At 31.6% G+C, this 57,671-nt stretch carries 51 protein-coding genes (1 of these 51 running past the window's edge); 5 read left to right on the forward strand and 46 right to left on the reverse strand.

Annotated elements, in window-relative coordinates; genetic code table 11:
* The 7 genes from CAT7_RS06365 to CAT7_RS06395 form a co-directional block, all read right to left on the reverse strand.
* A partial coding sequence (locus CAT7_RS06365; RefSeq protein ID WP_007723395.1) for an FAD-dependent oxidoreductase occupies positions 1-1,313 on the reverse strand: 1,313 nt, incomplete at its 3' end.
* A gap of 15 nt (positions 1,314-1,328) precedes the next feature.
* A complete protein-coding gene (gene glpK / locus CAT7_RS06370; RefSeq protein ID WP_007723398.1) occupies positions 1,329-2,834 on the reverse strand; it encodes a glycerol kinase GlpK in 1,506 nt (501 codons plus the stop codon).
* 431 nt (positions 2,835-3,265) lie between these two features.
* On the reverse strand, positions 3,266-4,744 hold the full coding sequence (locus tag CAT7_RS06375; RefSeq protein WP_232208121.1) for a helix-turn-helix domain-containing protein: 1,479 nt from the start codon (positions 4,742-4,744) through the stop codon (positions 3,266-3,268).
* Positions 4,725-6,062: an FAD-dependent oxidoreductase gene (locus CAT7_RS06380; protein WP_007723403.1), complete on the reverse strand. Its 1,338-nt coding sequence runs from the start codon at positions 6,060-6,062 to the stop codon at positions 4,725-4,727. Before CAT7_RS06380 ends, CAT7_RS06375 begins: the two co-directional genes overlap by 20 nt.
* A gap of 105 nt (positions 6,063-6,167) precedes the next feature.
* Positions 6,168-6,779, reverse strand: a complete 612-nt coding sequence (locus tag CAT7_RS06385) for a hypothetical protein (RefSeq protein WP_007723406.1) — start codon at positions 6,777-6,779, stop codon at positions 6,168-6,170.
* Between the two features lie 91 nt (positions 6,780-6,870).
* Entirely contained in the window at positions 6,871-7,461 is a 591-nt protein-coding gene (locus CAT7_RS06390; RefSeq protein WP_007723409.1) for a YdcF family protein, read from the reverse strand.
* Positions 7,458-7,664 (reverse strand): hypothetical protein, encoded by a 207-nt coding sequence (locus tag CAT7_RS06395; RefSeq protein ID WP_007723412.1) that lies wholly within the window; start codon positions 7,662-7,664, stop codon positions 7,458-7,460. Before CAT7_RS06395 ends, CAT7_RS06390 begins: the two co-directional genes overlap by 4 nt.
* 721 nt (positions 7,665-8,385) lie before the next feature.
* Here CAT7_RS06395 and CAT7_RS12015 point away from each other — a divergent pair.
* Positions 8,386-10,071: a reverse transcriptase domain-containing protein gene (locus CAT7_RS12015; protein WP_007723416.1), complete on the forward strand. Its 1,686-nt coding sequence runs from the start codon at positions 8,386-8,388 to the stop codon at positions 10,069-10,071.
* Positions 10,072-10,388: 317 nt separating this feature from the next.
* Here the strand turns inward: CAT7_RS12015 and CAT7_RS06405 are convergent, their stop codons facing one another.
* The 9 genes from CAT7_RS06405 to CAT7_RS06445 all read right to left on the reverse strand — a co-directional run bounded on the left by CAT7_RS06405 (position 10,389) and on the right by CAT7_RS06445 (position 20,245).
* A complete protein-coding gene (locus CAT7_RS06405; protein ID WP_007723419.1) occupies positions 10,389-12,308 on the reverse strand; it encodes an RNA-directed DNA polymerase in 1,920 nt (639 codons plus the stop codon).
* 450 nt (positions 12,309-12,758) lie between these two features.
* A complete protein-coding gene (locus tag CAT7_RS06410; RefSeq protein ID WP_007723431.1) occupies positions 12,759-13,970 on the reverse strand; it encodes a phosphopentomutase in 1,212 nt (403 codons plus the stop codon).
* Between the two features lie 4 nt (positions 13,971-13,974).
* Positions 13,975-15,132 (reverse strand): YhfX family PLP-dependent enzyme, encoded by a 1,158-nt coding sequence (locus CAT7_RS06415; protein WP_007723433.1) that lies wholly within the window; start codon positions 15,130-15,132, stop codon positions 13,975-13,977.
* Between the two features lie 19 nt (positions 15,133-15,151).
* The gene (locus CAT7_RS06420; RefSeq protein WP_007723434.1) at positions 15,152-15,502 is read right to left on the reverse strand and encodes a PRD domain-containing protein; all 351 of its coding nucleotides are present in this window, start codon (positions 15,500-15,502) and stop codon (positions 15,152-15,154) included.
* A gap of 17 nt (positions 15,503-15,519) precedes the next feature.
* Positions 15,520-16,443: a GntR family transcriptional regulator YhfZ gene (yhfZ, locus tag CAT7_RS06425; protein WP_007723436.1), complete on the reverse strand. Its 924-nt coding sequence runs from the start codon at positions 16,441-16,443 to the stop codon at positions 15,520-15,522.
* A 29-nt stretch (positions 16,444-16,472) separates the two neighbouring features.
* Positions 16,473-17,579, reverse strand: a complete 1,107-nt coding sequence (locus CAT7_RS06430) for an aminotransferase class V-fold PLP-dependent enzyme (RefSeq protein ID WP_007723438.1) — start codon at positions 17,577-17,579, stop codon at positions 16,473-16,475.
* Between the two features lie 26 nt (positions 17,580-17,605).
* Positions 17,606-18,481, reverse strand: coding sequence for a phosphotriesterase family protein (locus tag CAT7_RS06435; protein WP_007723440.1), 876 nt, complete (start codon positions 18,479-18,481; stop codon positions 17,606-17,608).
* 73 nt (positions 18,482-18,554) lie between these two features.
* On the reverse strand, positions 18,555-19,856 hold the full coding sequence (locus CAT7_RS06440; protein ID WP_007723442.1) for a YhfT family protein: 1,302 nt from the start codon (positions 19,854-19,856) through the stop codon (positions 18,555-18,557).
* A 23-nt stretch (positions 19,857-19,879) separates the two neighbouring features.
* On the reverse strand, positions 19,880-20,245 hold the full coding sequence (locus CAT7_RS06445; RefSeq protein ID WP_007723444.1) for a DUF2620 domain-containing protein: 366 nt from the start codon (positions 20,243-20,245) through the stop codon (positions 19,880-19,882).
* Positions 20,246-20,426: 181 nt separating this feature from the next.
* On the opposite strand from CAT7_RS06445, the gene CAT7_RS12020 reads away from it, so the two are divergent.
* Together CAT7_RS12020 and CAT7_RS06455 are read left to right on the forward strand one after the other, a co-directional pair.
* Positions 20,427-21,143 (forward strand): amidase family protein, encoded by a 717-nt coding sequence (locus tag CAT7_RS12020; protein WP_007723446.1) that lies wholly within the window; start codon positions 20,427-20,429, stop codon positions 21,141-21,143.
* Positions 21,144-21,217: 74 nt separating this feature from the next.
* Positions 21,218-21,472, forward strand: coding sequence for a hypothetical protein (locus CAT7_RS06455; protein ID WP_007723448.1), 255 nt, complete (start codon positions 21,218-21,220; stop codon positions 21,470-21,472).
* 68 nt (positions 21,473-21,540) lie between these two features.
* Here the strand turns inward: CAT7_RS06455 and CAT7_RS06460 are convergent, their stop codons facing one another.
* A complete protein-coding gene (locus tag CAT7_RS06460) occupies positions 21,541-22,116 on the reverse strand; it encodes a CpsB/CapC family capsule biosynthesis tyrosine phosphatase (protein WP_007723450.1) in 576 nt (191 codons plus the stop codon).
* A 164-nt stretch (positions 22,117-22,280) separates the two neighbouring features.
* On the opposite strand from CAT7_RS06460, the gene istA reads away from it, so the two are divergent.
* Both istA and istB read left to right on the forward strand, forming a co-directional pair.
* Positions 22,281-23,795, forward strand: coding sequence for an IS21 family transposase (gene istA / locus CAT7_RS06465; RefSeq protein WP_007723452.1), 1,515 nt, complete (start codon positions 22,281-22,283; stop codon positions 23,793-23,795).
* Positions 23,788-24,510, forward strand: coding sequence for an IS21-like element helper ATPase IstB (gene istB, locus CAT7_RS06470; RefSeq protein WP_007723454.1), 723 nt, complete (start codon positions 23,788-23,790; stop codon positions 24,508-24,510). Before istA ends, istB begins: the two co-directional genes overlap by 8 nt.
* A gap of 400 nt (positions 24,511-24,910) precedes the next feature.
* Here the strand turns inward: istB and CAT7_RS06475 are convergent, their stop codons facing one another.
* The 29 genes from CAT7_RS06475 to CAT7_RS06605 form a co-directional block, all read right to left on the reverse strand.
* On the reverse strand, positions 24,911-26,314 hold the full coding sequence (locus CAT7_RS06475) for an oligosaccharide flippase family protein (protein WP_007723455.1): 1,404 nt from the start codon (positions 26,312-26,314) through the stop codon (positions 24,911-24,913).
* A 4-nt stretch (positions 26,315-26,318) separates the two neighbouring features.
* Positions 26,319-27,236, reverse strand: coding sequence for a glycosyltransferase (locus tag CAT7_RS06480; RefSeq protein ID WP_007723457.1), 918 nt, complete (start codon positions 27,234-27,236; stop codon positions 26,319-26,321).
* 1,196 nt (positions 27,237-28,432) lie between these two features.
* Entirely contained in the window at positions 28,433-29,689 is a 1,257-nt protein-coding gene (locus CAT7_RS06485; RefSeq protein ID WP_007723461.1) for a glycosyltransferase family 4 protein, read from the reverse strand.
* Positions 29,676-31,061 (reverse strand): O-antigen polysaccharide polymerase Wzy family protein, encoded by a 1,386-nt coding sequence (locus tag CAT7_RS06490; RefSeq protein ID WP_007723462.1) that lies wholly within the window; start codon positions 31,059-31,061, stop codon positions 29,676-29,678. Before CAT7_RS06490 ends, CAT7_RS06485 begins: the two co-directional genes overlap by 14 nt.
* Positions 31,058-32,266 carry a glycosyltransferase gene (locus CAT7_RS06495; RefSeq protein ID WP_007723464.1) on the reverse strand — a complete coding sequence of 403 codons (1,209 nt, stop codon included), beginning with the start codon at positions 32,264-32,266 and terminating at the stop codon, positions 31,058-31,060. Before CAT7_RS06495 ends, CAT7_RS06490 begins: the two co-directional genes overlap by 4 nt.
* A 3-nt stretch (positions 32,267-32,269) precedes the next feature.
* Positions 32,270-33,313, reverse strand: coding sequence for a glycosyltransferase (locus CAT7_RS06500; protein ID WP_007723466.1), 1,044 nt, complete (start codon positions 33,311-33,313; stop codon positions 32,270-32,272).
* Positions 33,313-34,440 carry a non-hydrolyzing UDP-N-acetylglucosamine 2-epimerase gene (gene wecB / locus CAT7_RS06505; protein ID WP_007723469.1) on the reverse strand — a complete coding sequence of 376 codons (1,128 nt, stop codon included), beginning with the start codon at positions 34,438-34,440 and terminating at the stop codon, positions 33,313-33,315. The genes CAT7_RS06500 and wecB overlap by 1 nt, the downstream gene beginning before the upstream one ends.
* 1 nt (position 34,441) lies before the next feature.
* Positions 34,442-35,551: a capsular polysaccharide biosynthesis protein CapF gene (locus CAT7_RS06510; RefSeq protein WP_007723471.1), complete on the reverse strand. Its 1,110-nt coding sequence runs from the start codon at positions 35,549-35,551 to the stop codon at positions 34,442-34,444.
* Positions 35,526-36,572 carry a polysaccharide biosynthesis protein gene (locus tag CAT7_RS06515; RefSeq protein WP_007723473.1) on the reverse strand — a complete coding sequence of 349 codons (1,047 nt, stop codon included), beginning with the start codon at positions 36,570-36,572 and terminating at the stop codon, positions 35,526-35,528. The genes CAT7_RS06510 and CAT7_RS06515 overlap by 26 nt, the downstream gene beginning before the upstream one ends.
* Positions 36,559-37,812, reverse strand: a complete 1,254-nt coding sequence (locus CAT7_RS06520; protein ID WP_007723475.1) for a glycosyltransferase family 4 protein — start codon at positions 37,810-37,812, stop codon at positions 36,559-36,561. The genes CAT7_RS06515 and CAT7_RS06520 overlap by 14 nt, the downstream gene beginning before the upstream one ends.
* A 16-nt stretch (positions 37,813-37,828) precedes the next feature.
* The gene (locus CAT7_RS06525; RefSeq protein WP_007723477.1) at positions 37,829-38,683 is read right to left on the reverse strand and encodes an NAD-dependent epimerase/dehydratase family protein; all 855 of its coding nucleotides are present in this window, start codon (positions 38,681-38,683) and stop codon (positions 37,829-37,831) included.
* The gene (locus CAT7_RS06530; RefSeq protein WP_007723479.1) at positions 38,676-39,299 is read right to left on the reverse strand and encodes a sugar transferase; all 624 of its coding nucleotides are present in this window, start codon (positions 39,297-39,299) and stop codon (positions 38,676-38,678) included. Before CAT7_RS06530 ends, CAT7_RS06525 begins: the two co-directional genes overlap by 8 nt.
* Entirely contained in the window at positions 39,268-41,154 is a 1,887-nt protein-coding gene (locus tag CAT7_RS06535) for a polysaccharide biosynthesis protein (RefSeq protein ID WP_007723481.1), read from the reverse strand. The genes CAT7_RS06530 and CAT7_RS06535 overlap by 32 nt, the downstream gene beginning before the upstream one ends.
* Before the next feature lie 99 nt (positions 41,155-41,253).
* Complete coding sequence (locus tag CAT7_RS12685; protein WP_442852118.1) at positions 41,254-41,391, reverse strand: CpsB/CapC family capsule biosynthesis tyrosine phosphatase; 138 nt, start codon at positions 41,389-41,391, stop codon at positions 41,254-41,256.
* On the reverse strand, positions 41,387-41,875 hold the full coding sequence (locus CAT7_RS12415; protein ID WP_007723485.1) for a CpsB/CapC family capsule biosynthesis tyrosine phosphatase: 489 nt from the start codon (positions 41,873-41,875) through the stop codon (positions 41,387-41,389). Before CAT7_RS12415 ends, CAT7_RS12685 begins: the two co-directional genes overlap by 5 nt.
* Positions 41,844-41,942 (reverse strand): CpsB/CapC family capsule biosynthesis tyrosine phosphatase, encoded by a 99-nt coding sequence (locus CAT7_RS12690; protein WP_442852117.1) that lies wholly within the window; start codon positions 41,940-41,942, stop codon positions 41,844-41,846. Before CAT7_RS12690 ends, CAT7_RS12415 begins: the two co-directional genes overlap by 32 nt.
* A 5-nt stretch (positions 41,943-41,947) precedes the next feature.
* Complete coding sequence (locus CAT7_RS06545; RefSeq protein WP_007723487.1) at positions 41,948-42,655, reverse strand: CpsD/CapB family tyrosine-protein kinase; 708 nt, start codon at positions 42,653-42,655, stop codon at positions 41,948-41,950.
* 14 nt (positions 42,656-42,669) lie between these two features.
* Complete coding sequence (locus tag CAT7_RS06550) at positions 42,670-43,410, reverse strand: YveK family protein (RefSeq protein WP_007723489.1); 741 nt, start codon at positions 43,408-43,410, stop codon at positions 42,670-42,672.
* A 204-nt stretch (positions 43,411-43,614) separates the two neighbouring features.
* Positions 43,615-44,499 carry a UTP--glucose-1-phosphate uridylyltransferase GalU gene (gene galU / locus CAT7_RS06555; protein WP_007723491.1) on the reverse strand — a complete coding sequence of 295 codons (885 nt, stop codon included), beginning with the start codon at positions 44,497-44,499 and terminating at the stop codon, positions 43,615-43,617.
* Positions 44,500-44,539: 40 nt separating this feature from the next.
* Positions 44,540-45,706 carry a nucleotide sugar dehydrogenase gene (locus tag CAT7_RS06560; RefSeq protein ID WP_007723493.1) on the reverse strand — a complete coding sequence of 389 codons (1,167 nt, stop codon included), beginning with the start codon at positions 45,704-45,706 and terminating at the stop codon, positions 44,540-44,542.
* 173 nt (positions 45,707-45,879) lie between these two features.
* Positions 45,880-46,842, reverse strand: coding sequence for an LCP family glycopolymer transferase (locus tag CAT7_RS06565; protein WP_007723495.1), 963 nt, complete (start codon positions 46,840-46,842; stop codon positions 45,880-45,882).
* 162 nt (positions 46,843-47,004) lie between these two features.
* Positions 47,005-50,001 carry a GW dipeptide domain-containing protein gene (locus CAT7_RS06570; RefSeq protein ID WP_007723497.1) on the reverse strand — a complete coding sequence of 999 codons (2,997 nt, stop codon included), beginning with the start codon at positions 49,999-50,001 and terminating at the stop codon, positions 47,005-47,007.
* Positions 50,002-50,517: 516 nt separating this feature from the next.
* Positions 50,518-51,528: a glycosyltransferase family 2 protein gene (locus CAT7_RS06575; protein ID WP_007723500.1), complete on the reverse strand. Its 1,011-nt coding sequence runs from the start codon at positions 51,526-51,528 to the stop codon at positions 50,518-50,520.
* Between the two features lie 127 nt (positions 51,529-51,655).
* Complete coding sequence (locus CAT7_RS06580) at positions 51,656-52,831, reverse strand: glycosyltransferase family 4 protein (RefSeq protein WP_007723501.1); 1,176 nt, start codon at positions 52,829-52,831, stop codon at positions 51,656-51,658.
* Between the two features lie 47 nt (positions 52,832-52,878).
* On the reverse strand, positions 52,879-53,817 hold the full coding sequence (locus tag CAT7_RS06585; protein ID WP_007723503.1) for a glycosyltransferase family 2 protein: 939 nt from the start codon (positions 53,815-53,817) through the stop codon (positions 52,879-52,881).
* Between the two features lie 56 nt (positions 53,818-53,873).
* Complete coding sequence (locus tag CAT7_RS06590) at positions 53,874-54,938, reverse strand: EpsG family protein (protein WP_007723505.1); 1,065 nt, start codon at positions 54,936-54,938, stop codon at positions 53,874-53,876.
* Between the two features lie 19 nt (positions 54,939-54,957).
* On the reverse strand, positions 54,958-56,103 hold the full coding sequence (locus tag CAT7_RS06595; RefSeq protein ID WP_007723507.1) for a hypothetical protein: 1,146 nt from the start codon (positions 56,101-56,103) through the stop codon (positions 54,958-54,960).
* Positions 56,104-56,110: 7 nt separating this feature from the next.
* Positions 56,111-57,202 carry a glycosyltransferase family 1 protein gene (locus CAT7_RS06600; RefSeq protein ID WP_035019466.1) on the reverse strand — a complete coding sequence of 364 codons (1,092 nt, stop codon included), beginning with the start codon at positions 57,200-57,202 and terminating at the stop codon, positions 56,111-56,113.
* A gap of 20 nt (positions 57,203-57,222) precedes the next feature.
* Positions 57,223-57,671, reverse strand: partial view of a glycosyltransferase family 2 protein gene (locus tag CAT7_RS06605; RefSeq protein WP_007723513.1) — the end only. It continues 613 nt past the right edge of the window; only the last 449 of its 1,062 coding nucleotides appear in the window; its start codon lies beyond the right edge, outside the window — the gene reads right to left on this strand; the stop codon is at positions 57,223-57,225.

Genomic DNA, 57,671 nt, shown 5'->3' on the forward strand with positions numbered 1-57,671 from the left:
TTACGGTAGTCGGTCAATTTCCCACCTGCTACTGTAACCAAACCATCTTCGTCAATATCCAATGCGCTTCCACGAGAAACAGCTGAAGGGTTATCTTCTGATTCAGAATTACCGGTTTCAATGTTTTTTAACACGTCTTCTACAGTGTAACGATCCACTTCACCTTTTTGGAATTGCTCGATCGTAGAAATCACTTTGTCAAAACTTTCGTCTTTGATTGGTTTGCTGTTCCCACCGTTGTAGTCCGAACCGCCATTTGCTGAAATCAATGGACGCAATCCTGCCCAACTTGATTCGATATCGTCAATCTTGATATCAGCTGATGGGTAACGATTGTTAACGATTTCTAATAGATAATCAACATCTTCTTGTTCAACCGTTGGATGTGCAAAGTCGCCTTTGTAATCTGTATCGGTTGTTCCAAAGTACGTTTTTTCTTCACGCGGAATCACGAATACCATACGGCCATCGTTTTTACCTGTATCAAAGTAAATCGGTTGTGGAACATGTAATTTTTTACGGTCCACTACCAAATGAACCCCTTTAGTTGGGCGCATTTGCGGAACAGCATCCAATTTAGTATCCATTTGACGAATCGTGTCAGACCAAGGGCCCGTTGTGTTTAAGACAACACGCGCTTTGATGTCAAATGTTTCACCCGTCAATGCATCTTCTACTGTTGCGCCACTAACTTTATTGGTTTCATCATGCAAGATGCCGACAACTTTCATGTGGCTAACCATATGTCCACCATCTGCAGCAGCACGTTTGATGTTTTCAATCACTAAACGAGCATCATTGTTGCGGTAGTCCAAGTAAACACCAGCACCTAATAAGCCTTCACTCTTTAGTTGAGGAACACGTTTAAGAACTTCTTCTTTGGTTAACGTGTAGTTCGCATATTTTGTTCCCGTAACACTTGCTAATTGATCGTATAAATCCATCGCTACTTTTAGCGAGAACATTGAAAATGTTGAACCCGGTTCGTCATAGATGGGTAAAATCATTGGATCAGCTTTTGGAATGTGCGGAGCGATTCCTTGTACGACAGCACGTTCTTGAACCGTATCCGCTACCACTTCAACATCAAAGTTTTTCAAATAGCGCAATCCACCATGAACCAATTTAGTCGAACGAGAAGAGGTTCCTTCTGCAAAGTCTTGCATTTCAACTAATCCGGTTTTAAGACCAGAGGCGCTGGCTTGTAAAGCCGTACCAGCACCTGTGATCCCTCCACCAATAATTAAAACGTCTAATGTTTCTTCTTTTAATGCTTGGATGTCTTGTTTTCTTCGTTCTATTGAGAAAACCATATTCTTTTCCTCCTTTTAAGCTTCTGGTTTAAAGACTTGAGTTGCTTTGACTGCTAATTTCCAGTTTTGATATAATTTTTCACGTTCTGCATCTGCCATTTGCGGTTCAAAAACGCCGCCTTCTTCGTACATGTCTTTGATTTCGTCCATGCTTTCCCAGAACCCTACTGCTAAACCAGCTAAGTAAGCTGCTCCTAAAGCCGTTGTTTCTAAGTTTGATGCACGTTGGACTTTTGTTCCTAAAATGTCTGCTTGGAATTGCAGTAACCAGTCGTTATTGGCAGCTCCGCCATCTACTTTCAATAATGGAATGTCAATGCCAGCATCTTTATTCATTGTGTCAATTACATCGCGTGCTTGGTAAGCAATGGATTGCAAAGTCGCTTTAACAAAATCTTCTTTTGTTGTTCCGCGAGTTAAGCCGAAAACTGCTCCTCGTGCATCTGAATCCCAGTAAGGTGCGCCAAGACCTGTAAAGGCTGGTACCACCACAACTTCATTGTTGCCTTTAGACGCTTTAGCCAATCCTTCTGAATCTGCTGAGTTTTCGATCATTCTTAAGCCATCACGCAACCATTGAATGGAAGATCCAGCTACAAAAATACTTCCTTCTAAAGCATAGTATACCTTACCATTGATACCATAGCCAATTGTAGTCAATAAATTATTTTCAGATAATTGAGGTTTCTCACCAGTGTTCATGACGATAAATGAACCTGTTCCATAAGTGTTTTTCACCATTCCAGGTTCGAAAGCCATTTGACCAAATAAAGCCGCTTGTTGATCTCCAGCCATTCCCGAAATTGGTGTATTTGCACCGTAGAAATGATAGTTCGTAGTGTAGCCGTAAACTTCTGAGTTCGATTTCACTTCTGGCATCATCACGTGTGGAATGTTTAACAAGTCTAAAATGTCTTGATCCCATTCTAATTTATGGATGTTGAATAACATTGTACGGCTAGCATTTGAATAATCGGTAACGAATGACTCTCCGCCTGTTAATTTCCATAGTAACCACGTATCCACTGTTCCGAATAATAACTCGCCTTTTTCCGCCCGTTCTTGCGCACCTTCAACATGGTCAAGAATCCAACGAATTTTAGTAGCTGAGAAATAAGAATCGATGATCAAACCTGTTTTTTCATGAATCATTTCTGAGTGTCCATCTTCGTTCAACTTAGCTGCGATTGGTGCTGATTGACGTGATTGCCAAACAATTGCGTTATAAATCGGACGACCTGTTTCTTTATCCCAAATGATGGTTGTTTCACGTTGGTTCGTGATTCCAATTCCTGCAATTTCTTCTGGTTTGACACCGGATTCAATAAATGCCCCAGCAATAACGGATTGTACTGAATTCCAAATTTCATTCGGATTGTGTTCTACCCAACCACTTTGTGGAAAAATTTGAGTGAACTCTTTTTGTGAGCTTCCGATTGTGTTAGTTTTTTTATCGTAAATGATTGCTCTTGAACTCGTTGTTCCTTGATCAATGGCCATAATATATTTTTTCTCTGTCATGTTAAATTTCCTCCTATGCTTTTTGCAAGCGATTTCTTAATAAACTTATTGTAACCGTTTTTCTTCGAAAGAAAATGTCATCTTTTTTTAGTTTTTGAAATTTTTTGAGAGGTTTTGCCTTTTCAATAGCTTTTTAGGTTCTTTTACAACTGATGTTGATGCAACTACATAAAATTTCTTCTGGAATGGACAGGAGTACTTGTGGAAATCCGTTAGACCGCCTGAAGTCTAGAAGAATAGTATTAAGGCTTTCAAGTTTCAAACAAAGTTTACTCGCTGAAGCGTTAACACTTTGTAATTCTCATTGAATCTTCTACACGTCTACAAGCATTCCTTATTCCAACAGAAATTTCGGATAATTATTAAAATTAATTCCCCAGTACTAAATGGTTAAACAAAAAAACAAGCTGCAGTATTTTCACTGAGCTTGTCTATGAATTAAATTCTTGAATGATTTTTTGGATATTTTTCATGTCGAAAGAAGACATAATTTCAGAGAGGACGTATACTCTGGATTTACCGTAGTGCTCTTTGTTGGTTGGTTGTTCATTGGTTAGAATGAGATCATACACTTTACCTGGCTGGCAAGCTTCGACATGGATGCCATTGATATGCCGCATATTCAGTATAAGTAACTGATTCAGTGTCTCTGTAAAAATAGCTTCCATTTTCAAATCAATTCCCACTTGCAAAATGGTCGTCATCTTCAACGTAACCATCGCCAGTAAACTGATATATTTGAGCAACCCAATTTTCAAAAGACTATTATCTTCTACTTCTTTGATGCCAAATTTATTTGTACTGATGGCAATCAATGTCTCTGCAAATGAAACTAGGTCTCTGCCGGTAAATTGTTTTTCTTTAGCCAACATTCCCTCATAATCATAAATTTCCATCTCTCCTTGGAAGAAGTACAGTTTTGTGTGAATATGAGAAAGATGATAATGCATGTCACGTTCCAACATGTAAGGCAATCTGCGGAACTTATATTGGATAATAATGGTTTCCACAATATACGCATCCATCGTCGCAATAGGTGCACGACGGTCACGCTCTAGGGTATATTCATGAAAATCGTGTTCATTCAGGATCGGAAAAGCTAGCAAAAAAGCAAAGTGCAACATAGCTTCTTCTTCATCGACTTCAATAGAATAACGACTGAAGTAGCGTAAAACCATCATCCGAATTTTTTGGTATAACGGATCCTCTAAGTAATACTGCATGTGTTGGCGTAAGGCTGTATACTTCTTCTCTTTGCTAGTGACGCGAGTTTTACTAATGAGCATCCAAATATCGAGACGTTGTTTGTTTTCTGGTTCAATCGTAACTTGCAAGGAACTTTCCATAGCCTGCACCATTTGAGTAATCTGCTTATCGTTATGCGAAACAACAAGGGATTCTTTATTTTCGATATAGCTATAAAATTGAAAGTAGAAATACCGAATCTGCAACTCTTCGCCGTGCAACTGCCCATTGCGGATTTTGATGCCAAACTCTTTTAAATAGCTGTTTAATTCTTTGATTTTGCGAAATAAAGAAGAATCGCTAATCATTAGTTTTTGTGTCAGCTGAGTAATCGAGAACTCCTGATGCTTAAATAAAAATCGTACCAGATTCACCTTAATTGATTGATTCAAATAAAGCTGATGAATTTGCGGTAAAGAAAATTCATCGCTCATGGTTAAGGAAATGTATTGTCCATCATAGTTTACGTTCACCTGATCTGAAAGAGATTGAATTCGAAAAGAAATGGATTCCAAATCTTTATCCAGTGAAGCTCTTGCAACAGCTAAATATTCCAACATATCTGTATAAGAGAGTTTTCCGCCGTTCAGCACGAGTTGTTTAAAAATCGTAACTTCTCTGATCTCATTTTTCTCCAAGAAGTGTTCAATTTTCATTTCCGTCATCCCTCACTTCTGGCCACGAAACAAAGTTGGTAGCCGAAATCATTTGGGTAAACGATGGATGGAAGAAATAATCTTTTTGCTGCAAATCTTCCAAGGTTTGTTTAGTTTGAATAGCTAACGCCAATGTATTGATTTTTTCTAAAACATCAGAAGTTGAAATCATCTGCGCACCAAGCAAAATATGACTAGTTTCATCATAAACCCATTTAATGGTTACGACATCACTACTTGGTAGACTAGTTAACCGTACTTTTTGACGATAGGTTTTCACTTTTTGATTAGTAAATACACTCTCGGCTTCCGTCATACCTGTGCTAGCAATATAATACCCGAAAATGAAGGTTCCAATCGTACGCAAAGAGCCTTTAAAAATCATTTTTGGTTGAATAAGATTAGAAGCAGCCACAATTCCTGTACGAACAGCATTGTTCACTAGCGGAATATATACCGTTTCGTCATCTTCTCCAAAAGCCAATTGGATACAATCCCCAATGGCAAAGACATCTTCTGCTGATGTGCGCATATAACGATCAACGGCAATCGTTTGGTCCATGTGAAGACTGATGTGTTCATCTAAAAAGTGCAAGTCCGGTCTCACATTCACACCTAAGATAACAGCCTCACTCTTAACCATTTCATTTCCAAATCGAATCGTTGCCAATTGATCCACTTCTGCTTCAATCGAAGAAACCGTTTGGTTCAAACGCAAATCAATCCCCTGTTCACGCATTTTCTGCTGCAAGGGCTGGATCATATCTTTATCAAAGTACTTGAATAACACAAAATCCATACTTTCAATTAGCGTGACTTTTTTTTGTTGCTTGCTTAATAAGCAGGCTGCTTCCACTCCGACCTGACCCGCTCCAATAATCGTTACACTTTTGCTAGCATCAACTTTAGCTAAAGCATCTTCTGCCTCATGGCGATGTTTGTACTTCAAGACGTTTTCTCCATCGCTGCCGCTAATTTTTTGCGACAACTGACTCGAACCCGTTGCAATGATCAACTTATCATAAGTAATCGTCGCTTCTTGTCCATGAAACATATAGTGGACTGCTTTGTGAGTTGTGTCGATTTTTTCAACAGCTGCTTCTAAGCAGCACTGGATGTTTTGCTTTTCCAATTGCTCTTTCGTAATGAAGTAGGCATCCTTTAAGTCGGAAATTCTATTTTCCCAATACAAATGCAGCCCATTCGGAATATATCCTAATGTAGGCTGCTTTTCCAGCAAAATAATTTCTGCACTCAACTGTTTTTTTCGCACCTCTAAAGCTGCTGCTACCCCAGCAAAAGAAGCTCCTATAATCACTACTTTCATGCCGTTACACCTCGTCACTGTATTTTCAATTAGTATAACATACAGAGGAAATCTTTCGTATAAACTAAAAATAGATAACAGAAAAAGTTACTAAACATAAATACGTTATCCAGCATATTCATCATAAGCTCTCTTATCATAAAATGAAGTTAAATTATAAGGCTTTTTATTTTCTTCACTCCACATGTTTCCTTTAATCGTTATATCTACACCTAATCCTAAGTCATTACTATACTCTGTAGCGTATTTATCTCCAAAATTAGGATCGTTCAATTCGCCTTCAAAAGACAAGGCTTCTTCAATAACGGGTTCTTCTGGAAAATTAGCCATTTTTAATATCGTTTGAATATCTTCTGCATCTACTTCGAAAAATGTTATTTGCCTGACTGTATCATCTGCTACATCAGACGACACTATAAAAATTTCCGGATACATATAATTCATTTCCTGCTCTTGCTCGAACTCATAAGCATTTATCTCCACTTGTGCGCTAAAATAATCCCTAAAAAACTCTGCCATTTCTTCTCCATTTTCAGGATTATAAGTAGCCTTTTTTTCACTGACTGATTCGCTTTCCAAAGACTCCTCTGCTGATCCTGAAGATACAAATAAGCTGCTATCTTGCTCGATAGGGGTTCCTTCATTAGTTTCTTTTGAACAGCCAACTAGAGCAAATGCTATCAGTATGAAGCTAAAATACTTTTTAATAAAAATCATTCCTTATTTTATGATTATTCTCCAATCTCTTTGAGTCCTATAGTGTATTTATCTCTTACTGAATAGATAATGACAATTCCGTTAATAATCCCTACAAATTAAAGAAATGATACAGTCCCAGTAAATAGCCCCAATAGTTCCAAAAACCTCGATTAGCCACGTACTGCAGGTCTTCTCCAGCTTCACAAGGAACGAATTCACCGTCCACCAATTGGTAAGCAGCTACATATGTCAATTCGAAATCATAATCACTATTTATCCGTTCGTAGATTAGTTTGGTCCGCCGCATATGATAATCAGAAGACACAATAATAGCCGAATCAAATCCATGTTCTTCCATCATTCTCAAAGTAATTACTGCATTTTCATAAGTACTTGTTGCTTTAGTTTCAGGAATAATCTGCTCTTGGCTAACCCAGAATTCTTTATAGCCCTGCACAGTCGCCTTATCTATTGGAGAAACAATTATTTGACCAGAAGTACTAAAGCCCTCGTGCAACAACTCCGCAGCTCGATATGCTCTCACATACTCCTGCCCTTCTGGAACAATAATCACATCAGACTGAACAGGCCCTTCATCAATAATGAGATTGTTTATAATAATCGGATAACTAACACCAATAACCAGACACATGAACACAATAACAACGCCTATAAAGATAATGCTTCTTTTCTTTATCATTCAATTCTCCTTAAATAGATAGTAGGATTTGCTGTTTGAATAATGATTAACGAATCCGGCAACTGTTTACTGAAAGTAGCCATGATCCATTGGATATCTGGCTTGTCTTTAATTACGGCTTCAATTTTATCATTTAAAATCAAATCTGTTGTACTATACCCGTTGTATCTGTGATTGATTACTTTAGCCTTTACACCTTCCATCTCTTTCAGTTACAAATTTTACTCTTTCTATTAAGCTTTCTTGTTTATATGTATCTGACAATTGATATGTTTCATTTAAAATACTCCTCAAAATATTAGTCAATGTACTATACCATGTTTTAAATCATTAAAATAAGGCGGGATTTCGACATTTTTAGGATTAGATTTTCAGGGTTTTTTAACTAGAGTTTCCTTTATTAAAAGATATGCATAAAATTAACTACTGAAATACTTATTTTTCCAAGAAGTGGAGAAGTCTCTTAAAAAATTAAATATAGATCTATTCAAGATTAATTAAAAAGCTTTTATTCCTGATCAATTTATGGATTTTTCTCTAGTAGAACTTCAAATTCCTAAACAAAATTTTTTTGGGCGACAAATTTATCAAATATTTTAAACCAGAACAATCGAAAAAAGTTATTACATAATTAACAAAGATCTAATTATGTAATAACTTATGCAATAACTTATGTAATAACTTTATAACTACTGTTAAAACACGCTTCCATTTTTTTGTAAGTGTAGTATAATTGGCTTGAGAAGTGGAAAATAAATTTCTGCTGTGTTTCGCGGTAGCGTGTGCAAGAGATATGCAATTAGCTTCTCTCCTGTTTCAGTTTCTCCTATATAATAGTGTTATTGATTGTCCAGTGTTCCGTCAACTTTCTGAAAACAAACAATATTATACCACTTCTCAATATATTTTGAATGGGAGTTTCTAATGACCAAAAGAATTGATCAGTTAAAAACAGAAGACTCAAATTTAATCTCTAATTTTAGAAAACTAAACAGTTTTTATGATATTGCGTCTTTATTAGAAGTCACACCTAAATTTTTATATTATATTTTAAATGTAGAAAAATCTTATACACCTTTTAAGATTCCTAAAAAAAATGGTGATATGAGAACTATCATGGCTCCTAGTAAAAATCTGAAAATTATTCAGAAGAAATTAAGCTACATATTAACGAAATCTTCTTCATTAAATAAATCTGCTCATGGTTTTGTTCAAGGAAAAAGCATTATTACAAATGCAGCAATGCATGTTAATAAAAAATGGGTTTTAAACTTTGATTTAAAAAATTATTTTGACCAATTTAACCAGGGTAAATTAATTGGTTTTTTCAAATCATATTATAAATTTAATGATGAAGTAATAGGTATCCTAGTTTCTATTTGTTGTCATAACAATATTTTACCGCAAGGTGCCCCTACTTCTCCAATATTAACTAATATATTAACTTATAATTTTGATAAACAAATGAGTCAACTATGTAGAAAAAACAATTATATTTATACAAGATACGTTGATGATATTACTATATCCACTGACAAATACGAATTTCAAAAACGTTTTGTTTATTATAATGAAAATAATGATGTTCAAATTGGAAATGCAATCAATAAAATATTAGAAAAAACAAACTTTGAAATAAATACTAAAAAAACACGTCTTAGAATAAATTACCAAAATCAAACAGTTACAGGAATCACAGTGAATAGGAAGTTAAATGTTAGTCGAAAGTATATTAGAAAAACACGGGCAATACTTCACAACTTAAAGGTAAATAATGATAATGTAGCTCAAAAAAAATTTGATGAATATTATCCAGTTAGACATTATAGGGACTATAAGGCTAGTGATAAGTATAATGTCGTAAAAGGTATGATTGAACACGTTGCTCAAGTTAAAGGAAGAGATGATAGAATTTTCAAAAAATTAGCACTTTCTTTTAATGATCTTAATCTCCCAGAACATGTATATGAGTTAAATCTCTACTCGCCATTTGAAAAAAATTTACGGAAAAATTGTTTTGTAGTCGAAATCGAATACTCGCTATATGGTGATTTTTATCCGGCTACTGCAAGTGCTTTTCTATTAAAAGGAGTCGGAGTTATTACAAGTGCACATACATTTAAACAGTATCTTGAGTATAAGGATGAAGTTGAAGATATTAAAATCTGGGCTTTTAGAGAAAATGAAACCACGTTAAAAAGACCTTTAGATATTAAAAACTTTGATTTCACACTAGATTTTGCAATCTGTCATGTCGCTGGTATTAATCATACAGAATATGGATTTGAATTCTCTAAGCACATTAGTTTAGGTGAAGACATAACCTTATTAGGATTTCCACAATATCAGCATAAAAATTTATTAAATAAAGAGCACGGAGTAATTACTCAAGAAATCAATGAGTACTTTCAAGAAAAATTAAATCCAAAAACTCAAAGTCCTGGCTATAATCAAAAAAGATATGGAATAAGCTCTCAAATTTTTGAAGGTAACAGCGGAGGACCTGTATTGAACTCCGATTATAAAGTTATAGGTATTGCAACTAAAGGAATCACTAGTGATGCTGTGAAAGTTAATACTATAGTTCCAATTTCTGATATTTTCCAATAACTTTTTTTATAGGAAGGATTATTCCTACGCTAATAAATATAGAAGCAATAGACAACAAAACGACTACAGTTACCTTTAATAAAGGTAACTGTAGTCGTTTTGTTGTCTTATTATTCATGGTAACAAGTCATATGACATTTAGTGGTAATAATTATGTCGTTGCTGGTAATTTACGGTGGCGGATATCATGCTGATAATTTTTGTGCCGATATCACTGTTTATTTTATAGAATGAATAGTTTATTTATACAAAATTATTGACGTACCCATCTAAATTACATTCTCAAATGAAATAATATAAAGACTTTTAATAATTATCTAGACAAAATATTCCACTTCATTTTGCATATCAAAGTCAGAAAATCTCTCTCCTTCTTTTGACACAAAAAACTTCATCCAAAATATATCTTCTTTGCTTTCATTTTTAATTTCAACTGTTTTCCCTTCATCTTCATCAACTATTATTTTCGACTCTACTTCTTCTATTAATTTCTGTTGTTCGTTAATTTTAAACTTTACAACATCTGCAATATTTGTATATATTGATTTGACATCACTATTTTGTAAGTCACTGATATAGTCACTGATTATCTCATCTATATTAGTTTGGTCATAATTAGTATTACTCGTAATTTTTCTAGCAAGACTATTTCCGAATTTTTCTAAGATACTATTTTTTTCTGTCTCAAAAAAACTTACATCATTAGAAAGTAAATCCATATAAAAAATGCTATTAGTTGGAAAAGAAACAGTAATATTATTTAAATTACTAAACCATTTATTTTTTTTCGCTTCATAAGCAAATAACCAATATTGATTATTTGCTGTAGCAAGAGGAAGTAAATTTATATAACTACTTTCATCAAAATTGCTTAGTAAATCATGTTTCTTTAGGTTCATTGTAAGTATGCATATAATACTATTATCTTGCATTTCAAGAGCTTTTGTATTTTCTTCGTTAATCAATATTTTCATTTTTCTACAAAAACTTAATATTTGAGAAGCTTCATAATGATTTTGAAAAAGTAAGTGCTCTTTTAATAAATCATTTAAGAAGCTTTTTAATCTCATCAGTTCTTCTCTTGAAATATAGTCGTTCAAGTAATAACCTTCTATTAATTCTAATACTATTCCAATCGTTGAAGAGTCTACGATCACACATTGCATCAATAAAGATTGAACCACATGCCAATTTTCTTTATATATAATATTGTGTGACATATATTTAATTGCATATTTCAACATACCCTTTGAAGGATTTTTTTTATAAAATGTAAAAACCATATTAAAAAAGCTCATGATGTCTTTTTTTTGCATCTTCATCAATAAATCTGTCGTTTCCTCTTCAGTCCTATTTCCATATAAATAATTTCTAAATCTAAAACTATTAATAGAAAAAATATGTTCTTTCTCTAACACTATCGGAACTCTTTCAATTATAGACTTTTCAGAATTCAGCTCTAATTCATATTCTTTTAATGCAACTTGAGCCCTCCTAATAAACCACGTTGCATCTTCTTCCTTGTTAAAATAAAATTCCATATCATCAGTATATCTACTTCCAACAATAGTGATACTTTTTTCTGCCCCAATCTGTTTGATTGTTTGATCAATAGCTACACCAATTATTTCGTGTAAAAAATTTGAGGTTATTGGACCAATAGGAATTCCCATAGTTTGTCCACTTTGCATATTACGTACAGCCTTGTCAATTTTATTTCCCGAAAGAGAAGTATCTCTCATATTTTCTTTTGCAAATATTTTTGTATGTATTGCCCATGATATTGCATGTGTATAAATAGAAGGATAATAACTATTGATATCTAATTTAACAACATATTTGTATCGTGAAGAGAAATCTATTGCTCTTTCTTTCATCTCAGAATATTTATGTTTAGTAGTAATAACTTTATCTTCTTCAACTATTTTTAGAACAGGAGTAGTTAATGAGTATTCCGAAGTATTAAAATGATTATTTTCTATATCATTCCACTCTTCTGATATCACTTTACATAACTGTAGATAACTGTATGCATTAGGAACAGAACCATTTCTCCTAATATTACCAAATTTAGGTATTGAAAATTTAATTAATTCTGTCCAATTTCCATTAGTATTAGTTAATTTTTTAGTAGTATCTGCCTTATAAAGCATCTTTGAATTAAATTCTTCAGGTATTGAATCCATAAACATTCCTGTCTCAGATAATGCTTCATAATATTCCGCTTGTGTGCTCATAATCTTCTCCTTTTTTTTAGTTAAACTCAAAATCATTTTAATAAATACGACTTTCGTTACTTAATATTTGATGCTTTGACCGCCTAAAGTTATACATCAAAAATGACTTACTTACCAATTTCTTTATTAAAAAAAGAAATAATAAATCCTATTATTACCGAACTAAATGCATAAACACTTACTTCGTCCCATATACTAGTTGCCAGCAACTCATACACTTCCTCTTTTTTACTGTACCTATTATATCGGTTAACAAAAGGTTTTATTAACACGCCTGTTTATTCTTAAAAAATTTCATTTTAAATTAAGCTAGACACTTTCTGTCCGTTTCGCAATTAATTTCTCAAAAATATATTTACTTCTATTAATAGCTCTCATTTATCACATAGTTAAACTTATAAAAACCATACACCTCTCACTACAATAAGAGTTGTATGGTTTTCCATTAAATTATTTTAGTTTCCCTAGAAATGATTCGCCATGTTGTGGCTTCTTAACGCCAAAATACTCTGCTGCTGTAGCGGCAACATCAGACATAGTTTCTCTTTCTCCTATTTCTCTTCCTTCAAGACCTTTACGGTAAATCAGCAGTGGAACTCGTTCTCTAGTATGTTGACTATGACCAATAGTTGGATCATTTCCATGGTCAGCCATAACAATTAAAATGTCCTCTTCATTTAACTGCTTCATTACCTCACCAATATTTGTATCGCTTACTTCCAATCGATCAGCATAACGCTCAACGTCTTCTCCGTGCCCTGCCAAATCAGTTTCTTGCACGTTCAAACAGATAAAACCATTGTCCATCTCGCTTATCTCTTGCAATAAGGAATTGAATAATTGCTGTGTATCGACACCAGGATAGAGGTGAGTACTTGAAGTCTGAATGATATCCGCTGCTTTACCGATCAATGCCACTGGAATGTTTTGATGATTCAAAATCGTTGGGATTTGTACCTCAGGGTTTATCCCGTATCCCAAATGAATAACTTGATACCCTCGATCGTATACGCCGGACTCCGGAGCATCCACACCAGCAAATCTATTTTTTTTCACTTTTCTGGCTTTCAACAAATCATTCAACACAATATTTTCTCCACCGAATGCTATTACACGTGATACTTTTACCACTTCACGGATAGCTCTGCCTAACCGTTTGACTTCTTCAAAAGGCATGCTATCAAGGCAAGCTGATACATTATATACTTGTCCTAAATCTGTCTCTAAATTGTCTCCAACTGTTGCACATTCGTTGATGACTAAGATTTCGGGCTCAGAACTTTTTCCTTCGCGCCGAACAGAATAGCCTTTTTTTACCAATTGTTGTTCTACTTCATCAATTACTTCATTAAAAGGCATATTAAAAGGAATTGGAGGAGTTGTGCCCATAATTTCCTGATGCCCTAGAAAAGAATCCGCACCTTGATGAGATAAATTAGAAGTTCCCCAATTAGCTTTTTTTGATTTTTTCAGTTTTTCTGTTTCTTTACCAATTGCATTCATCAAACCTAATCTAACTAAATTCTTTATTTGGATGTCTGGCTTTCTTTCAATAATATGATAGGCTGTATTACTTCCTACATCTTCTGGACGAACTTTAGATACATCATTCATATACCCGACTCCAAAGCTATCTAGTACGATGACGATAAATTTACCCATCTCTTCACCCTCTCAAATAATTCCCTTGACTATCATATATACCTTCTATTTTTGGTTTGCCTTCTTGTATGCCACTCACTAAAGCAACTTCACTTCTTGTCACAAAAATTTGTGTCCGAAAGGCCATAATAGCTGTAGCTCCAACTGGCTCTTTTTTATCAATTTCTAAATAATAATCAATATTCTCATCTGAAAGAGCATTTATATGAGCTTCCGTTTGTTTTCCGTGATTATCAATTAAAACATTTTTCAGGTGGCCTCTTCTGTAAAAACCACCGCCAAAAAGGTAACCTTTCCCTTTAAAGTTATGGGAAACTTCACTTACATAAACCAACGCTGGCTTTTCAGCTAATTCTTTTTCAGCGTGCATGGGCGTTGTGCCTGTTAATGCATGTCCTGGTTCCCCTTGGGTACCACCTATTTTTTTGATGAATGGAAGTGTATATACTGAAGTAGCTGAAGGCATGTTCAATTCTTGAATATCGATTCCTTCATTTTCAAGTAATTTTTTAGCCGCTTTTACGGTTTCTATATTATGTGTCGGTTCTAACGTTTCTTTTTCAGCATCATATAAAAAACATGGAAAAGAAGTTAATCCTGAAATTTCGATATGCTTTAATTCATTGAATAAGCTGATTAACGAAGGCAGCTCTTCAAGCATGAACCCTCCGTATTGACCTGGATAAAGCTCATCTTCTTCACTTACTACTCTTAATAAAATCTTTTGCTTTATCCCTATTTCTTTTGCAAGTACATTAATAGCTTGTAATTTTTCTAGTGAATAAACAGTTAAATATTTTGAACCATATATCATAATATCTTTTAGTAACATCTGCGGAATTTGCACGAGGTGGCCTACATTTCCCAAAGGAATATTATTTTCCATCATGATCTTTGCTTCTCTAAAATCTACTACCACAGCATTCTTCATTCCTAATTCAACCAACATTTTTGCAATAGCTGGATTTCTTCCAATTTGTTTAAGCATAAAAAATAATTCAATATCATTTTTCTTAGCTGTCTCTATTAATTTTTTTGCATTTTCACGGATAATATCTAAATCAAGCACATACGTATCTGGAAGAATTTTCTCTGATTGGTGCAACGTTATGGCTTCTTGGATAAGTTTAGGATTTCTTTTACTTACAACATCCATAAACATGCTTTTGCCTCCTAAACTTCTAATAATTATTCAATAATGTTACCAAATGCAAATGCAAATATTCTGCCTCATTTTCTCGAAAAGGAATCGGAGCTAATGCGGCAATCTCATTCCAATACTTTAAAGCTTCGTCATATTTTTGATCAGCTTTTATTTGTTCATTTATCATTTGATCTACCGAATTAATTGTTTCTTCTGTATATTGTCGTGCAGTTGCCATCGCTAAATGAGTAATAAAAGTATCTGCTTCATCTTCATTATTAATGATATTTTGAGCTTTCATAAATTTCAACACTTCTTGCGCGTAATCATATACTGAATCATTGATTACATTATTCTCTCTTAAAATCGTTAGTTTTTCTTGAATCATCTTAAAGATCTCTCCTTTTAATAACGAGGTGTCATTAACCCATTTTTTATTTTATTTTGAGTTTCCAACATTTTTTCTACTTCTATGTTCTTTCTACAAATAGATTCAATGACTAAATTATCTTTTTGGCAAATAATGACAGCTTCGTTCATAGCTTTGTGTTGTTCTTTCAATGGAATGAATTGAACGTTTAAATCTTCATAGTTTTTATCTATAATTTCATCATAGTTCCAAATACCGGCATCAATTTGATTTTCCCGTAAGGCATAAATCAACTGGTTAGCTGGCACTTCTACCAACTCTATATTTTTTCCTTCTATATGTTCGTTTGTCAACATAAGGTGATCTAGTGAATCTCTGTCAATACCGACTCTCATGCCATCAATAATGGACTCATGTTCCTTTGAGGCCAATAACAAAACATGTTCTGAAAGGTACGATTTTGGTCCAAATCTTAGAGCTATATCAATAGTTCCATTGGTCTGGATCTCATGTTCGGCAGCAAATCTAGAAACTACCGCCATATCATATAATCCTTTTTTAACAGCCTCTATTCGATCTTCTGAACCACGAATATACACCATATTCAGCTTAATATCGCTTTCTTTAAAGGCTAAATACAGACCTGTAGCAAATCCTTCATAAAGTTTTGAGTAAGGTAACGGCATGGTAGCTGTTAATTGATCTTTAACAACATATGATTGAAGAATTTGATAATCAATTTTTTTTATATATGTTCCTAAATGCCCTTTACTTTCAGTTTCAATTGCTCCTATTTCCTTTAAAAATGAAAGTGCATTCTGTACGGTTCCTCTAGACAATTCATATTTTTCTTGCAGTTCACTGATAATAGGCATTCTGTCATCTTTTGATAACAAAAATAATTCTGCTGCTACTTTCTCAATAGCTAATCCTTTTTTTTGATAAAATGTTTCTTTCATAATGCTATGATCCTTTCAATTTCAAACTATTACCTGTCTTTTTTAGATACAGCTATAATCGATTCATTTAAAATCCTTATGATGGTTTCACTACCTGCACGCATTGGGTTGATTCGAATCATGGTTTTTTCTGCATCTGGATTGGCTGCTCTAAAAGTTCCAGATAAACGATAAAACATTGGTACAAATTCGTATTGTGATTCTGCTCCAACCGGATTTGGTGCTGCCCCCAGCTTTTCAGCTTCTTCTAGGACAGCACTTGCTATAGGTTCATCTAACTCAACTAAAATGACTTTCGATTGAGCATTAGCAATGTAGGCTTGTTTTACGCCTTTTACTTCTCCAGCATTCAAGCTATTTTTTACTTCTTCAAGTACTCTAGCTGAGAGTGCTAGCGCTACTGGCGCATAAATCATACCTCTCAAAACATCGATTGCTTCATGACCTTGTACTTGTAATCCACCAGAATAATTTTCTGCTTTCAATTTTTCAATAGCTTTTTTATTTCCAACAATACACCCAATTCCTTCAGGACCTAATAATTTAAAAGTTGAAAAACAAGCTAAAGTAGCTCCCATTTCTGAGCCTATTTCCGGCGTTTTTAACACCGCGTAATTATCATCTGTTACAATTGGTGTATTTGGCAAGTAATTTTGGATACACTGTATCACTTCTTTTGCATCATAAGAATCATCCGGTTTTTGGCGCGTAATTTGGATCAACACCCCATCAATAGCTTGATTCTTTAGTGTATCTTGTAATTTTTCTAAATCATTAAAATCCGTTGCAATTGTTTTTAATCCCATAGTATCAATAGATACTTTTGTAGTCGGATAAACGGGAGCATCATGTACTAACAACGTATCTCCAATATTCATTGTGGCATGTAAAGCCATTCGGATCGCCATAGTTCCTGCTCCGCGAACCAGCATCGCTGCTTCAGCATTAAAGTAATTCTCTAGAACTTTTTCAACTTTGTTCGTTGTTCTAGGCTGATTTAAGCCAGGGATCACTCCTAAATCGCCACGAGTTAAAATTTCGCTACCTCTAAAGACTTTAGTGATCTCATCAATTAAAGAAAATTGTTTTTTTGTAGCTTCTTCTATGTTTAAACTAGTAAGAGGATACGTATTCATTTTTTTCCACCTTTTTTGTTAGTACTTTATAAATAAAATTGTTGCGGATTTTTGATCAACATTCTCTCAATAAAGGCTTCTGAAATGCCACCTTTTAAAATCATTGGCACAAAAGTATCCAATAAATAAGAGTAACCAATGCCATTTTTATATTTCAGATTGGATTTTCTAGTTATATCCATTGATAAGAAAATTTTATCTGTAAATCCAGCTACTTCTATCGCTAACAACATTTCCAGTCGTTTCTCATCTAGCATGTAATTTTCTTTTCCCACGGTGTCAAACTCAACATACACGCCTTCTTTCAGTAAAGACAATACGTAGTTAGAATCACCTGTTAAATCAACATGACCGATCACAACTTTGTTTAAATCAACTTTGTTCTCTTTAAAAAATTGAACTTGTTCTTTTCCATAAGTTCCTAGAGTTGTGTGCGTCGTAATAGGAACTCCTGTCTGATGGTGGGCAATCACAGCTGCTTTAAAAACTTTATGTTCTCGTTCAGTCATTTGATTTTTACTTGTTGCAATTTCGCCTATTAACTCAGCTCGGCTATCAGTACCATTTATTCCAACCGTAATATCTTGTATCATGACTTCTGCCATTTCTTCTACTGTGTGTTCATCTACAAAAGGCGGAAGAAATTTATCTTGATACCATCCAGTTGACTGAATGATATTCATACCAGATAATTCACCAACTTTTTTCACATAATCCGGATTACGATTCATTCCCATGACAGTGACATCAATAATATTTCGAACACCTTTTTTATATAATTCTTTGTACTCTGCAACTGTTTCGTCAAAGCAATTTAAATTTGTATCTTCCGATTTTTTTAAAGAAGACAAATCAATTGTCGTATGTTCATGAGCATATGTTATTCCTTCTTTTAAAGGCATGCTATCTCTCCTCTTTTCAATTAAAGATAATGGTGCTAAACAAATAGATCATTTAGCACCTCACTTTTATCCATTATCCAGCAACTGGAGCCCACAGGCCTAGTACATATAAAATATTCACAACAATTCCTAATACAATAGCCGCTACAGGTCCGACAGCCATATTAACCAATGGTTTTTTAGCTGTTTGATTTAATAAGTAAGCCCCAATCAACCAGAAATAACCAATGCCTGGTGCAATTTGCTCACTTGCCAACGCCCCACCAATTAGTAAAGCAATTTCTAACACACGATTCATCGAAGTACGGATGTGTTCCCCCATTTCTCTAACTCCTGGGAAACGATCTAACCCTTTAGCAGCTCCGTTCAATAACATAATTTCAATAAACATCACAATGGCTCCAGCAATGAAAGCAAATATGGGATGGCCTTGTAATAAAATACCAATAACAAAAACGAAAGTAGTTCCAGATGGACTGTATACTCCAGTTACAATAGCGGTAGAAAATACTAATGGAATGAAACCAATTCCACGAGCAAATGCAGCTAATGCTGCTTCACCAAATTTACCTTCACTCATCAAGTTCAGTGAAATGGGGTCACCTGCAATAATAACTAAACTTGTTGCAGCAGCTACTAACCCCCCAGTAAGTGATAATAAAAGAGCATTTTTTTTGATTCTTGTCACACGCTCTACGAAGATACTGACAAGATTTTGATTGTCTGTTCCTTCGCCCTTTACACGAACAGCAAAGAATACCATTAAGATCATTCCAACCAATAAGGCCATACCTTCAGCACTTAATGTAAAAGTAGTTCCACTCGCTAATGTAATTATTCCAAATCTCTTAACTAATACCAAAGCTAATGTACTAAATCCTAAAGTAAGTGCTCCTTTTGTAAACCCATGTTGATAGGCAATAGCTAGTGCTGGGAAAACAGCAAATCCTATCACAATCGGTGTTCCAACTGCTCCTAAAGCATCTAAGAAGTTAACCGGCATTAAGGCAAATAAATCCACTACAACTTGTAAGCCAATCGTAATTCCAATTCCCCACAAAGCTCCAATGATTCCCGCAATGATTGTTCCTTTTTTTCCTTCAGGAGCCCAAGTACCAATAATATCTGTCATTAAAAGAATACTATGAACTAAAATAACGCTCGCACCAAGTGAAACTGGGATTCCAAAACCAATAACCAACCCAAAACTAACAGCAAAACTTGTTGCGGCTAATTCCTTTTTTCCAATTACTCCCTCTAAATACTCTGGCATAACCGGGCGTAACCCATCATTAAAAACAGCAATTCCTTTATTGGCCATCATGGCTGCTAATGCACCCAAAGCTCCTACAACTACTAATTCAATAATATCCACTTTGCTCTCTCCTCCTTAAACATTTAATTTATTTTTTTCAGCTCATCCATGATAATTGGAATAACAGTTTCTTTATGTTGAGCTGTAAATCCAAACGCTTTTTTGCCATTATTAACATTCTCTCTAATTTTTTCCTCAGACATAAGATTACTTGGCATAGATACGGTAACGGTTGCATCTCTTCCAACTAAAGCAATTGCCATCGCCAGAGCTCCTCCGCCTCCTGTGTTGCAAGCACCAAAGTAATAGTCAGCTAACCCGTTTTTCAATGCCATTGCTGCTTCTAAATCACTTTTAGTTTCTATCGTAAATTTTTCTTCTCCATATTTTTCTACTAGTGCCGCTACTTCTTTTTTATCAATTTGTCCTCCGATAACAATCCTTTTCATTGTTCTCTCCCCTTTCAATTTTCAATATACATTTTTTTGTATATTGGTAAAGAAAACGTTCTCTTTAGAAAGAGTATAGCGGACATTTTAAAGAGATACAAGTATTAGTTCATAATTTATTATTTGCTTATTTAATTTTTAGAGGTACTATAAATTTAAAGACAAAAAAAGGAGTCAGACTATGAATAAAAATCCAATTATAAATGCAGCAAAAAAAAGTTTTATTGCTTTAAAGAATCCTTACCAGTCTGTAGTAAAAGTTTTCCCTGAAGCCTTGAATCATTTTGAAAAAGAGAATACAAACTACCATTACATCGGTGTAAAAAATAAAAAACACATTCCTCGTTCACTTTTAGAAAAGTTAACAAAAAACGGGAATTATCTCTTACATACACTGGATGCTTACAGTTTAGGCGGAAGAGCTGTTGATATTACTTTAAAAAATCCTATTAGTGGAAAGCCCATGACCGGTTCTTCAAGTGGTACTGCAATCAACGTCTTAGTTGGTATCAATGATTTAGGTATTGGTACGGATGGTGGCGGATCAGTATTAGCACCCGCAATGTCTGTAAACCTTTTTGGCTTTATTAGCAATTTGATTGAAGAAGAACATGTAAAACAATTCGTAAATCGTTCAACAGATAACATTTCTTTTACTGTTTCGATTGGGTATATCACGCGGAATTTTCAAGAAATGCAGCGTGCATTAACTGCTACGTTTCCTGAATTACAACTACTAGTAAAAAATGCTAAACGACTATCAATCTTTACATTAGATGAACAAAATAGTACCTCTGAATTGACTACAGCACTTAAGAATGAGAAAGTGACGTCTCTTCCTCATCTAGACATTTATGGACATAGAGATCCATTAATTACCTTTCTAGAACACACTTAACCAGTTGTGATTTTCTCATTTCTGAAGAAGGTCCTGTAGATTATCAAGGCTTTGGAGATACAGTTATTGGACATATGGGAAAACAAACACATGAACAACAATTATTAGCTAAAAAAGGATTGATACGTGTAGTAAATATGGCAAATGCATCAGCAATTGTTGTTCCTAAAAAAGAATTCGCTACCGGATATGTCTTGATATGTGAATCTACTACCGAAAAGATTCAACTCATGTTAAGCTTTGCTGAAAAAATAGCTTTATCTCCTGATGAATTAATTACCCGTTATTTTACTAATTTTGATCATTATTTTCCGGAAGAATTTATTTAGAGATAATTAAACAAAACTCCAGATGCTTTCCCATCTGGAGTTTTATTTATAGTTACATCCATTATAGGCTACATACTAATAAATAAAAAGTGAATTTTTAACCATTCGAAACTGCGTGTGACAGCTAAAGATTCCTTTTCTAATCTATAATGTCCTACAAATTTAGCCTTTTTCACTTTTTGTAATGTTGAAGAAATAAGCAGTTCTCCATTAACTATGTCCTTCGTGACTTGTTGATACTCATCAATTTTTTTACTTCCAAATTCTTTTTCAAGCTTTTGGTAAGCTTCTTTTATATAAAATCTTCTTGAACTTGTATTATGCGCATCTGATGCTATAAAATGCACTAAATTTGCTTCAATGAGTTGTTTACTCAACTTCTTTATATTCTTTCCAAAACCACCTGTGTAACTAGCAGCTGTCAGATGTGCCAAAGTTCCTTTTTCGATAAATAGCAATAACACGCTTGGGTCTTTTAAAATTGCACGGTTACGTTCAGGATGAACAATTATTGGTGTAATACCTTCTTTTTGTAATGTGGAGTAGCTAAAATATGAGTAATTTCTTCTGAAACAGCTTCTCGCGCCATATCTATTGAGTCCCCGCATCTCCTTAGTGACATAATTATTACCAGTCAATGACACAAAAGTTACCACTCGTTTGTTTATGGCATTATAGTATTGTAAGTTTCGGCAGTTAATTTATGTAGGTCTCTTGAGATTAAAAAAAGAGGCCACTTGCCAACATTCTCATAAATACCGTACCATCTTAGTTGGATAGACTAATCAACGGGAGGTACTTATAGGAGATGTTAACAGTGACCGAAATTAATTATATCAGAGAACAAGTAAACCTAAAAGATGAAACTTACGCAACTGTAGGACGAAAGTTGGGCATTGACGCTAGAACAATCAAAAAGTATGCAGATATGGAAGATTTCAATCTACATAAACCACATAAACAAACCCGCACAGCTCGAGTAATGGATTCAGTCAAGCCAGTGATTGATAAATGGCTAATAGAAGACTTCAAAAAGAAGAAAAAGTACCGCAGAACAGCTAAACGAATCCACCAGCTCCTCCTGGAGCAACATGAATTTACAGGATCAGATCGAACCATTCGTGATTATGTATCTAAAAGGAAAAAGGAATTACTGAATACAGTACAGTCTTCTGCCATTCCTTTAACTGCCAAACCTGGTATGGCACAAATCGATTTTGGCGAAGCTCCTTTTTATTATCAAAATACCTACACAACTCTTTCCTATTTAGTTCTTTCTTTTCCTTATAGTAACGCCTTTTGGTTTCAGGTTTTGGAAGCTCAGAACAAAGAAGCTTTTTTAGAAGGAATGAAGCGTATTTTCCACCATATGGGTGGTGTTCCAAAAGCTATTCGCTTTGATAACCTTTCGCCAGCTGTAAAGAAAATCAGACCTCATGGTAAACGAGATTTAACGGAGGAATTCGAACGTTTCACTGCGCACTATGGATTTCAGCTAGAGTTCTGTAATCCTGCAAGAGGGAACGAAAAAGGACATGTCGAAGCTATGGTAAAGTATGTACGGAACAATTTTCTACTTCCAGAAGTGCATACTCATAATTTAAAAAGTTTGAACCAAGACTGTTGGCTATTAGCTGAAAATGACCGGGGACGAATCCACTATCAAAAACAACTACCCATTTCCGAATTGTATTCGGCAGATAAAGAAGCCTTTCTCTTATTGCCAGAAAAAGAGTTTGACTGCATTCGTTACGAAGAAGTAAAAGCAGATAAATATGGCTATGTTCATTTTGATACAAATTTATACTCTAGTTCACCACGGTTCGCTCTGGAGAAAGTTCTGTTGAAAATTTCTTATGAATACATTACTGTTTTTAGCTTAGACTATAAAGAAATTGTTCAACATCATCGCTTATATGGATACAAAGAGAAATCTATGGATTGGCAACCTTATCTCTCACTCGTTTCGAAACGGCCTACGGCTCTTAAGTACACAAGCTTTTATGATCAACTCCCAGATGCATGGCAGTCTTATTTTTCTCAATGTACGGTGGAAGAAAAGAAAGACAGCCTACAATTGCTTTCTACTATCTTAAAGGATAATCATATGGAAATCGCCGTTCAAGCTCTTCTGCAAGCTTCTGAAAATAGTCATCCAAGTGCAGAATCCATTAAACAAATTTTTTATCAATTGGTAAACGGACGTGGCGTTCGTGTGATTGCCCACTTACCTCAACACACTCCGTCCATGCCTACTATAACTAGAGGACTTGGTCAATACGATAAACTCTTTAAGCCAATGGAGGATGAAGACCATGCATGATGATATTCTAAACTATGCGAAGCGATTGAAATTGAGTTGGATTCCGCAGCACTATCAGGAAATAGAGGCACAATCACAACAAGAATTTCTTTTAAAGTTAGTTGAAGCAGAAGTCACTCAACGAGAAGAAAAGAAACTAAATCAATTATTAAAACAATCTACCTTACCTACGGTGAGCGGAGAATTGTTCCTATGGGACGATATCCAACTTCCATCTGGAATTACGAAGGATTTTCTTCTCCAAGGAGATTTTTTAAAACATAAAACGAACTTAATCTTTTATGGAGGTGTTGGAACAGGAAAAACCTTCTTATCTACTTTGATTGGATTAACTATTATCCGAACACAAGCAAAGAAGGTAAAATTCTATACAGTAGCTTCTTTAGTTAATGCACTTTTAGAAGCAAATACTAATGGTAATTTAGGGAAATTAATGAAACAACTTAGTAAATTGGATTTACTTATTTTGGATGAATTGGGTTACATCCCTTTGCATAAGCAAGGTGGAGAATTACTTTTCCAGGTTATTTCAATGTGTTATGAAACAAGAAGCATTATTATCACCACAAATCTTCAATTTGGACAATGGAATCATGTTTTTGGCGACCAGATTCTAACTGAAGCAGTTGTCGATCGATTAATTCATCATTCTCATTTACTCATTTTTAACGGCGAAAGCCACAGATACAAGCAATCCATATTAAATAGCAAGTAAAAAGAGAAAGAATGTCGGCATACATTTTTAACTGCCGTTTCTTACATTTCCTACTTGCCAAAAAAGTTACCATCAGAATAATAGTTGAACTAAAACAACAGTACCTCCCATATAATAAAAGAGCACATACATGTGCAGAAATATTATATAGGAGGTATGTAACCGTCAAGTAAAAATCGGTTCTTTCCAAGGTTAGTTGAAGGAATGGAATCTCTCCAACAGGAGGATTTTGTTCCTTCAAAGTTTAAAAGAACAGCGACCATACATGAGGAGTCGCGGATATCAGTAATATACAATAACCACATTTTAAATAACATTCACAAAAATTTCTAGAACTCTTTGGATATAATGATAATTACAAAAATAAATGAACTAATAATTAAAAATGATTAGTGCACTACTAAACTAATTTTTTCTTCTTTAAAAAACTAAAATACAATAAAAATATTAATCCAAAAAAAGTAGTTCCAACAATAATTTTTATAATCAGTAAGTAAATAATATTTAGATTTAGATTTATACTACGAACTATTATCATCATTACGATACCATTTAATATCATTGGTACCGATATTAACAATGATTTATATAAATTAACATCTTTTCTAATAGCAACAGTCTGATAAGTGGCTACAATTATTTCTGCTACAAGAGCCCCTATAGCTACACCTACACTATTAAACTTTTGTACTAAAAACAAATTTACACTCACGTTGAAAACTGCACCCAAAAAAACACTTTTTAAATATATATTGTCTCTTTTTTCTGGAATAAGATATTGAGTTCTAACAACGTTTCCCCACGAAATAAAAATTGATGAGATAATCAAAATAGGAATTACTTGGATAGTTTTTTCAAAACCTGGTCCAAAAAATATTTTAGTAATAATTTCAACAACGCTTATTATTCCAAAACTCAACGCACTACTAGCCGTAATTGCTAGAAATAAAGATATATTTAAATAAACTCTACTCTCATTTATTCGGCCAGAAGATACCATGGCACTGGCACGAGGAAGCATTACTGTACCAATTGCTGTAATCAAAGCTAAAGGTATAGCAGTCAATTTAGAGGAACTCTCATAAATTCCAACTTCTGTTAATGTGCTTAATATTCCAAGCATAATTTTTCCTGTTAAGTTATAAATACTAATCATTATCACAGGTATAAATAATACTAAATTTGGTTTTATATGCTTTAGTACATCTTTAATTGTAAAAGGCTCCCACACAATGTATTTCTTCAAAAAGTAAAATAATATGATTTGACTTAATAAAGTACTACCTAACATAATTATTGTGTATATATATATATCAGATTCATTATTTACAAATATTAAAATTAAAATAACAGATAAAATTTTTATAAACATATTTCTCGTTACTGTTAATTTAAATTCTTCTAAACCAAAATAAAACCAATTAATATCCAGTCCTACTGAAATCAGATAAATAAATTGCAAGCTTGCCATCAGTTTGTTCTCAGCAAAATAGACTATAAATAATATATACAGTAATGACATCAAAATAAACAAAATAATCTGCAATGTATAAATTGTTAAAAATTCTTTCGACATCTTACTCTTATTATTTTTTTTATAAGCTATATTTCGATTTCCATAATTATTCAATCCAAGCAAAATAAACATACCGAAATAGAAAACTATAGAGTAATAATAAGAATATGTGCCTATATTTTCAGGACCTAAAGTACGCGAAATATATGGTGTGGTAACTAGAGGTGTTAGTATAATTAATAGCTGGTATGCAATATTATATACTAAATTTTGTTTAATATTTTTCATTATGCTACTTAACCATTCCTTGCTTAAATTTTCTGATACTCCTAATTAATTCAATTGCTAAATATTTCAAGTACGATAAGTAATGTGCTTTAAATTTACGCAATAACTTATTATTGGTTGTGATTTGAGTAAGCTTCACACTTTCAGCAGTATTTAGATTGTTATTATATCGTTTAGAATAATCACTATGTGTTCCTGAACCATCAAGTCCAGTATTACTAACCAGCGATTTAATTGGGTAAATAGTAAATGAATCTAATTTACTTTGTGCGTAGCACCACCTAATTGCCCATGAATCAATTTTATTATTCATCTGAGCATCTAACATGTATGATAAATCTCTTCCACCACGGTTAAATTTATTTCGATTTTTTCTATTTGTTTTAAAAGTTGAATAGTCTGTGATATCCCAATCAACTTTTTCCCATCTATTTTTCCAAGTAGCCCATCCCCAACTACTTGCTCTATATGATAAGTATATGTCTTCTTTGTAATGTTTAGGTATCTGAATTGGAATATTAAATCCACTTATTGACCAAATTTTGGAATCATTTTCATAGTAATTTAAAGCCTCATTCATATACTTTAAAAAATAAGGACTAACAATTAAATCATCTTCTAATACAATTGCTGTATCAAATTGGTTAATTAAGTTCGTAACTCCACTAATCACTGAATTTGCTAATCCCATATTAGAGGAACGTTTAATAATTTTTACAGTTTTAAAAAAATCCAACCATTCTTTCTCTTCAATTATGGCTCTTACTTCTTTAACATTATTTTCTTGAACAGAATTTTTAGAATCATCCGAGAAAATAAACAATTTAGATTCTTTAGCTAAATTATTTCTTGCTAAACTAGTCAAAGTTTTTCTTGTATGAATTGGTCTGTTATAAACAAACAATATCACTGGCGCTAACATAATCTACCTCCTAATATTAAATTTTATACAACATGTAATTAATATTTAATTTTAATAGTTCATCTTTTTTCTGAAAAACAGACTTGTCAAATTAAACTCGATAAAATACCTTCATCCATGTAACTCAAAATGCTTCCAATTAAAGAATTCTTTTCTACAATCAAATGTAATAAATTAATTTGACTGAATTTTCGGACTCTATCAGAATTATTAGTTTATTGTAGTTTCAATATCGTTTGTTTTGCGTCCACTAAATTTCAACGTAATAATACTTTTATAATGAATCCATCAACAATGTCATCTTCGATATGTCAAAATTTCCTTTTAGATTTGGAGTAACCCTACTTCTTTCAGTGACATTCCATTTATAATTTTAGTTTAATCAAAGAACATTTCTTTGAATTGACAGGAATAGGTACTTACGCCGACCAATAAAGACGTCAGGTATCTGTCCTTAGACAACTTTCAGTTTGATTAATATACGCTTGCTGTTTTTTCAACTTCGATAAACGAATTTTTCGACATCCACACATTTATTATTTTCTTTATATTATTAGTACTATTCAAGTACCTTATGTTTTTCTTTAAAAAAGCTGATGACGTTGTAGATAGGTGCTTGGGTTCCTTTTAGATACGTAATTATCTTCTCAACTAGAATATTTTTGTGACAATAATACTATATCATCAGAAATTCGTGCCAAGCTATCAAAAAATCACTCCACATGTAACAATAATCTGACTTTTCCACACTTACTCCACTGGATAGATTACAAAAAGTTAAAAAACTTAATTAACTTTTTTATCTCAATTGTATTGATCACTTATGTATACAATTTATTCAGTAATGTTCAAGTTATTTCAATAAACAAGAATTGTCAAACTAAGTTAGACAATCGAAAAAGAAAAATCCTTTCAAATAATCAAATTAGTAATATATTCGAGAAATTCTGGAACTATGTTAGGATTAAAAGAAGGATACTATATCAAGTTTGTTGTATTAATTGTTGAAATCTATATGAGTAATGCTTATATTATTTTATAGACAATTAGCTAGAAAAAATAAGTTTAATATATTTGAAAATATTTTTTTATACATATGGATAAACCTTATATAAATTTCGAAGATATTATCTTATTAAATTTTATTTATTTTTTTGTAAATAATTATGTTAAAAAGAAAATTAACTAATATCGATTTAATAAATATCAATATTCAAAATTTCCTCATAAATATTTATTAATGCCTTTGCATTTTCATTGCGATCATATCTTCCCTCTGAAAAAGAGACACTATTCTCACTAAATGATTGTGCCAGTTTTTCATTTTGAAATATATCTAATATTTTCGTTGCTAAGATCATGTAGTCATTAGAATCATATAAAAAACCATTAACTCCTGAATTAATAAAATCTTTAGTTCCACCAACATCAGACGCAACCGAAGGAACTCCCAGTATCAATGCCTCACCTAAAGAGTTTGGACTATTTTCTATCATAGAACTTTGAACAAAGATGTGAGAATTCAAGTATTGTTCATGTATACCCTCAGCATCAATTAGCCCAATAAACTCTACATTCTCCTCTAAGTTGTTCTCCTTTATTAATTTCAGCAATATCTTTCCATATCCTGAGCGTAATAATTTATCTTTAATAGATTCATTTCGAATAGGATTGAATCCGGAAATTCTTACTTTAACAGTAGGAAAATACTTTTTAACTATTGGTAAAGCTTTAAAAAGTATATCGATGCCTTTATAAGGCATCGTAGCTTGACTACAAAATATAGTATATTTCTGGCATTTTTCAATAGACCATTTTTCATTTGTATAGAATACATCTCTCAAATTTTCATTACAAACTCGATACTTATCAGTTTTTTCAATCGAGCGTACAAAACCTTTGTCCCAACTTGTGCGACCAATTATAATATCAGCTTTATTTAATAATTTCATTTCATATTTTGATTGTTTTTCGAATCTTTTTTTTATTTGAAATATTGAACTTTTCCTAATAATATCTTTAATAGTTATATTCTTTAAAATTTCTTTTGAATCTAAGCTACCATATACATTTTTATAAATTTCATTAACTATCCCTTGAAGTGAAACAATGATAGATCCTTTAAAGTTTGTTTCAAATAAGTTTTCAGTGTGTGTAAATTCTGTTCCATTAATATGAATAATACTTGGTTTAAATTTATCAATATACTCTTGCCAAAATACGGTATTATTATTTGAAGGAATTAAAAAGTAATTAACATTATTTTTTTTTATTATTTTAAGTTCATCAACATCTGCTGGAGAAATAATGTCAACGTTCAATAAATTAGAATTAATTATTCTATTAACCATTGACATTAACCAACCGCCCATTGGAGATGGAGTGATCCCCATTACAATTGCTGGAACTTCAGGAATGATATTAAATACCATTGCTACTCTATATTTCTTCATTTATAATCTCCCTATTTTTTTGTTTTAACACCAAACTTAATATCCATACAGTCAGCATTGCCAATATATTTGTCACGGATAAAATTTGATTAATCGCGTTAAACGTAGATTCTCTTGGTAGAAAATAAAATGTTTTAACTAAAAATAATACAAAAGAGAAAGTAATCCAATTCAGAAAATTACTTTTAGATATACTGGATAATATAAAACCAAGAATAAGGTTAAATATAAACACACCTAAATAACTAAAATCTAAAAATAATTCTGCGATGTATGAAGTACCAAAACGACCGCCAAGTCGATAATATATCGGATCTCTAATATATGTCAATGCATTACCTAGATTAGATTGAAAAAATTCCTCTTGTCCATTTTCTGGTAATATCCAATTCATTGCTACACCTAAAGGCTTAACACCATTATAAAGTGCTTGAAGAGAATAGTTATTACTAATCATCTTTAACTCTGGCGCATAATATATTGAGGATTCAATCATTTCATAGGTTTGCGATTGTTGATTAAAAAAACTACTAAAAATACTTTCTATCTTAATCTGTTCATCGAGCCTGATTTGACTAACTATATTTGCACTAAACAAAACTATAATTGTTATTAGAGAAATTGGAAACAAGTATTTAAAGTTCAATTTATTTAAATTACGATTTGAAATGACTAGACGTAATATTTCATAGGTTATTAAAACCATTATGTTGACTATAGCGATTCCTCTTCTTCCAGTCAATAAATCTATTAGCAACAATGGTATAATTATTATATAAGATTTTCTTAATAACTTTTTACTTGGCAAAGTCGCTAAGAATATATATATATATGCAGTGTTAAAATTAGCAATTCGCTCAAACAATTGTGTATCCACGGATTGATATAAACTCGCATAACCCTGAGTACTTACAATTAAAGTATCTTTGTATACTCTGTAAATCATTGCAGGAGCAGTCATACAAACTAAAAGCAATGCAGCAATAGATAGGTTTTGCTTTTTTTTTAAGTCTTGATTTTCTGCGTGTTTTTTTTTAAAATCTCCTAGCAACAAACCAATTTTCATTCCGTTGAAAGCTATAATTAAAATTATTAATGTTATGAAAGATATTTTTTCATTGTACATAGGATTATTCTGCTCAATTAAATTTTTAAATGGTAAATAGAATATAAAAGTAAATATTGAAATCAAGTACATTATCGGAATAATTTTTTTTTGAGATTCCTTCACAAACATTAATAAAGTAATTAAAAAGTCAGCAAGTAGAATAAAAGCTAATATTTGATAGTTTTGACTAAGAATTGCAATTATAATTCCCATCATTACAAATAGCATTATTATTACCATCGAAATAATTTTTTTTTTAGTCATTTGAAACACTCCTCTAAAAACTTATTAATCTTTGCTCCTTGAGGCTCTACTCCGTTGTGTCTAATAACGAAATCTTGATTTCTTTTTCCTAGTGTTCTAATCTCTTCAATGTTCATATTAATATACTTCTGAATTTTGCTTTCTAAACCTTGTGCGGTTTCCTCAACGTAATCAAATACTTCTTCATAATCATTCGAAATTCCATCAAGTTTATAACAAATTACTGGTTTACCTTTCAACAAATACTCTAAGTTTTTTGAGGGAAAGGAATATTTTGTATATTCCCCTTTATTCGACCTTGGATTAATTAAAACATCTGCTTGATATTCAAGATCAGAAACTTCTTTTTTGGGTATCAATCCATAGAATTTAATATTAGTACTCTCAATTTTTTTTAATTTAGCTTCTAACTCACCATAACCACATAGCCATAATTGAGCTTGATTTTCTTCCAGATTTAAAAAAATATCAATTAACTTGTCTACATTATATTGACTGCTTAATAATCCAGAATACATAAAAATTGTTTGTTTATTATTTGTAATTTTAAACTTCACATTTTTATCATCCACTATACCATCAATAACCATTCGTGGTTTATTTTCATCCTCAATAAATCGAGATATTTGTTCTGTAATTAATAAATATCCATCTGCCTGATTCATTAATTCAAATGTTTTATCCACTTTTCTCTCTAATAAATTTCTTTTTGTTTTTGATTTAATTGAATTATTTCTATATTTCCCTACTAAATCTGGTATCATAACGACAATTTTCACATTTTCATATGTGTCTTTCATCCATTTAATTATCTTTAAAAATGGTATATATAAATCATAAATTATTATAATTTTATCAGTTTCCTTATCCATTTTTTCATACCATTTGTTTATTTGTATTTTATATTCAATAAATCTTAGTTCATGTTTTATTATTGGTAAATTAATGGTGTACGTCTCATATGAACTAATAAAATCGGAAATTATATATCGCTTAGAAGGATAATATATTTTTTTATTTGCTTCTGGAAAATTTCCAACAGGCAATGACGTAATTGTTTGGATATCATTTTTTTGTTGTTGAAGCCCTCTGATTAAATTACCTTCTAATATATTAGAAGCAATACCTAATCCTGTTTTACTTAATTTAATAAGACTCTTCTCCTCAGAAGAGTTATACATTAGGCCTAAGAATAAAACATTCAATATTCATTCACTCCTATAGATTATATTTCTGACCTCATCCCAAGAATCTTTCTTTTGAACTATTGAATCTTTAATTACGCTTAATTTAATTTGCTCATGTATACTTTTATATAAAATCCCTTTTAATTCTTCAGCATTAAAAGGATCAAAATAAATAACATTTTCATAATTATTCAAAATTTCATGTGCAAAAGGGGTACTTGCAGCAATAATAAATGTTCCTGTTTGTCTAGCTTCCAACAATGGTAGACCAAACGATTCAACATATGAAGGGAATAAAAGCACGGTCGTTTCTAATTTTTCCAAAACTTCTATCCTAGATAATTGACCAACTGAATGAATTTTTTCATTTTCAATTGATCTATCTATTGTTAAGTTTACTGCGTAATCTAACAGAGGAAATTCGTTATCAAGTTTTTTACAGGCCTCTTCGACAACAGCAATATTTTTATACAAAATATCTGAAGTTGGATAAAAAAAATGATTAGTCCTTATATTTTCAAGTTTGGCTTTGTTAGTCTCATGAATATTTGGTTGAATTACAAAAACACTTTCTTTTTTATTTGCATATTTTAATACTTCTTGTCTCATCCATTCTGTCTGAACTATAATATTAGCAACCTTAGGTAAACTATTTTTTATTAGAGCACCAACTAATTTCTGTTTAATTGCTAAAGAACGTTCATTTTTATTAAGTAATGAGTAATTTACAATATTTTGAAATGGCAATGGTTGATGTAAATATAAAATTACCGGAGCATTAACTCTATATGTTGTTGTATTTTGCATTGAAAATACAACATCGGGCTTAAAAGAATTGATTATTTTAGATCCGGTAATAAAATCAAATTTTAGTCTTCCTAAATTACTATCAATATTTTCAGGAATAATTACATGAATATTTGGAGTTTCTGATATAAATTTACCTGATAAAATAAAATACCAATCATTTATTTTATCATTTTTTTTTACATTCTCAGCAAAATCTTTCAGAACGCTCAAAGCTCCACCAGCTTTAGCAGCAAAATCAACTACTACTATCTTCATTAATATTTCCTCCAAACTACTTGATTAACATAATTAGTGTATGAAAGTATAATTCTGACCACCTTTTGAGAAACGTTTGGCATACTATAATCTGAAATTTTTCTCAATGTTTCAGAAGTTTGAGTATCTAGAATAGCTAACCCTTGCATAATTCTTTCCTCTGTTAACCCGGTCATCATTACACTTGCTTCTTCCATTGCTTCTGGTCGTTCATGGGCTTGACGAATATTTAACGCTTTGAATCCAAGAATTGATGACTCCTCTGAAATCGTTCCAGAATCACTTAGCACAGCCTTTGCATTTAACTGTAGTTTATTATAATCATTAAAACCTAATGGTTTCATTAATTGGACATACTCATTGAAAACAATGTTTTTTTCTTCAATTTTTTTACGAGTTCGTGGATGAGTACTTACAATAACCGGCATTTGATATTTTTTAGCAACTGCATTTAAAGACCCACACAAATCTCTAAAATTCTGTTCAGAGTTAATATTTTCCTCACGATGTGCTGAAACTAAAAAATAACCATCTTTTGATAATTTTAAGTCTTCTAAAATCGTGGCATTTTCGATATCTTCTTTACGTGTATTTAACACTTCAAACATGGGACTACCAGTCTTAATAATGCGATCAGCTGGTAATCCTTCAGCAAGTAGATATTCACGTGCAATATCAGAATAAGTTAAGTTTACATCCGCTGTATGATCTACAATCTTTCGGTTTGTTTCTTCAGGTACACGCGCATCAAAACATCTATTCCCTGCCTCCATATGAAATATTGGAATTTGTTTGCGTTTTGCAGCAATAGCAGTTAAACAAGAATTAGTATCTCCTAAAATTAAAACTGAATCTGGTTGTACTTCATCTAAGATTGGATCAATTTTAACTAAAATATTTCCAATCGTTTCTACGGCTGTTCCTATTGCAGCGTTCAAAAAATAATCAGGTTTTCTTAAATGGAAATCTTCAAAGAAAACCTCATTCAGTTCATAATCATAATTTTGCCCTGTATGAACTAAAATATGTTCAATAGCCTCTGATTCTTCTAGTTTATTAATAACTGCAGATAAACGAATAATTTCAGGCCTTGTTCCAACTACAGTCATTACTTTTAATTTTTTCATATTAAACCTCCATATAATAAGTATCGGGATTATCTTGATCGAATAATTCATTTGCCCACATTACAGTCACTAAGTCTGTTTTTCCATTATTAACAATTGAATGGGTATACCCCGTTGGTATATCAACGACTTCTAATTTTTCTCCTGTAACATTGTATTCGATAACCTCATCAGATTCAATTTTTCTAAATCGAATTTGACCTTCGCCACTAACTACTAAAAACTTCTCATTTTTTGTATGATGCCAATGATTTCCTTTTGTAATTCCCGGTTTTGAAACATTAATTGAAATCTGTCCCCTATCTGGTGTCTTTATAAACTCTGTGAAAGATCCGCGTTGATCAATATTCATTTTTAAATCATAAGAGAACTTATTTTCTGGCAAAAAGCTTAAATAAGTACTATATAACTTCTTAGTTAATTCATTTCCCATATTAGGAACTAGTAAATTATTACGACTTTCTTTAAAACTTTTAATTGTTTCAGCAAGATTACCTAATGTAATATGATACTCTTTAGATACTTTAAGAATTTCTCCTTCACTATCTATTTGATTATTTAAAATAGAAATGAATTCTTTTATAACATCATCAATATAACAAAGAGTTAGCTGTGCATCTAAATTATTGATTTGGATATCCAAATTTCTTGCAATATTGTAACAATAAGTTGCTACTACAGTGTTGTAATTGGGTTTACTCCATTTTCCAAAAACGTTTGGCAATCGATACAAGTACACGTTAACTCCTGTTTGCTGTTGATAATTAAATAATAATTCTTCGCCAGCCCGTTTGCTCTTGCCATAAGGATTATTCTGTTCAGCTTGAGTAGATGATGTAATTAAAACAGGAGCTTTATTATTATTTTTCTTCAGAAGTTCAAGAAGTTGAGAAGTAAAATCAGCATTCCCTTCCATAAACTCTTCTTCTTTTTTTGGTCTGTTGACTCCAGCCAGATGAAATACAAAATCACATTCATTAGTATATTTTTCCAACAAATTCAAGTCTGTCTCTCTGTTAAATTGAAATATATCTTCATAGCCTAAATTGTTTAATTCAGCCACTAAATTTTTTCCTATGAATCCTTTAGATCCCGTTACTAGTATTTTCACTATAGACCCCCCACTTAACTAATTCATCTTGGATATAATCCAATTTCAATAATTTTACGACTAATTCGTCTACCGTAAGTTGATGAGTGTTATCAGAGTTGTACTCATCAATATGTACAGCGTCTTTGTTTCCTTCCTCAAAGAATTTACCATAATTTAAATCTCGTTTATCTGAAGGTACTCGGTAAAATCCACCCATATCTATAGCATGTGCGGCCTCTTCTTTTGTCAACAGTGATTCGTACATTTTCTCTCCATGTCTAATACCAATAACCTCTACAGGTACATTAGTATTAAATATTTTTTGTAACGCTGCTACTAAAGTGTCAATTGTACTTGCTGGTGCTTTTTGCACCATAATATCCCCTTGTACGGCATTTTGAAAAGCAAAGATAACTAAATCAACAGCTTCTTCTAAACTCATCATAAATCGTGTCATGCTACCCTCTGTAACAGTAAGAGGATTACCAGTTTTTAATTGTTCAATAAACAAAGGAATGACACTACCGCGCGAAGCCATAACGTTTCCATATCTTGTACCACAAATTAAAGTTTGTTCTGGGTCAACATTACGAGACTTGGCTACAAAAACTTTTTCCATCATAGCTTTTGATGTTCCCATGGCATTAATAGGATAGGCTGCTTTATCAGTTGACAAACAAATCACTTTTTTTACTCCTGCTTCAATAGCAGCGTTTAGTACATTATCTGTACCAATAACATTCGTCTTCACAGCTTCCATTGGGAAGAATTCACATGACGGGACTTGTTTTAGTGCTGCAGAGTGAAACACATAATCTACATTATACATAGCGTTTCGAACACTATTAGTATCTCGTACATCACCAATAAAAAATTTAATTTTTGGATTGTTATATTTTTTTCGCATATCATCTTGTTTTTTTTCATCTCTTGAAAAAATGCGAATTTCTTTAATATCACTATCTAGGAACCCTTTTAATACTGCGTTACCAAATGAACCAGTACCACCTGTTATTAACAATGTTTTATCTGTAAACATATTTTTTTTCCTCCATTAATTCATCTATTATTTTTACATACTGTTCAGTACCTTTTTCAGTAGTATACTTAGTTAAAAATAATTCTCTACAATTTCTCGCCATTTCTTTTATTAATTCCTCATTATTTTTCAATTTGTATATTGCTTCTACTAACTTTTTATCATTCCCTACTTCGATAGAAAATCCCGCATTATGATTTTTTAATTCCTCCGCTATATCAGTATCCTGATCCATAACAGCTATTACAGGCTTACCCGCCATCATATAGCTATATGTTTTGCTAGGAACTGCTAATCCGGATAACCCCTTCTCTAAACTCACTATAAATGTATCACTTATACTTAGTGCTTCCTTATAATCATCGCCATGTAAATAGTCAAAAATATATACATTACTCAATTTTTCTTTTTCAACAATTTCTTTAAGACTCTCAAGCTTATTTCCATGCCCTGCAATCATAAATTTAATATTGGCATCGTTTCTTAATACCTTCATTGCATCTGTTAACGTATTTAAATCCTGACAAATTCCCATATTACCAAAATAAGAAACTACTAAATTTCCTTCTAATTTAATTTCTTTGAACATCTTATTCTTAATATCCATTTTTTTATTTTTATTATTTTTATCCTCATACCAATTAGGTATTACTTTAATTTGGTTCTCACTAAGAGAATTTCTATTCTTTAATAAGAATAGTTTCATATCATTAGACAATGCTATAACTCTTTCCGTTCTTGAAAAAACAAAAATATTCATTTTTGCCATCAACTTACCGATGAAACTTGTAGGAGATAAAGAATTAGTCTTGTATGCTATTTCTGGATAAACATCATAACTAACATATATAATCTTTGTTCCAAAAAACAAGTTAGCTAAAGCAGCAATAACAGGAAGTATAGGCGGATTAGAATAAACAATTACCGAATGATAATTGTTTATATAACCTATATGTAAGAAAATTGAAGCAGTAAAAGAAAAATAATTGATTAGTCTACCTATTTTATTTGACCTTTTTAATTGGATATACTTAACTCTTTTAATTTCTACTCCATTTTTAATTTCTTTTAAAGGAACATCCTTTTCTAGATTGTATTCCTTTGGATATCCACACATTACACCAACATCATATCCAGCATTTTCTAGAGCTACTGCTGTATCATAAGGTAGTGTAGCAGAAGAAATATACTCTGGGTAAAAAAATTGGCATAGAAATAATACATCTTTCTTTTTTTTCAAACTTATCTCTCCTCAATTATCTTTCCGTAGCCTTTATTGAGTCTTTATTATTTATATCTTTTGTTATAATTAAATCTTTGTCTATTATTGCTTGATCATATATTAAAGTACCGAAAACCTTAGATACCGTCTTTGAATATTTTATTCCAATATATATAAATGGATTAAATATCTTTGTAAAAAAAATTTTTTTATTATTTTCTTCAGCAATAGTCTTCACTAACATGGTTGTGCTCATATACTCCTGATTTTGAGGATGAAACACCCCAAAAATCATATTATCAATAACCATTTTAATAAATTCATTAAGATTTTCAATATATATCATGCTTCTTTTATTATCTATCATTGGAAATATAGGAGTATTTAACGCAACTTTTTTCAATCGATTATAATTTCCTTTACATCCCTTACCATAAATCATAGGGGGTCTTAATATAGCTATTTTAAAATTATTACCAGATAAGGAAAGTATTAACTGTTCCGCTTCTAATTTTGATTTTCCATAATTAGTAGTAGGGTCAGCTACAGTATTTTTATTGACTATACCTTCAGTTTTTCCATAAACGCTCATGGTACTTAAAAATACAAACAGTTTGACACCATATTTTTTCGCTTTTTTGGCAATTTCATACGATAAATCCCTATTTACTTCATAATATATTTTCTTATTTGCAGTAGTCTCTTCTATATGTGCTACTCCAGCTACATGAACAACAACTTCATAAATTGAAAAATCAATTTCTTTCCATTTGTCATCGCGGACGCATTCTTTTATAACTTCATATTTTTCAGGTTCTTTATTGAGCCATGCGGCTAGTTGATTTCCAATATAACTGTTTTTACCGGTTATGAGTATCTTTTTAGTCATTTTTCATTGCCTCACGATTCTTTAATGACCCAGTTCCACCTTCAACAACTCCATCATTTTTCACTACGCTAATAATGGTGCCAATAAAGCACTTTACATCAAATAGAAAGCTTATTTTTTTTGTGTATGCTCCATCTAAAGCAGCTTTCTTCCGAATAGGAAGTTCATCCCGTCCGTTTATTTGAGCCCATCCCGTTAACCCTGGATAGATATCATTAGCATGGTACTTATCTCTTTCTATGACCAAATCATATTGATTCCATAAGGCTGGTCTAGGCCCAATGACACTCATTTCGCCTTTTAAGATATTGATCAGCTGTGGCAATTCATCCAAACTAGTCTTTCTTAAAAACTTTCCAACTCTCGTAATAAAGAAATCAGGATTCTTCAATAAATGAGTTGGGGCATCTTTAGGTGTGTCTATTTTCATTGTTCTAAATTTATAGATCTTGAATAGTACTTTATCTTTTCCAACTCTTTTTTGCTTAAAAAGAACAGGGCCTTTTGAATCAAATTTTATGGCTACAATAATGAATAAAAATATGGGAGATAAAATGATTAGACCAAGTAGTGCCAATACGACGTCAATAACTCGTTTGAACATTTTCTGGTACATCGATACAAGCTCCTTCCTCTTCGGTTTGAATGTGGTGACCAATATCTTTTACTGATTTCTCGTTAGCAAATTCAAGCAAGCTCTCTTTCAGCTCTTTACTGCTGCATTCATCTAGTGAATAAACAAATTCCATAACCTTAGCTAATGGCATATCCGTTACTTTTCCAACAAATATTTTTTCATAAACTTGCTGACCCGTTTGTTCACTATCTACTAATAACTCTTCAAAAAGTTTTTCTCCAGGACGAATACCTGTTTCAATGATAGGAATTTCATTTTCTGTATAACCGCTAAGTTTAATCACTTTTTTAGCTAAAGCTACTATTTTGACTGGTTCTCCCATATCTAAAATGAAAATTTCTCCACCTTGTGCTAAAGCTCCAGCTTGAATAACTAAACGGCTTGCTTCAGGTATCGTCATAAAGTAACGAGTCATACGAAAGTCAGTGACAGTAACTGGTCCGCCATTTCTAATTTGTTCTTTGAATAAAGGTACTACACTTCCACGACTTCCTAAAACATTTCCGAAACGTACGGCTGCGAATTTTGTTTCTCCGGGTTCATTTAAACCTGTGACAATCATTTCAGCGACACGCTTAGTTGCGCCCATAATATTGGGCGGATTAACTGCTTTATCAGTTGAAATCATGACAAAACTTTCAACACCAGCTGATTTAGCTGCTTCCGCCATATTTTTTGTGCCATATATATTATTTTTAATGGCTTCTCTTGGATTATATTCCATCATGGGCACATGCTTATGAGCTGCTGCATGATAAACACGATCTGGTATGTATTGTTGCATCACTTCAAATATTCTATTACGATCTTGAATGTCAGCTATTACAGGAACAATTTCAATTTGACCCTTGTATTTACTATTTAGTTCTTTATTGATTTGGTAAATAGAGTTTTCTCCATGTCCTAATATAATAATTCGTTTGGGTGAAAATCTGGCAATTTGACGACAAATTTCTGAGCCAATTGAACCTCCAGCACCACTCACTAATATTGTTTTACCAACAATTTTTTTAGAAATTTGTTGCATATCTAATTTAACTTCTTCTCGACCAAGTAAATCGACTACATCGATTTCTCTAAATTGACTAACAGATAACTTTCCTTGCAATACATCTTCTATCGAGGGCATTTGATTTACTGTAATTTCTGCTCGATTACAAATATCTACTATTCTTTCATATTCTTTTGGTTTCAAAGAAGGAATCGCAATCGTAATTTGTTGAACTCTATACTTCTTAGCCAGTTCAGGTATATCTTTTATATTTCCGATAACTGGTGTTTCATACATAAATGTTTTCAACTTAGATGGATCGTCATCAACAATTCCAACTACTTTTACATCACTTGGATTACGTTTTAAACTACGAATAAAGACACTACCACCGTTTCCAGCACCAACAATTAGTGTTCTGATTTGTTGTTCAACTGAATGTCCATGCAATTTTTTATATTCGTGTTCATTATAGATGCGCCAAACAATTCTACTTCCAGCTATGCTTGCCAGTGAAAAGATATAAGTTAATACAATAAATCTAAAACTTACTGTCTTCAACAAGACTACAGAAATAAGTGCAGAAGCAATGAATGAAACCGTTACACATGTGCATATAGCTAAAGATTCACGTATACTTGTATAGCGATTAATCTTAGAAAATAATTTAAAGTGCGTTGATAAGGTAAGATAAAGGATGATAGTCATTCCTACTGTAGTAATGAATGATTGAATTGAAAGTATTATATAAGGATTTAAAAAGAAATATGCCATCAATCCAGATACTAGAATTGAAAAACTATCAAACCCAATTAAAATACCTTTTTTGGTTTTTCTGCTCATAACTATTCTTCACTCCTCTTCTAAAACAATCCTAAAAATTTAGGTTATTTACCTTTTTTGGTGTATTTTGGATAATCAGTTCACAATTATTGATATTTTTCATCGTTTGCGGAAAATTTTCTTTTTTTTCAGGCCAAATTCTTTTTCTATTTGTTGATACGCTTCTTTCATATAAAATCTTCTTGAAGTTGTATTATGCGCATCTGAAGCAATAAAGTGTACTAACTCATCTTCAATTAATTGTTTGTTTAGCTTTTGAAATTTTTACCAAAAGATCCGATATAGCTGCGGCTCTTAATTGAGCTAATGCACCTTTTTCAACTAATGACAGCAATTCATTAGGATTAGTTAAAATAGCATGGTTTATTTCTGAGTGGACAATAATCGGTGTCACTCCAGATTTTTGCAATTCAAAAAACAACGATTCCGTAAAATCCGGAATCGTGGCAGTAGAAACTTCGATTAGTAAATAGTGGTTACCCTCATCAATAAATTGTATTTTATTTTCAAAAATATCTTTTACTAATTCCCCAACAATACGCACTTCTTGTCCAGAGAAAAGTGTCAATGGAATATTTCTACTATCTAGTTCTTGTTGTAACCAACCAACTTGTTGGTTTATTACAGCTTTTTCATTCGTCCAACGTCCATTTTTGTAATGTGGGGTAGCTAAGATATGAGTAATTCCTTCAGCAACAGCCAGCCACCCTGACCATTGCAAAAGATTCCTCTAAATCTTTTACCCCATCATCAATTCCCGGTAAGATATGACAATGTAAGTCAATCATCTGATTTACTCACCTTCCCCATAATAGTAATAATAATTATCGCCTTTAAGTTCAACTCGATTGAAGACTACACCAATGACGTTTGCTTTTACTTTTTCAAGCAACTCTTTTGATTTTGTTACCATTTCTTTATCAGTACCATTTTTAGTGATCACAAAAATAGTTCCGTCAGCTTTGCTCGACATTACTTGAGCATCTGTAACGGCAATAACTGGAGGCATATCAAAAATAATCAAATCAAACAGTTCTTCAAATTCCGTAATTAGTTTATTCATCCGATTAGATGCTAATAACTCAGATGGGTTCGGTGGAATCGCGCCACTGGTGATAACAAATAATCCTTCTGTCTCTAAACGATGCGCAATATCTTTGATTTCCACATCTCTTTCCGTCAATAAGGTTGTTAAGCCATCGCGATTTGGCAAACGAAATGTTTTATGTACTGTTGGTTTACGCATATCAGCATCAACGATCAAGACTTTCTTTCCTTGCATAGCAAAAGTAACGGCTAGATTAGCTGATATTGTTGACTTTCCTGCACCAGGCCCAGCAGACGTAATAACAAGTGTTTTAAGATTTTTATCTACCATTGAAAATTGAATATTTGTACGAATCGTTCTAAATTGCTCAGCAATAACAGAGCTAGGTCTCGTTAGAGTAACTAAACTTGGACGTTCACTAGTATCTAATTGCTTTTTCTTTTTATTGAACATTTCTCTCACCTCTTTTATACTCTACTTTTTGTTCTTCTTGAATTTAATTCTGGTCGTTTAATATTAAGCTTAGCATGTAATTCATCATTTGACATTTCAGAAACACTTCCTAATACTGACCAACCTAATGTTTCTGTAATAAATCGTTCATCTCTGACAGATTTATCCATGAATTCTAATAAGAAGGCACTTCCAACACCTAACATTAATCCAACCAGTAAACCAATTACTAAATTCAATAGATTATTGGGTGAAATCTGATCGGTAACGGGAACAGCTTCAGAAATAATCGTTACATTTTCAACATTCATAATATTCCCAATTTCGCTTTGGAAAATTTCTGCAACAGCGTTTGCAATTTCTGAAGCCTCATAAGGACTTTCATCCGTTACAGTTAATGAAAAAACTTGCGAATTTTCTTGCGTTGTAATTTCTATTTTTTCAGATAATTCGGTTGTTGTTAAATTTGTTCCTAGGTTCTCTCGAACTTCATTTAAGACAACTGGACCTTTTATAATGTCTTTATATGTATTGATCATCTGCACATTAGAGTTAATATCATTAAGTTGTAATCCCTCTGCAGATTCTGTTGTACGATTCACCAATATTTGAGTTGTTGCATTGTATTGTGGTGTTGCGATGAAAAAGGTAAAGCCAGCTGCTACTATTAAACCGATTAGACCTAAACTAACTATCAATGTCAAGCGTTTCTTTAGTGTAGCAAACAATTCTGATAAACTAATTTCTTCTTCCATGTTTTCCTCCTGCGTGTAGCTATTTTATTAACATATTTTTTATTTTTAACGACATTATACAGTATACCATACCATTTTTATCTGTGAACTATATTTTAATTTTTTATAATTGGTATTCTTTTATTGGTGACACTTAATTTCTCGTTTTATTGTCTAAAGTTCAAAAAAAATTAAAGAGCCAACATGAGCTCTTTAATATTATATTTATTTTCTACTATCTAATTCTCTACTTAATTGAATAATGTATTCTTTTAAATTATCTTTAATCTCTTTATGTTCAAGACCATATTCAATATTTGTCATCATATAACCAAACTTATCTCCAACATCATAACGTTTCCCTTTAAATTCAAGAGCTAATACCTGTTGCTTTTTATTTAAGGTTTCAATCGCATCAGTTAATTGAATTTCATTGCCCGCTCCCGGTTCCTGTTTTTCAAGAATATCAAAAATTTCAGGAGTTAGCAGATAGCGACCTATAATTGCAAGATCACTTGGAGCTTCTTCAGGTTTTGGTTTTTCAACAAAGTGATTAACTTTGTAAAGGTCCTTAGAGACTTCTCCATCAATGTCAACAATTCCATACTTAGATGTATCTTTATGAGGAACACGCATGGTAGCTAAGACTGAAGATCCCGTTTCATCGTAGTGATTCATCAATTGTTTGGTTAAAGGGACATCATCAACCATCAAGTCATCACCCAGCAATACGATAAAAGGTTCATTGCCTACAAAACTCTTACCGTGTAAAACAGCATCTCCCAAACCTTTAGGATATGACTGACGTACAAAATGTAATTTGATTTTAGTAGTACTTTCCACTAATTTTAACAACTCATATTTTTCTTTCATTTGAAGATTTTGTTCTAACTCAAAATTAGAATCAAAATGGTCTTCTATAGAACGCTTGCTTCTTCCAGTAACAATTAAAATTTCTTCAATACCGGAATCAATCGCTTCTTCAATAATAAATTGAATTGTTGGTTTATCAACGATTGGAAGCATTTCTTTTGCAGTAGCTTTCGTAGCTGGTAAAAAACGTGTTCCTAATCCTGCAGCTGGAATAACAGCTTTTCTCACTTTTGACATATCTTTTACCTCCAATATATTACTTTCATTCACTTAATTATTAATCTGTATGGAATAAGTCTCTTGTATAGACTTTTTCCTGTACATCCATCAATTCTTCAGCTAAGCGATTTGAAACAATCACATCTGATACCTTTTTAAATTCTTCAAAATTACGAATTACTTTTGAATTATAAAATGTATCGTCTTTAAGTACTGGTTCATAGACAACTACTTCGATTCCTTTTGCTTTTATCCGTTTCATAATCCCTTGTATTGATGATGCTCTGAAGTTATCCGAATCCGTTTTCATGGTTAAACGATATATTCCAACTACTTTTGGATCACGTTTTATAATCATATTTGCTACATGATCTTTACGTGTACGGTTTGCGTCCACAATCGCGCCAATAATATTATTGGGTACATCTTCATAGTTAGCAAGCAACTGTTTAGTATCCTTTGGTAAACAATAACCACCATAACCAAATGATGGATTATTATAGTGAGTGCCAATTCTTGGATCCAGCCCTACACCTTCAACAATCGATTTTGTGTCCAATTCTCTAACTTCTGCATACGTATCTAATTCATTAAAATAAGCTACACGTAAGGCTAAGTAAGTATTTGAAAATAATTTAACAGCCTCTGCTTCTGTCGAATTCATGAATAAAACATCAATGCTTTCTTTAATGGCAGCTTCAACTAATAAGTTTGCAAAAATCTCAGCTGTTTCTGAGCTTTCTCCTACAATTATACGTGATGGATAAAGGTTATCATAAAGTGCTTTTCCTTCACGTAAAAACTCTGGAGCAAAAATAATATTGTTCACACCATATTTTTCTCTCGTTTCTTTAGTATACCCCACAGGTACAGTTGATTTTATAATCATTGTGGCTTCTGGATTATATTTTAAGACATCTTCAATAACACCTTCAACTGTTGAAGTATCAAAGTAATTTCTTTTATCATCATAGTTAGTAGGTGTGGCGATAATAACATACTGAGCCTCTTTATAAGCAATTGTTTTATCCGTTGTTGCAGTTAAATTTAATAGTTTTGTTGACAAATATTCTTCAATTTCTTTATCTACAATTGGTGATTTTTTATTGTTGATTAATATTACCTTTTCTTCGATAATTTCTAGTGCTGTTACTTCATTGTTTTGTGCTAAAAGAACGGCATTGGATAATCCAACATAACCAGTTCCAACCACTGTAATTTTCAAATTGATTACTCCTTTAAATTTTATATTTAAACCATTTAAATTCAAACTAACACACTAATAATAGCAGATTGCTGGTACAAAAACAATCAGTCCGTATTTTACTGAGATTTCCGTTTATTAGATAAACTAGTTAATAAGAAAGACACTATGAAGTGTTCATAGTGTCTTTCTTATTAATTTAATTCCAATTGTTCTTTCAATAATTCAGTAACTCTACTCATCTCACCATCGGAAACGATACCGTAGTAAATTCCATCAATAGTTGTACCCTCAGCTACAAGTTGCTCTTGTTGGATATTTCCAGCAGCTGAACGATAATTATTAAATATTTTTACCATATCATCAAATTCAAGATTCGTTTGCATATTATTTTCTAATGAACCTAAAATATCCTGATAATTTGAAATAGTAGATAGTGAAGCTACTTTTTCAACGGTTGCCTGTATAATTTGTCGTTGTCTTTCTTGACGTCCATTATCTCCAGCAGGATCTTCATAGCGCATTCTTGAATAAGCAAGTGCTGCTTTACCATCTAAGGAAGCAGAAACACCTTCTGTAAAGTTATACCCATCTGAAGAGAATGTTAGTGGACTAGTTACTTGCACTCCCCCTACAGCGTTAACGACATCCTGAAGGCCTTGCATATTAACTTCAACATAGTAATCAATTGGTATATTTAACATGTTTTGGACTGTATTCACTGACATAGCTGTTCCACCAAATGCATAGGCATGGTTGATTTTATCCGTTGTTCCATGACCAACAATTTCAGTACGTGTGTCACGAGGAATGCTGACAATTGTCGTTTTGTCTGTATTAGGATTCACCGTCATAACCATCATCGTGTCTGAACGACCTTGCTCAGTTCTACCCAAATCTCCAGTATCAACACCTAACAACAGAATCGAAAATGGATCTTTTTTACTAATATCGATTGAACTTTCCCGTACTTTTTCTGTTTCAACATCTTTATGGATTTTTTCACTTGTTCCAGCTACATCACTATAAATCTTCCAAACAAAAAGACCTAATGCAATAAACAATACTAATACAATAATAAGAAAAATCTTAAAACCTTTTCTTTTCTTCTTTGGTTTCTTACTTGGTTTTCGCATTTCAGATCTTGATTGTGACATTCTTTCACCCTTTTCTTGACAGTCATTATAAACAGTCACTTTAGTAATATGTACTTTTCTTTTTTATTGTACCAGTAGAATAATATTTTGCAATTATAATATTAAAAAAAAGATAACTTCGAACTTAATTCGAAACTATCCTTTCTCAATTTTAATATTTTATTAGTTAAAGCTTTTTTTATCTACCCATCCTAAAGTAACATCGTCTAATGAAATTAAAACATATTTTCCATTTCCCGTTTCTTTAGTAACTTTAACGGATTTTCCAACAAAATTATTGGTCTTTGTTATCGTTTGATAGCCTTTAGTGCCCCATGGTTTTGTATCAATTGAATACGCAGATTTTGATATAACAGAATTATAGGAAACATCTTTGGATGAAGAAATAGCTGTATCCACTGTATATAGTTGTATTGCTTTTCTGTCTACCCAGCCTAATGATTGTCCATTTGCTTCGATTAAAATATATGATCCCTTTTGTTTTGTTACTTTAACAGAAGTCCCAACATAATCTGTAGTCTTACCAACAGTTTGATATCCAGAAGTTCCCCATGGTTTTGTATCAATTGAAAAGGCTGATTTAGAAACAATTCCAGTAAATGAAACTGATGTTGATCCTGTGATATCTGTTACAACATCATATGACTTCAAAGCTTTTTGATCTACCCATCCTATTGCTTCTCCATTAACCGAAATCAGTACATAACTACCTTTTTTTCTGATGACATCAACTTCCGTACCTATATAATCAGTGGTTTTAGCAATCGTTTGGTACCCAGCTGTTCCCCATGGCATTGTATCAATTGAGTATGACGTTTTATCAACAACTGCTTTATAATTAACTGGTTGAGATGATGAAACATTCGTCACTACTTCATAAGTTTTTAAAGCTTTTTTGTCCACCCAACCTAATGACTTTCCATCATGAGAGACTAAAACATATTGATTATTATCTGTTTCTTTTACTACTTCAATTGTTCTGCCTAAATAATCAGATGTATGGTTAAGTGTATAGTATCCACTTGTTCCCCATGGTTTAGTATCAATTGAGTAACCCGTTTCGTTAATAATTGCTTCATATGAAGTAGTATGTGAAGCTGGAATATTTACTTCAACATCATAAGTTGATATAGCTTTGCTATCAATCCATCCTAGCAATTCACCATTCAGTGAAATCAATGAATAAGTTCCATTTTTAGCTTCTTTAACAACTTCTATTTCTTGTCCAACATAATCCGTAGATTTAGCTAATGTTTGATATCCAGAAGTTCCCCATGGTAGCGTATCGATTGAGTAACCTGATTTAGAGATTTTTGCTTTGTAACTAACCGGTACTGAAGATGATACATCTTCTATATTAACAGATATTTCTAAAGTTTTTTTATCTACCCATCCTAATATAGTTCCATTATATGATATTAACCCATATTTCCCATTAGTTGTTTCTTTTACAACTTGAACATTAGTACCTAGATAAGTATTCGTTTTATCTACATTTTGAAATCCTGATGTTCCCCATGGTTTAGTATCAATTGTATATCCATTTAAAGAAATTAATGCATCATATGAAACATTAACTGTATTTTTTAACTCAGTGTCAACAATGTAAGTATCATACTGAGTTAGATTATACTGTTCAATAATGTTATTCACTTTAATATTATATTGTGTATCAGTAGCATAAGTTCCAGTAAGATATTTTGTTGCATCTTTATAGGAATTAGTATTTTTAACCCATGCTTTGGCATAAAAATTAGGAGATCCTGTTAACCCAGTTCTAAGTAGGTCAGCATAATCCATCATGGACTCATAATATGAAGGATAATCTCTAAAATTAGCAGTAATATTAATAATACCACCATTTACATCTTCCCAAGTCCCCATTGGAATTGTTTGACCATTATACGATCCTTTAATTCCAAATAAATTATAATACGGTGGGGACGCAAGTAAACTTTGTCCAAATGCACTTTCATGTGCAGCCTGTGCAATCATTACAGACGCATACAATTTATCTTTGCCATACGCATTCGCTATCTCTACAGCATAAGGTGTTATAAAATCTATAAATTCTTGATTTGTTTTGAAAGGACGAGGTTGCGCTTGATTATTTCCTTTGTTATCATTCAAGTATTTTTCATAAGCTGCTTTAGTTACATTAATTTTTTGTCCTACACTGATTACATTCGCATTTTTAATCTGAGGATTCCAGTCTAGTAATTGTGCTAACGAAATACCAAATGAACTTGCGATAGCTCCAGAAAAATCTCCAGATTTAACAATGTAAACACCATTTACAGAAGTACGTGTAGCTGTGGTCTTAGCTATAGCAAATGTTTGTATCGTATTAGTTTTAAGTATTTCTTTTTCAGGCGCAGTTTCTTTTACTTTATTTGGAATTTTTATTGGTTCTTCTACTACTGGTGTTGATTCTTCCTCTTCAATTGGTACTTCTGTTGGTTCTTCTACTACTGGTATTGATTCTTCCTCTTCACTTGGCACTTCTGTTGGTTCTTCTATTACTGGCGTTGATTCTTCCTCTTTACTCGGTACTTCTGTTGGTTCTTCTACTACGGGTGTTGATTCTTCCTCTTCAATTGGTACTTCTGTTGGTTCTTCTACTACTGGTGTTGATTCTTCGGCAGCTGATTTATCTGCTTCAGATAAATCATCATTTATAAGCTGCTCAATTATCTCTAGTTGTTGAATAAGATTTGCTAATGGAAATTCTACAGAATATGTATTATCTTGATTACTTTGTACAAAAGCTTTCAAAGAAGAAGCTTCTGCTAACTCTTTAATCTCTATTTCAAAGATGCCGTCTTCATCTGAAATACCCACAAACTTTTCAGTATCATCAATGACAAGAATAACTTCACTATTTTCTAGTGTACTACCTGATACTTTATATGTTTTTTCATCTATTTGAGTAATAGTTATTTGTTCAATTAAATCTTTAACTTCTATTTTATTTTCACCTTCCATACTATAAGCAGTAATGTCTTCAATAACAATTGCATTATCAACTAATTCAATATTATTTATTATTTCAGGCTGTTCTACTTCAGATGCATAAATAACATCTTGATTTGTAGCTAATGACAACAATATTCCACTGGACAAGGTAATAAACAACTTTTTTCTATTATTATTTTTCAACTAACAATCCTCCAAACATATTTAAAAAAAATGATACTAATTTAGTATAGCATAAGAGAAATTCATAAAGATAAATTACATTGTTCTTTTATTAAAATAATTGTTAGTTATTCACATTTTATTAATAAATGAAAAAAAGCTAGCATAAATTGGCCTCTTTTATTTGTAATTAATTACTTTTTTATACTATTCTGTTTTTCCTATATATCTATTAAATATGATCAATTCTTTACAAATTTTGAAATTAGAAATAAACCTACAATACATAAGTAAGCATTGTAACAACTACTAAAATAATTCTGAATAAAATATAATAAAAAAACGTGAAACATATGGTTTCACGCTACTCAAATTTTATTTTATTTAAACTTAATTTGACTCGTCAACATTATTGAACGAATAGACAAAAAATATAAAATTTTTGGGATTGAAACAAGTAAATAAAAAAAATTCTTTATTTAAACTTTTAATAACTCTATTATGTTTAAGTGCCACATTTCTTAAACTTGTTTTCAGCTAAGACTTTTTAATTTTTCTAATTACATTTAATATCTTCTGTAATATTTTGTATATTTCTGGATGTTTAAAATAAAAAATATATTTTCTATATATACTGTACCCATTGTCTATAATTATAAATCTAATATTTTTCAATTGTGTATAATTTTTTTTTCTATTTTTAAAACTCATTTCCATACAATAGATAATACATTGGCCTAGAAGATGGTTAACTCTACTATTAAGAGCATCATCCATTTCTACAGTAGTTTCTTCTAAATGGCTATTAAATTCTATAGTTTTTTGAATAACTTTGGTAAGAGATTCAATACGATGTTCATAATTTAACGATGTAATAGTAGAATCCAAACGTATTCTTCGATAGAATAACTTATCCTTAATGCATTTAACCTTTTTACTCTTCATTAAAAGTTGGTAACTAAACAATTCATCTTCATGTATAATACCTTCTAAAAAATAAATACTATTTTTTAGAAGCACTTTTTTCTTTATAAATTGCAAGCAAGGTGATGCGTAAAAATCTTTATTTACTGTCATTTCTATAAATAAATCTTGTCCATTTAATATTTTGTCATATACCTTATTTCTTTCATAGTTCATATTTCCAATTTTCATATTATCTACAGATTTATCAAAAAAAGATTTTCCTTCAAATAAAATTAATTCTAAATCTTCTTTAACTGCTAAATTATATAGGTGCTCCATAGCTAAATCAGGTATTAAATCATCACTGTCTAAAAAATAAATATATTCACCTTTTGCATGTTGAATGCCTTTATTTCTAGCCTTACTTTGACCAGCATTTTCTTGATAATAGTCTAGTATATTTGTATAAGATTCTGTATACTTTTTAATAATCTTACTTGACTGATCCGTAGATCCATCATCAATAAGAATTAACTCAATATCTTGAAAATTTTTTTGAGAAATTACACTTTCAATACAATCTTCAAGATAGTTTTCAACGTTATAAACAGGTACAATAACCGAAATCTTTACATTTCCCATATTATAATAGCCCTTCTCTCTTACATAAACTCTATTATTTAAGTTAATTTAACTGACATCAACTTAAATAATAGAGCTGTTTCTAAACTATACTTATAAGTGACCATAAAATTTCATAATAAGTATACTAAAAATTTTCAGAATAAATTTCACTTAACTTTTCCATATATCCTTTAACTGAATGATTTTTTGATACCGCATCATATGATTGTATGCTTTTTTCTTTAATTTGTTGAGGGTTCTCTAAAATTTCTAAAACAATTTTTTCCAATGAATTTTGTAAATGAGCTCGTAGTGTTTGCTTTTTGTTTATGCTACTTACATCAACTTCGCCTGAATTATCTAAAGGAAGCTGAATCATCCATCCTATTGTGGTATTATTTATCTCTGGAAGAGCACGAACATTAGTTGTAATAACAGGGCAGCCAGATGCTTGAAATTCTAAAACTGAGTAGCCATAAGTATCTGCCCAAGTTGGCAACAAGCCCACATCACTATTTTTCATCATCTCAAGTAACTTTTTATTGTCTAAACTTTCGTAAAAATTTATCCAATCTGTATTTCTTAGTTTATTTTTCATTTCTTGTATTTCTTCTTCAGTATCTTGATATTTGCCAAATGCATAATTATAGCTTTTGCCTAGGGAAACAATTGTTAGTTCAAAATCGAAATGATGCTCTTTTTTAATCTTGTAAAATACATCTAGTATCTCTTTACCACCTTTACGAGTAAAGTCTTTTCCAACAAACAAAAATTTTAAAATAGGGTTAACTACCTTTAGCTCCACTTCAGATTTTTCCATCAATTTTTCTTGTGGTGGGTTTATTTGAATCATTTTTTTCTTAATAGTATTTTTATATTGTGGGAAAAATTCTAAAAATCTTAATTCCATTTCATAGTTATTTTTAGATAACGATATCACTTTTTTGCAATAATCTTTTGCTAAAATTTCCACATATTTTTCTGTTCTATCCTTTTCTTTTATGCTCTTTTTAGTAAGATTTTTATGGTCTAAAAATGATGTTGCTGAAGTTCGAGGAATGTATGTTTCAAAAGTTGAAATCCAAGGGACTTTTTTGTTCGTAACAGTGTTAAAAAGATGTAATCCATCTACTCCTTCATCATTAAAAACTATATCTTTAAAATAGACTATTGCATTTCTACCTATAAGGGGCATTCTTTTTAATGCTGTATGTGGATAATAAGTATTTAAACTTTTCATTTTTTTCAATGGGTGAAGATTACCATTTATAATAGTTCTTCTTTCAGGATATGAATCATTAGTATAACCTATTATTTTCATTGGGCACCTCTCTTTTAAGAATAATTCATTTACTTATTCGAAACTGCCTAATCTTTATTTTTCATCATATAAATAATAATTTTCCAAGTATATGGTCTAAATTTAGTTGTTAAAGATAAATTTTGATATCTTGTTTTTATTTCTAGTCTTCTTTGTGCTCTGGTAAGATTTTTGTCAGAAGCAATACCAAGTAGAATATAGTTTAATACAAAACTTTCATAGGCTAGTTTTGAGAAAAATTCTTTATGGGTTTCTAACCACTGCTCAGTGAAGTTCCATCTGTTAATATATCCCACTCTGGAATCCATAGGTACATCAGAATGATAAATTATCTTTGGATCTTCAACTTGTATTATTGTTAAATTATGGCTATTATCTACGTTTAGCAACCAGTCCCAATCCTGATGCTTGATCAGACCTTTAGTAAAAGGTGTTTCAATAAGAATGTGTTTGGGAACAAGCACGGTTGAAGTTTGAATAAATCCTATATTTCTTAATCCTTTTGTTTCAAATAAATAGTCAGAAATTGTTTTTTTACCGCTATTTTTATAATCAACATTTGGTAATTTATCATATTTTTTTTGATTTGGACTTTTATATCTTTCTAGTGACGTAAAGCATAAAAAATCATCATCAATTGACAATTGATTTTTATTAATTAAATCCATCTGACTACTTAATTTATCACTAAACCATTCATCATCGTCGTCTAACAAACCTATTAATTCTCCATTAGCTTTTTTTACACCTATATTTCTTGCTTCACTTCCACCAACTTTAGTATTTGTTTGAATCAAATTAATTTCTATATTACTCATTTTTTTAGCTTGTTCAATATATTCTCCAGTTCTAGCAGAAAAACCATCCACAACAACGACAATTTCTATATTTTTATAGTCTTGTTTAATAACGCTCTCAATTGCTCTTTTTAGAAAGAACGGTCTATCAAATGTAGGTATTACAACACTAATTAGTGGTTCATTCATTCAATTCATCCTTTAATTTTAATTCTTATTATACTAATAACAAATTTCAAAAAATCCTAAAAATTGAAAATAGTCTCATAAGGTATATACTCTATATATGTTCCGGAAATAATAAATATTAAACAAAAGACTACAAAAGTAAATCCAAAAAATAGAAATAAGTTAATTAATTTATTTTTACTAAAAGATGAAAATAAAGTTGGTACAATAAGTATTTCACTAGTAGAAAATAAAGTACCTAATCTCCCTCCCACAGTACTTAAAGTTCCTGTAAATATTAATATTAAGGAAGCTATAAAATATATTTTTAGTAACAAATTAAATCTATTTTTTTCTTCTTGTATTTTTGGATAAGCTAAAAATACTGCTGCAAAAAAAAGAACTAATTGCATCCACAATATTGGATTAAAAATCCATTGTCCGTTTGTATAATTTGGGCTAGTAAAATAGGCATTGTACCGATCAGGAATTGCCCAAATATATATTTCGGGAATTTGTACGATTACTCCAATTATGAGACTAATACCTAATAGAGAAAATATATTTTTTAATGACAAATGTTTGAATACATAGTGAAAAATATAAACAATAATAAAAGACCAAGCTGTTATGTGAAATAATGAAGCTATAAAAATAATAAGTAAAAATTTAAATGGTTTTTTATTTAATACATAGGGTATAGAGTACAATAGTATAATACATGCCAGTGCAGATCTAATTTGTCCCATATCACGAACCAAAAAAAATCTAGCATAATAATAGAGTAATACTAAAGAAGGAAATGGAGTGAATTTATAAACAAAATTAGTTAGTAAAATTAAGCTCACGAAAGAAAAAAATAATATAAATGTATAATAATTAAAGCCTATAGACTTAAAAAGATAATTTAGAAATAGAAAACCACTTTCTGCTTCTATTTTTCCATTAAAAACATCAGAGAATTTTTCAATCTCTGTATAAAATTTTCCATATGAGTTGAAATCATATCCTGTATAAAAACGGAATCCCGCTACGATAGCAAGTATACTACCAGTTATAATAGAAATCTTTTTATTTCTCAATGCTACTTCGATAGTCGCTAAAATAAGCAAGATAACAAAAATACTTACATAAAAAAACATATTGGGCCTCCGTTATTTATCATATTAAAATCACTTTTATCTCACTTTTATAAATCTTCAGTAATTCTCTTTGTGTTTCATACCATTTCTTCGTAGTAGAATGCTTTTTACATATGATTATAACTTCATCAAATGATAATGTAGGATTAACTGATGATACAGAACTACTAAATAGAATAGAGTTTTGATTTTTATTAGTTTTTATATTAGATATATCCATTAACTTTTCAACAATATAACTGTCTAATTCTTCTTCAGAAAGTATAAGTTTTGAATCTCTTTCTGGATGAAGTATTGCATGTATCATTTGATCATACTTTTCATTTTTATTCTGATATTTGTTATTGCTTATATTCAATATTGTATCATTATCTTTGAAAGCAAACCCGTATATATCGGTAACTTCTTTTTTTAATAAATTTCTGATTAGTGCTATAAAAATCCCGCCAAAAATACTTATTATTAATGCGATAGCAGTGTACAAAATAATTTTTTTGTAAGAAAATCTTTCTTCAACATTAATATCTAAATCAGAATTAGGGATTGAATCTGATTCAATTTCGTAGATTTTAATTACTTCAGGTTCAGTGACAACATAAACCGTTTTGTTATCAAAGAAAGAACTATCCTCGCTAGAAATCATATTAAAATAAGCGTCTGCAATCAACTGATTTTTTTGCTTATCTCCTGTTCCAACTTTTAAAGTCATTACTTGGGTATTTGGATTTAGTGTTACTTGAACTGCAAGTTCAGGACTAGGATCAATAGATGTATCCGTTTCTTCTTCAATTTTTTTAAGTACATCTTCAGAAGTTAAAAGTTCATTCATTAATGAATTAGCTAAAAAGGGCTCACCTGCATCGTTTTCCATATAGAAACTAAAAGCCATTCCTTCATCTTTTTGAAGGTTTTTCATAATTAATTTTATCTCTTCAGGTTCTAGTTGTGCCTCAAAAGGTATATCCTGATTCAGTTCACTAAGTTTAACTTCTTGTTCTTCTAAAACATTAGTATTCTCATCAATTTTACTGTCTGTGTAAATTGTATAACCTATGCCTAATAAAAATATAGAAAAGAACAAAACTGTCGTGGTGATAATTATTTTTATATTATCTTTAAGAAAAAATACTAATTCATCTAAAGTAGGTAAATTCTTCAAGTACATGTCCTCCTCATTTTGAGTAAATTTCATCTAATAACATAGCTGTATGTTTCATATCATACTGTGATAATTCTGGAAGAGGCTCATTACCGTATGGTTTTTCAAGTATTATTTCAGCCCACTTTTCTGCACTTTCTTCTAATTTAATAAAGTGGACATTTTTAGATAGTTTTGTTTCAGAAGAAACTTCAGTTGACAGAATTAATTTAATATTTGCTGCTTGAGCTTCTACAGCTGAAATTGGTAACCCTTCATACAAAGAAGGCATTGCAAAAACATCCATAGATGTTAATAAATTTGGAATATCATCTCTTATACCTAAAAATAAGACTTTTTTTTGTAGTTCTTTTGAAAGAACCTTTTCTTCTATTTTATTCCGTAAAGAGCCTTCACCTATTAAGATTAGAAAACTATTAGGATTTTCCCGAACTATCTCTTCAAAAATATCAATTAGGAAAAAATGATTTTTTTGTTCTTCGAATCTTCCTATGTTTCCTACAACAAAAGCCTCTTTAGGTATATTAAGGCTTTCTCTAATAATTTCTTTTTTTAAAGGTACATTCCGATACATATCTATATCTATGCCATTTGGAACAAAAATAAACTGTTGATTCTCACCATAAAGACCAACTCCTGCTTCAGTTGAGCAGGCTAAATAATCAGTTGCATTTACTTTCATCAAGTGATCAAAAAGTTTACGCGCTATGGTCAAAAATAAATTACTTTTTTTTCCATCTTTGGTAGCATGACTATGAATAATTCTTTTTTTAATCCCAGCCCGCTTAGCTAATAATAAATTTAATCCTCCTCCAAAAAATACTTCATTGTGGACTATGTCAAAATGTTTTTCTTTCAATAAAGCATTAACACCTTTTATATAGCCAACAATATTTTTTTTAGGATTAGGGACAGCGTATATATGACCACCTAACTCATGAATTTCTACATTATATGGTTTAACATCTACAAAATCATTGTAAATTAAAAAATCAAATTGAAATTTTGAGCGATCAATATTACGGTAAGCATTCATCATAAAAGTTTCAGCTCCGCCTTTTCCCATCCGTCCCTGAAAATGTAAGACTCTTAGAGGTTGTTTCATTTTCACTTCAGACCTTTCTTTTAAAATTTTCGTTTGAATTTTTCAATTGTTTTTGGAGAGGTCATACTGATTGAATACATTAATTTAGAGGCAATATAATTGACTGAAATTGATTTTGTTTTAAATAATACTTTCATTACTTGTCTAATTTTTGTATCAGTCAGACTATCTTTGCTTGCTTTGATAACATCTGGGTGCTGCATAATAGTTCTGATATAATCGCGTTTTTCACGGTAAGTTAAAGGACAGCTTTCACTGTGCAACGGAATAATACAAGACATTACACCTTTTAAAAAAAGTGCACTAAATCCTTTTTCATGTTTTTTGGTCAATGCTAGTAACTCGCGATAAAATTCAACAAACGTATCAAATTTATTGTCAAAATATTTATTTGTTAAACTATTTTTCCCATCAAATGAATAATCATAAAGGATATCACTCACTACTTTACAAGCTTCTACATGTTTAA

It is taken from the genome of Carnobacterium sp. AT7, assembly GCF_000171855.1.
GTDB classification, from domain to species: domain Bacteria; phylum Bacillota; class Bacilli; order Lactobacillales; family Carnobacteriaceae; genus Carnobacterium_B; species Carnobacterium_B jeotgali.

Excerpts from the sequence above, each read along its gene's own strand:
- glpK (WP_007723398.1), bottom strand. The coding sequence starts at position 2,834 with ATGACAGAGAAAAAATATATTATGGCCATTGATCAAGGAACAACGAGT.
- CAT7_RS06375 (WP_232208121.1), bottom strand. The coding sequence starts at position 4,744 with ATGACGGAAATGAAAATTGAACACTTCTTGGAGAAAAATGAGATCAGA.
- CAT7_RS06380 (WP_007723403.1), bottom strand. The coding sequence starts at position 6,062 with ATGAAAGTAGTGATTATAGGAGCTTCTTTTGCTGGGGTAGCAGCAGCT.
- CAT7_RS06385 (WP_007723406.1), bottom strand. The coding sequence starts at position 6,779 with ATGATTTTTATTAAAAAGTATTTTAGCTTCATACTGATAGCATTTGCT.
- CAT7_RS06390 (WP_007723409.1), bottom strand. The coding sequence starts at position 7,461 with ATGATAAAGAAAAGAAGCATTATCTTTATAGGCGTTGTTATTGTGTTC.
- CAT7_RS06395 (WP_007723412.1), bottom strand. The coding sequence starts at position 7,664 with ATGGAAGGTGTAAAGGCTAAAGTAATCAATCACAGATACAACGGGTAT.
- CAT7_RS12015 (WP_007723416.1), top strand. The coding sequence starts at position 8,386 with ATGACCAAAAGAATTGATCAGTTAAAAACAGAAGACTCAAATTTAATC.
- CAT7_RS06405 (WP_007723419.1), bottom strand. The coding sequence starts at position 12,308 with ATGAGCACACAAGCGGAATATTATGAAGCATTATCTGAGACAGGAATG.
- CAT7_RS06410 (WP_007723431.1), bottom strand. The coding sequence starts at position 13,970 with ATGGGTAAATTTATCGTCATCGTACTAGATAGCTTTGGAGTCGGGTAT.
- CAT7_RS06415 (WP_007723433.1), bottom strand. The coding sequence starts at position 15,132 with ATGTTTATGGATGTTGTAAGTAAAAGAAATCCTAAACTTATCCAAGAA.
- CAT7_RS06420 (WP_007723434.1), bottom strand. The coding sequence starts at position 15,502 with ATGATTCAAGAAAAACTAACGATTTTAAGAGAGAATAATGTAATCAAT.
- yhfZ (WP_007723436.1), bottom strand. The coding sequence starts at position 16,443 with ATGAAAGAAACATTTTATCAAAAAAAAGGATTAGCTATTGAGAAAGTA.
- CAT7_RS06430 (WP_007723438.1), bottom strand. The coding sequence starts at position 17,579 with ATGAATACGTATCCTCTTACTAGTTTAAACATAGAAGAAGCTACAAAA.
- CAT7_RS06435 (WP_007723440.1), bottom strand. The coding sequence starts at position 18,481 with ATGCCTTTAAAAGAAGGAATAACATATGCTCATGAACATACGACAATT.
- CAT7_RS06445 (WP_007723444.1), bottom strand. The coding sequence starts at position 20,245 with ATGAAAAGGATTGTTATCGGAGGACAAATTGATAAAAAAGAAGTAGCG.
- CAT7_RS12020 (WP_007723446.1), top strand. The coding sequence starts at position 20,427 with ATGAATAAAAATCCAATTATAAATGCAGCAAAAAAAAGTTTTATTGCT.
- CAT7_RS06455 (WP_007723448.1), top strand. The coding sequence starts at position 21,218 with ATGGGAAAACAAACACATGAACAACAATTATTAGCTAAAAAAGGATTG.
- istA (WP_007723452.1), top strand. The coding sequence starts at position 22,281 with ATGTTAACAGTGACCGAAATTAATTATATCAGAGAACAAGTAAACCTA.
- istB (WP_007723454.1), top strand. The coding sequence starts at position 23,788 with ATGCATGATGATATTCTAAACTATGCGAAGCGATTGAAATTGAGTTGG.
- CAT7_RS06475 (WP_007723455.1), bottom strand. The coding sequence starts at position 26,314 with ATGAAAAATATTAAACAAAATTTAGTATATAATATTGCATACCAGCTA.
- CAT7_RS06480 (WP_007723457.1), bottom strand. The coding sequence starts at position 27,236 with ATGTTAGCGCCAGTGATATTGTTTGTTTATAACAGACCAATTCATACA.
- CAT7_RS06485 (WP_007723461.1), bottom strand. The coding sequence starts at position 29,689 with ATGAAGAAATATAGAGTAGCAATGGTATTTAATATCATTCCTGAAGTT.
- CAT7_RS06490 (WP_007723462.1), bottom strand. The coding sequence starts at position 31,061 with ATGACTAAAAAAAAAATTATTTCGATGGTAATAATAATGCTATTTGTA.
- CAT7_RS06500 (WP_007723466.1), bottom strand. The coding sequence starts at position 33,313 with ATGAAGATAGTAGTAGTTGATTTTGCTGCTAAAGCTGGTGGAGCTTTG.
- wecB (WP_007723469.1), bottom strand. The coding sequence starts at position 34,440 with ATGAAAAAATTAAAAGTAATGACTGTAGTTGGAACAAGGCCTGAAATT.
- CAT7_RS06515 (WP_007723473.1), bottom strand. The coding sequence starts at position 36,572 with ATGTTTACAGATAAAACATTGTTAATAACAGGTGGTACTGGTTCATTT.
- CAT7_RS06525 (WP_007723477.1), bottom strand. The coding sequence starts at position 38,683 with ATGACTAAAAAGATACTCATAACCGGTAAAAACAGTTATATTGGAAAT.
- CAT7_RS06530 (WP_007723479.1), bottom strand. The coding sequence starts at position 39,299 with ATGTACCAGAAAATGTTCAAACGAGTTATTGACGTCGTATTGGCACTA.
- CAT7_RS06535 (WP_007723481.1), bottom strand. The coding sequence starts at position 41,154 with ATGAGCAGAAAAACCAAAAAAGGTATTTTAATTGGGTTTGATAGTTTT.
- CAT7_RS12690 (WP_442852117.1), bottom strand. The coding sequence starts at position 41,942 with ATGATTGACTTACATTGTCATATCTTACCGGGAATTGATGATGGGGTA.
- CAT7_RS06545 (WP_007723487.1), bottom strand. The coding sequence starts at position 42,655 with ATGTTCAATAAAAAGAAAAAGCAATTAGATACTAGTGAACGTCCAAGT.
- CAT7_RS06550 (WP_007723489.1), bottom strand. The coding sequence starts at position 43,410 with ATGGAAGAAGAAATTAGTTTATCAGAATTGTTTGCTACACTAAAGAAA.
- galU (WP_007723491.1), bottom strand. The coding sequence starts at position 44,499 with ATGTCAAAAGTGAGAAAAGCTGTTATTCCAGCTGCAGGATTAGGAACA.
- CAT7_RS06565 (WP_007723495.1), bottom strand. The coding sequence starts at position 46,842 with ATGTCACAATCAAGATCTGAAATGCGAAAACCAAGTAAGAAACCAAAG.
- CAT7_RS06575 (WP_007723500.1), bottom strand. The coding sequence starts at position 51,528 with ATGGGAAATGTAAAGATTTCGGTTATTGTACCTGTTTATAACGTTGAA.
- CAT7_RS06580 (WP_007723501.1), bottom strand. The coding sequence starts at position 52,831 with ATGAAAATAATAGGTTATACTAATGATTCATATCCTGAAAGAAGAACT.
- CAT7_RS06585 (WP_007723503.1), bottom strand. The coding sequence starts at position 53,817 with ATGAATGAACCACTAATTAGTGTTGTAATACCTACATTTGATAGACCG.
- CAT7_RS06590 (WP_007723505.1), bottom strand. The coding sequence starts at position 54,938 with ATGTTTTTTTATGTAAGTATTTTTGTTATCTTGCTTATTTTAGCGACT.
- CAT7_RS06595 (WP_007723507.1), bottom strand. The coding sequence starts at position 56,103 with ATGTACTTGAAGAATTTACCTACTTTAGATGAATTAGTATTTTTTCTT.
- CAT7_RS06600 (WP_035019466.1), bottom strand. The coding sequence starts at position 57,202 with ATGAAACAACCTCTAAGAGTCTTACATTTTCAGGGACGGATGGGAAAA.